At 61.1% G+C, this 56,459-nt stretch carries 56 protein-coding genes (2 of these 56 cut by a window edge); 18 read left to right on the plus strand and 38 right to left on the minus strand.

All coding sequences use genetic code 11. The features are described from left to right. Positions 1-1,149 carry the 5' portion of an amidase gene (locus tag ACR0JN_RS04945; protein ID WP_480884570.1) on the minus strand. 252 nt of this gene lie to the left of the window's left edge, so only the first 1,149 of its 1,401 coding nucleotides appear in the window; it begins with the start codon at positions 1,147-1,149; its stop codon lies off the left edge, out of view. 104 nt (positions 1,150-1,253) lie between these two features. Beyond that, on the minus strand, positions 1,254-2,381 hold the full coding sequence (gene prfB / locus ACR0JN_RS04950) for a peptide chain release factor 2 (RefSeq protein WP_480884571.1): 1,128 nt from the start codon (positions 2,379-2,381) through the stop codon (positions 1,254-1,256). A 71-nt stretch (positions 2,382-2,452) separates the two neighbouring features. Between prfB and ACR0JN_RS04955 the strand changes: the two genes are divergently transcribed. After that, positions 2,453-3,286 (plus strand): aminoglycoside phosphotransferase family protein, encoded by an 834-nt coding sequence (locus ACR0JN_RS04955; RefSeq protein WP_480884572.1) that lies wholly within the window; start codon positions 2,453-2,455, stop codon positions 3,284-3,286. On the opposite strand, the gene ACR0JN_RS04960 is transcribed toward ACR0JN_RS04955, so the two are convergent. From ACR0JN_RS04960 to ACR0JN_RS04970, 3 genes are all read right to left on the minus strand, one after another. Next, the gene (locus ACR0JN_RS04960) at positions 3,280-5,769 is read right to left on the minus strand and encodes a penicillin-binding protein 1A (RefSeq protein WP_480815327.1); all 2,490 of its coding nucleotides are present in this window, start codon (positions 5,767-5,769) and stop codon (positions 3,280-3,282) included. The two genes, ACR0JN_RS04955 and ACR0JN_RS04960, sit on opposite strands and share 7 nt — an antisense overlap. A 94-nt stretch (positions 5,770-5,863) precedes the next feature. Further along, on the minus strand, positions 5,864-7,084 hold the full coding sequence (locus ACR0JN_RS04965) for an N-acetylmuramoyl-L-alanine amidase (protein WP_480884573.1): 1,221 nt from the start codon (positions 7,082-7,084) through the stop codon (positions 5,864-5,866). Positions 7,085-7,150: 66 nt separating this feature from the next. After that, positions 7,151-8,314, minus strand: a complete 1,164-nt coding sequence (locus ACR0JN_RS04970) for a pyridoxal phosphate-dependent aminotransferase (protein ID WP_480884574.1) — start codon at positions 8,312-8,314, stop codon at positions 7,151-7,153. Here ACR0JN_RS04970 and ACR0JN_RS04975 point away from each other — a divergent pair. After that, positions 8,313-9,695, plus strand: coding sequence for a M48 family metalloprotease (locus ACR0JN_RS04975; protein WP_480884575.1), 1,383 nt, complete (start codon positions 8,313-8,315; stop codon positions 9,693-9,695). The genes ACR0JN_RS04970 and ACR0JN_RS04975 overlap by 2 nt on opposite strands. Continuing rightward, on the plus strand, positions 9,692-10,450 hold the full coding sequence (locus ACR0JN_RS04980) for a DsbA family protein (protein WP_480884576.1): 759 nt from the start codon (positions 9,692-9,694) through the stop codon (positions 10,448-10,450). Before ACR0JN_RS04975 ends, ACR0JN_RS04980 begins: the two co-directional genes overlap by 4 nt. Here the strand turns inward: ACR0JN_RS04980 and ACR0JN_RS04985 are convergent. The 4 genes from ACR0JN_RS04985 to hemA all read right to left on the minus strand — a co-directional run bounded on the left by ACR0JN_RS04985 (position 10,447) and on the right by hemA (position 15,032). Further along, positions 10,447-11,139 carry a DUF1194 domain-containing protein gene (locus ACR0JN_RS04985; protein WP_480884577.1) on the minus strand — a complete coding sequence of 231 codons (693 nt, stop codon included), beginning with the start codon at positions 11,137-11,139 and terminating at the stop codon, positions 10,447-10,449. The two genes, ACR0JN_RS04980 and ACR0JN_RS04985, sit on opposite strands and share 4 nt — an antisense overlap. A 138-nt stretch (positions 11,140-11,277) precedes the next feature. After that, complete coding sequence (gene ispG, locus ACR0JN_RS04990; protein WP_480884578.1) at positions 11,278-12,399, minus strand: flavodoxin-dependent (E)-4-hydroxy-3-methylbut-2-enyl-diphosphate synthase; 1,122 nt, start codon at positions 12,397-12,399, stop codon at positions 11,278-11,280. Between the two features lie 71 nt (positions 12,400-12,470). Then, positions 12,471-13,679: a helix-turn-helix domain-containing protein gene (locus tag ACR0JN_RS04995; RefSeq protein WP_480884579.1), complete on the minus strand. Its 1,209-nt coding sequence runs from the start codon at positions 13,677-13,679 to the stop codon at positions 12,471-12,473. A 129-nt stretch (positions 13,680-13,808) separates the two neighbouring features. Further along, positions 13,809-15,032, minus strand: coding sequence for a 5-aminolevulinate synthase (gene hemA / locus ACR0JN_RS05000; protein ID WP_480884580.1), 1,224 nt, complete (start codon positions 15,030-15,032; stop codon positions 13,809-13,811). 332 nt (positions 15,033-15,364) lie between these two features. On the opposite strand from hemA, the gene ACR0JN_RS05005 reads away from it, so the two are divergent. Then, positions 15,365-16,750, plus strand: coding sequence for a M20/M25/M40 family metallo-hydrolase (locus ACR0JN_RS05005; protein WP_480884581.1), 1,386 nt, complete (start codon positions 15,365-15,367; stop codon positions 16,748-16,750). 134 nt (positions 16,751-16,884) lie between these two features. On the opposite strand, the gene lpdA is transcribed toward ACR0JN_RS05005, so the two are convergent. Next, positions 16,885-18,279, minus strand: a complete 1,395-nt coding sequence (lpdA, locus tag ACR0JN_RS05010; RefSeq protein WP_480884582.1) for a dihydrolipoyl dehydrogenase — start codon at positions 18,277-18,279, stop codon at positions 16,885-16,887. Positions 18,280-18,494: 215 nt separating this feature from the next. Between lpdA and ACR0JN_RS05015 the strand changes: the two genes are divergently transcribed. Beyond that, on the plus strand, positions 18,495-18,929 hold the full coding sequence (locus ACR0JN_RS05015; RefSeq protein WP_480884583.1) for a hypothetical protein: 435 nt from the start codon (positions 18,495-18,497) through the stop codon (positions 18,927-18,929). Here ACR0JN_RS05015 and ACR0JN_RS05020 read toward each other — a convergent pair. The 4 genes from ACR0JN_RS05020 to ACR0JN_RS05035 form a co-directional block, all read right to left on the minus strand. Then, positions 18,926-19,504 carry a DUF924 family protein gene (locus ACR0JN_RS05020; protein ID WP_480884584.1) on the minus strand — a complete coding sequence of 193 codons (579 nt, stop codon included), beginning with the start codon at positions 19,502-19,504 and terminating at the stop codon, positions 18,926-18,928. The genes ACR0JN_RS05015 and ACR0JN_RS05020 overlap by 4 nt on opposite strands. A gap of 108 nt (positions 19,505-19,612) precedes the next feature. Beyond that, the gene (locus ACR0JN_RS05025) at positions 19,613-20,884 is read right to left on the minus strand and encodes an MFS transporter (RefSeq protein WP_480884585.1); all 1,272 of its coding nucleotides are present in this window, start codon (positions 20,882-20,884) and stop codon (positions 19,613-19,615) included. 111 nt (positions 20,885-20,995) lie between these two features. Next, the gene (gene queA / locus ACR0JN_RS05030) at positions 20,996-22,042 is read right to left on the minus strand and encodes a tRNA preQ1(34) S-adenosylmethionine ribosyltransferase-isomerase QueA (protein WP_480884586.1); all 1,047 of its coding nucleotides are present in this window, start codon (positions 22,040-22,042) and stop codon (positions 20,996-20,998) included. Positions 22,043-22,086: 44 nt separating this feature from the next. After that, the gene (locus ACR0JN_RS05035) at positions 22,087-25,461 is read right to left on the minus strand and encodes a YhdP family protein (RefSeq protein ID WP_480884587.1); all 3,375 of its coding nucleotides are present in this window, start codon (positions 25,459-25,461) and stop codon (positions 22,087-22,089) included. Positions 25,462-25,529: 68 nt separating this feature from the next. Here ACR0JN_RS05035 and ACR0JN_RS05040 point away from each other — a divergent pair, with 68 nt between their 5' ends. From ACR0JN_RS05040 to ACR0JN_RS05055, 4 genes are all read left to right on the plus strand, one after another. Further along, the gene (locus tag ACR0JN_RS05040; RefSeq protein ID WP_480884588.1) at positions 25,530-25,991 is read left to right on the plus strand and encodes a peroxiredoxin; all 462 of its coding nucleotides are present in this window, start codon (positions 25,530-25,532) and stop codon (positions 25,989-25,991) included. An 84-nt stretch (positions 25,992-26,075) separates the two neighbouring features. Next, positions 26,076-26,894: a ferritin-like domain-containing protein gene (locus ACR0JN_RS05045; protein ID WP_480885008.1), complete on the plus strand. Its 819-nt coding sequence runs from the start codon at positions 26,076-26,078 to the stop codon at positions 26,892-26,894. Positions 26,895-27,074: 180 nt separating this feature from the next. After that, positions 27,075-28,406 carry a DUF5930 domain-containing protein gene (locus tag ACR0JN_RS05050; RefSeq protein ID WP_480815310.1) on the plus strand — a complete coding sequence of 444 codons (1,332 nt, stop codon included), beginning with the start codon at positions 27,075-27,077 and terminating at the stop codon, positions 28,404-28,406. After that, a complete protein-coding gene (locus ACR0JN_RS05055) occupies positions 28,396-28,896 on the plus strand; it encodes a bactofilin family protein (RefSeq protein ID WP_480815309.1) in 501 nt (166 codons plus the stop codon). Before ACR0JN_RS05050 ends, ACR0JN_RS05055 begins: the two co-directional genes overlap by 11 nt. A gap of 125 nt (positions 28,897-29,021) precedes the next feature. Here ACR0JN_RS05055 and ACR0JN_RS05060 read toward each other — a convergent pair whose 3' ends face one another. Continuing rightward, entirely contained in the window at positions 29,022-29,558 is a 537-nt protein-coding gene (locus ACR0JN_RS05060) for a hypothetical protein (RefSeq protein ID WP_480884589.1), read from the minus strand. 215 nt (positions 29,559-29,773) lie between these two features. On the opposite strand from ACR0JN_RS05060, the gene aqpZ reads away from it, so the two are divergent. Further along, positions 29,774-30,463 carry an aquaporin Z gene (aqpZ, locus tag ACR0JN_RS05065; RefSeq protein WP_480884590.1) on the plus strand — a complete coding sequence of 230 codons (690 nt, stop codon included), beginning with the start codon at positions 29,774-29,776 and terminating at the stop codon, positions 30,461-30,463. A 71-nt stretch (positions 30,464-30,534) separates the two neighbouring features. Here the strand turns inward: aqpZ and ACR0JN_RS05070 are convergent, their stop codons facing one another. Further along, complete coding sequence (locus ACR0JN_RS05070; RefSeq protein WP_480884591.1) at positions 30,535-31,092, minus strand: peptidylprolyl isomerase; 558 nt, start codon at positions 31,090-31,092, stop codon at positions 30,535-30,537. After that, complete coding sequence (locus tag ACR0JN_RS05075; protein ID WP_480573455.1) at positions 31,085-31,591, minus strand: peptidylprolyl isomerase; 507 nt, start codon at positions 31,589-31,591, stop codon at positions 31,085-31,087. The genes ACR0JN_RS05070 and ACR0JN_RS05075 overlap by 8 nt, the downstream gene beginning before the upstream one ends. A gap of 134 nt (positions 31,592-31,725) precedes the next feature. Here ACR0JN_RS05075 and ACR0JN_RS05080 point away from each other — a divergent pair, with 134 nt between their 5' ends. From ACR0JN_RS05080 to ACR0JN_RS05105, 6 genes are all read left to right on the plus strand, one after another. Further along, a complete protein-coding gene (locus ACR0JN_RS05080) occupies positions 31,726-32,916 on the plus strand; it encodes a phosphoglycerate kinase (RefSeq protein WP_480884592.1) in 1,191 nt (396 codons plus the stop codon). Positions 32,917-33,061: 145 nt separating this feature from the next. Continuing rightward, entirely contained in the window at positions 33,062-33,361 is a 300-nt protein-coding gene (locus tag ACR0JN_RS05085) for an FtsB family cell division protein (RefSeq protein ID WP_480884593.1), read from the plus strand. Positions 33,362-33,536: 175 nt separating this feature from the next. Beyond that, positions 33,537-34,526, plus strand: coding sequence for a pyruvate dehydrogenase (acetyl-transferring) E1 component subunit alpha (pdhA, locus tag ACR0JN_RS05090; RefSeq protein ID WP_480884594.1), 990 nt, complete (start codon positions 33,537-33,539; stop codon positions 34,524-34,526). A 15-nt stretch (positions 34,527-34,541) separates the two neighbouring features. Beyond that, the gene (locus ACR0JN_RS05095) at positions 34,542-35,912 is read left to right on the plus strand and encodes a pyruvate dehydrogenase complex E1 component subunit beta (RefSeq protein ID WP_480884595.1); all 1,371 of its coding nucleotides are present in this window, start codon (positions 34,542-34,544) and stop codon (positions 35,910-35,912) included. A 14-nt stretch (positions 35,913-35,926) separates the two neighbouring features. Next, entirely contained in the window at positions 35,927-37,225 is a 1,299-nt protein-coding gene (locus tag ACR0JN_RS05100; protein ID WP_480884596.1) for a pyruvate dehydrogenase complex dihydrolipoamide acetyltransferase, read from the plus strand. Between the two features lie 156 nt (positions 37,226-37,381). Further along, positions 37,382-37,624 carry a hypothetical protein gene (locus tag ACR0JN_RS05105; protein WP_480815301.1) on the plus strand — a complete coding sequence of 81 codons (243 nt, stop codon included), beginning with the start codon at positions 37,382-37,384 and terminating at the stop codon, positions 37,622-37,624. An 18-nt stretch (positions 37,625-37,642) separates the two neighbouring features. Here ACR0JN_RS05105 and cysE read toward each other — a convergent pair whose 3' ends face one another. Continuing rightward, positions 37,643-38,452 carry a serine O-acetyltransferase gene (cysE, locus tag ACR0JN_RS05110; RefSeq protein ID WP_480815300.1) on the minus strand — a complete coding sequence of 270 codons (810 nt, stop codon included), beginning with the start codon at positions 38,450-38,452 and terminating at the stop codon, positions 37,643-37,645. A gap of 84 nt (positions 38,453-38,536) precedes the next feature. Between cysE and ACR0JN_RS05115 the strand changes: the two genes are divergently transcribed. Next, positions 38,537-38,875 carry a TraR/DksA family transcriptional regulator gene (locus tag ACR0JN_RS05115; protein ID WP_480884597.1) on the plus strand — a complete coding sequence of 113 codons (339 nt, stop codon included), beginning with the start codon at positions 38,537-38,539 and terminating at the stop codon, positions 38,873-38,875. Here ACR0JN_RS05115 and ACR0JN_RS05120 read toward each other — a convergent pair. From ACR0JN_RS05120 to ACR0JN_RS05210, 19 genes are all read right to left on the minus strand, one after another. Next, positions 38,856-39,152 (minus strand): DUF7742 family protein, encoded by a 297-nt coding sequence (locus ACR0JN_RS05120; RefSeq protein ID WP_480884598.1) that lies wholly within the window; start codon positions 39,150-39,152, stop codon positions 38,856-38,858. The two genes, ACR0JN_RS05115 and ACR0JN_RS05120, sit on opposite strands and share 20 nt — an antisense overlap. Before the next feature lie 8 nt (positions 39,153-39,160). Continuing rightward, the gene (locus ACR0JN_RS05125; protein ID WP_480884599.1) at positions 39,161-43,228 is read right to left on the minus strand and encodes a baseplate multidomain protein megatron; all 4,068 of its coding nucleotides are present in this window, start codon (positions 43,226-43,228) and stop codon (positions 39,161-39,163) included. Continuing rightward, positions 43,228-43,674: an NlpC/P60 family protein gene (locus ACR0JN_RS05130; protein ID WP_480884600.1), complete on the minus strand. Its 447-nt coding sequence runs from the start codon at positions 43,672-43,674 to the stop codon at positions 43,228-43,230. The genes ACR0JN_RS05125 and ACR0JN_RS05130 overlap by 1 nt, the downstream gene beginning before the upstream one ends. Further along, positions 43,671-44,558, minus strand: coding sequence for a DUF2163 domain-containing protein (locus ACR0JN_RS05135; RefSeq protein ID WP_480884601.1), 888 nt, complete (start codon positions 44,556-44,558; stop codon positions 43,671-43,673). Before ACR0JN_RS05135 ends, ACR0JN_RS05130 begins: the two co-directional genes overlap by 4 nt. Beyond that, positions 44,555-45,190: a phage distal tail protein, Rcc01695 family gene (locus ACR0JN_RS05140; protein WP_480884602.1), complete on the minus strand. Its 636-nt coding sequence runs from the start codon at positions 45,188-45,190 to the stop codon at positions 44,555-44,557. Before ACR0JN_RS05140 ends, ACR0JN_RS05135 begins: the two co-directional genes overlap by 4 nt. A gap of 11 nt (positions 45,191-45,201) precedes the next feature. Further along, positions 45,202-45,864, minus strand: a complete 663-nt coding sequence (locus tag ACR0JN_RS05145) for a phage tail tape measure protein (protein ID WP_480884603.1) — start codon at positions 45,862-45,864, stop codon at positions 45,202-45,204. Further along, positions 45,851-46,060: a rcc01693 family protein gene (locus ACR0JN_RS05150; RefSeq protein ID WP_480884604.1), complete on the minus strand. Its 210-nt coding sequence runs from the start codon at positions 46,058-46,060 to the stop codon at positions 45,851-45,853. Before ACR0JN_RS05150 ends, ACR0JN_RS05145 begins: the two co-directional genes overlap by 14 nt. Then, positions 46,057-46,371: a gene transfer agent family protein gene (locus ACR0JN_RS05155; protein ID WP_480884605.1), complete on the minus strand. Its 315-nt coding sequence runs from the start codon at positions 46,369-46,371 to the stop codon at positions 46,057-46,059. The genes ACR0JN_RS05150 and ACR0JN_RS05155 overlap by 4 nt, the downstream gene beginning before the upstream one ends. Then, complete coding sequence (locus tag ACR0JN_RS05160) at positions 46,371-46,784, minus strand: phage major tail protein, TP901-1 family (protein ID WP_480884606.1); 414 nt, start codon at positions 46,782-46,784, stop codon at positions 46,371-46,373. The genes ACR0JN_RS05155 and ACR0JN_RS05160 overlap by 1 nt, the downstream gene beginning before the upstream one ends. A 20-nt stretch (positions 46,785-46,804) precedes the next feature. Continuing rightward, positions 46,805-47,218 (minus strand): DUF3168 domain-containing protein, encoded by a 414-nt coding sequence (locus ACR0JN_RS05165; RefSeq protein ID WP_480884607.1) that lies wholly within the window; start codon positions 47,216-47,218, stop codon positions 46,805-46,807. Then, positions 47,215-47,553, minus strand: a complete 339-nt coding sequence (locus tag ACR0JN_RS05170) for a phage head closure protein (RefSeq protein WP_480884608.1) — start codon at positions 47,551-47,553, stop codon at positions 47,215-47,217. Before ACR0JN_RS05170 ends, ACR0JN_RS05165 begins: the two co-directional genes overlap by 4 nt. Next, complete coding sequence (locus ACR0JN_RS05175; protein ID WP_480884609.1) at positions 47,550-48,149, minus strand: head-tail connector protein; 600 nt, start codon at positions 48,147-48,149, stop codon at positions 47,550-47,552. Before ACR0JN_RS05175 ends, ACR0JN_RS05170 begins: the two co-directional genes overlap by 4 nt. 170 nt (positions 48,150-48,319) lie before the next feature. Next, positions 48,320-49,498: a phage major capsid protein gene (locus ACR0JN_RS05180; protein ID WP_480884610.1), complete on the minus strand. Its 1,179-nt coding sequence runs from the start codon at positions 49,496-49,498 to the stop codon at positions 48,320-48,322. Positions 49,499-49,531: 33 nt separating this feature from the next. Then, positions 49,532-50,107, minus strand: a complete 576-nt coding sequence (locus tag ACR0JN_RS05185; RefSeq protein WP_480884611.1) for an HK97 family phage prohead protease — start codon at positions 50,105-50,107, stop codon at positions 49,532-49,534. Next, positions 50,104-50,319, minus strand: a complete 216-nt coding sequence (locus ACR0JN_RS05190) for a GTA head formation protein, RCAP_rcc01685 family (RefSeq protein ID WP_480884612.1) — start codon at positions 50,317-50,319, stop codon at positions 50,104-50,106. Before ACR0JN_RS05190 ends, ACR0JN_RS05185 begins: the two co-directional genes overlap by 4 nt. Then, positions 50,312-51,472, minus strand: a complete 1,161-nt coding sequence (locus ACR0JN_RS05195) for a phage portal protein (protein WP_480884613.1) — start codon at positions 51,470-51,472, stop codon at positions 50,312-50,314. The genes ACR0JN_RS05190 and ACR0JN_RS05195 overlap by 8 nt, the downstream gene beginning before the upstream one ends. 111 nt (positions 51,473-51,583) lie before the next feature. Then, on the minus strand, positions 51,584-51,982 hold the full coding sequence (locus ACR0JN_RS05200) for a hypothetical protein (RefSeq protein WP_480884614.1): 399 nt from the start codon (positions 51,980-51,982) through the stop codon (positions 51,584-51,586). A gap of 90 nt (positions 51,983-52,072) precedes the next feature. Then, positions 52,073-53,443, minus strand: coding sequence for a DNA-packaging protein (locus ACR0JN_RS05205; protein WP_480885009.1), 1,371 nt, complete (start codon positions 53,441-53,443; stop codon positions 52,073-52,075). 455 nt (positions 53,444-53,898) lie between these two features. After that, complete coding sequence (locus ACR0JN_RS05210) at positions 53,899-54,786, minus strand: DMT family transporter (RefSeq protein WP_480884615.1); 888 nt, start codon at positions 54,784-54,786, stop codon at positions 53,899-53,901. 327 nt (positions 54,787-55,113) lie between these two features. Here ACR0JN_RS05210 and ACR0JN_RS05215 point away from each other — a divergent pair, with 327 nt between their 5' ends. Continuing rightward, positions 55,114-56,373, plus strand: a complete 1,260-nt coding sequence (locus ACR0JN_RS05215) for a DEAD/DEAH box helicase (protein ID WP_480884616.1) — start codon at positions 55,114-55,116, stop codon at positions 56,371-56,373. A gap of 52 nt (positions 56,374-56,425) precedes the next feature. Here ACR0JN_RS05215 and mltG read toward each other — a convergent pair whose 3' ends face one another. Beyond that, positions 56,426-56,459, minus strand: the 3' end of a protein-coding gene (gene mltG / locus ACR0JN_RS05220; protein WP_480884617.1) for an endolytic transglycosylase MltG. Its footprint extends 1,124 nt past the window's final position; 34 of the gene's 1,158 nt are visible here — the last part of the coding sequence; the start codon falls outside the window, past its right edge — the gene reads right to left on this strand; it ends in the stop codon at positions 56,426-56,428.

Here is a 56,459-nt window from a genome sequence, read left to right on the forward strand (position 1 = left end):
GCCAAAGGGCCAGACCTGAGCGGCAGGCAGAACCAGAGCGTCATAATCCTGAAACAACACTGCGGTTTTTCGGAACCAGCCAGACCGGATCAGGCTGGCTCTATGCACCTCCATCGCTGTGAGCGCGAGGCCGCGATCCAGCTCCCACTGCGCGCTGTCCTTCAGCGATGCGCGCTGGTCCAGCAAAGGCTCAAGGTTCGCCGCCACGCTCCAGGAGCGCAAGGTGATCCAGCTGTTCCAAATCTCTTCCGGGTCGAAAGGCGGGGGCACCGCATCGACCTGCACACCGAGGTCTTCGAACACGGTCAGCGCGTCCCGGCACAGGTCTAGTATGCCGTGGTCCATCGGAAACGCCCCGCCCCAGTCGCCCAGCCAGCCGATCCGAACGCCGGTTAGGTCGGTGGCTTGCACCGGCGACACAGGTTCGCTGCGTGCAGCCAATGGCGACCTAGGGTCAGGCCCTGAGATCATATCCAGCAACAGCCCCAAATCATCGGGGCTGCGAGCCATGGGGCCAAGGGTCGAAAGCTGATGCAGGAACCCGTCGCCGACCGGATCAGAGGGCACCCTGCCCCAACTGGGCCGGAACCCGTAAACGTTGTTCCACGCTGCCGGGTTGCGCAGGCTGCCCATCATGTCGGACCCGTCCGCCAGCGCCACCATCCCAGTCGCTAGTGCAACCGCCGCACCGCCGGATGACCCGCCGCAACTGCGCCCGGTGTCATACGGGTTCCGGGTCGCCCCGTAGACCGGGTTGAACGTGTTCGAGCCCAAACCGAACTCGGGCGTATTTGTCTTGCCGATCAGTATCGCCCCTGCCGCCCGCATCCGTTCAGCGATCAGGGCGTCCGTTTCCGGCACAAAGTTCCGAAAAATCGGAGAGCCCTGAGACGACACAACCCCCGCCACATTGACCAGATCCTTGACCGCAATCGGCAGCCCGTGCAGCGGCCCCCGGATGGGCCCGTCATCATGGGCTTGCGCCTCGGCCAGCAACGCATCCCGGTCCCGCAGCGCGACGATGGCGTTGACCGCGCCATTGACTGCTTCGATCCGGTCCAGCGTTGCACGCATCAGATCGAGGGCCGACAACTGGCGGTTTGCCAGCTTGCCCAGCAAATCGGTGGCCGATGTGAAGGGATGGATCATTTGCGCCTGTGATGCTGCTGTTCAGGGCCAGCCTAACCAGACGCACAGATCATTTAAACCTACTGTTTAGATGTATTTTTAACGCATGCCACAGCGCTGGCGACTTACCCTTCGCCCTGCGCCTCTGACCGGCTTTTGCCAGCGACGTTCAGCGCCAGCGTTGCGGCCATAAACCCGTCCAAATCACCGTCCAGAACCCCTTTGGTGTCCGAGGTTTCGTGGTTCGTCCGCAGGTCCTTCACCATTTGGTAAGGCTGCAGCACATAGGATCGGATCTGATTGCCCCAGCCCGCATCGCCCTTGGCCTCATGCGCGGCGTTGATATCCGCGTTGCGGCGGTCGAGTTCCTGCTGATACAGCCGCGATTTCAGCGCCTTCATGGCGATATCCCGGTTCTGGTGCTGCGACTTTTCGGAACTGGTCACGACGATACCGGTCGGAATATGCGTGATCCGCACAGCCGAGTCCGTGGTGTTCACGTGCTGACCACCCGCGCCCGAAGAACGGTAGGTATCAATGCGGATGTCCGCCGGATTTACCTCAATCTCGATATTGTCGTCTACCACGGGATAGACCCACACTGAACTGAACGAGGTATGCCGCTTCGCCGCCGAGTCATAGGGCGAAATCCTTACCAACCGGTGCACGCCGCTTTCCGATTTCAGCCAGCCATAGGCGTTATGCCCGGAAATCTTGTAGGCGGCGGATTTGATCCCCGCCTCTTCCCCCGCTGTCTCGGACTGCAGCTCGACCGTATAGCCCTTCTTCTCGGCCCAACGCACATACATCCGCGCCAGCATCGAGGCCCAGTCGCAGCTCTCGGTCCCACCCGCGCCCGAGTTGATCTCAAGGAACGTGTCGTTGCTGTCGGCCTCACCATCCAGCAGGGCCTCAAGCTCTTTCTTGGCGGCTTTGGCCTGCAGGGTCTTGATGGCGGCTTCTGCGTCCTGGACGACCTCTTCATCCTCTTCCATTTCACCCAGTTCGATCAGTTCGATATTGTCGCTCAAATCGGTCTTGATGGATTCGTAGGTCTCGATGGCATCCACCAGCATTTGACGCTCGCGCATCAGTTTCTGGGCGTTTTCGGGGCTGTCCCACAGGTTGGGGTCTTCGACGCGCGCATTGAATTCCTCAAGCCGATGCGGCGCGGTTTCGTAGTCCATGCGCTGTGCCAGCAGCTCCAGCGACTTTTCGATTTCCGCCACGATGTTCTGGGTTTCGGCGCGCATGGTCTTGTCCCAACTTGCTCAATCAGGCCTGCGTGATAGCAAGAGGCGCAGGCCACCACAAGACGGGCGGGATGGGAATGCTGAGCACGGCGAAGAAGTTTGCGGATGAGTGGGGGCTGAGCCTTCTGTCTCTGGTCGCCGACACCGGTTATGCGCAGGTGTGGAAGGTTCGAACAGCCAATGGCCCTGCTGCGCTGAAACTCTATCGCCGGGCGGATCGGGGCAATGAGGCCGCCGGGGTAGAGCTTCTGAGGCTTTGGCAAGATCGCGGCGCTGTTCGGGTTCTGGCAGAGGCGCGAAACGCCGTGTTGATGGAGTGGTTGGAGGGGCAATCTTTGGGCGACATAGCCCGGGCGGGTCAGCCGGATCGCGCCCTGCAGATGCTCGCCGACACGGCGCAGCGGCTGCACCGCGCACCCACGGTTCAATGCGCGGGTCTGAAACCTTTGCATCAGGTGTTCACCCCGCTATTTGATTGCACGTTCGCCGATAGTTGCCACCCTTTGGAGCGATACATGCGGCGCGCAATCGCCTTGGCACAGGACCTGCTGGACACTCAGACAATAGCAACGCAGCTGCATGGAGATTTGCACCCGGACAATGTCATCCTGACGCCGGATGGTCCCTGTGTGATTGATGCCAAAGGATATCTGGGCGATCCGGCTTTTGAACTGGCCAATGCACTTCGTCACCCAAAAGGAATGCCCGATCTGGTCCGCCAAAGGCGGCAGATCGAAGCCTGCCTGACACTCTACGCCGACGCGATGCAGATATCACGCGCCCGCCTTGCCAAATGGGCAGCCGCAAAATGCGCCTTGTCGATTTTCTGGAGGTCAAACGGCCTCATCACTGATGACGATGAGGCCGATTTGCTGCACCTTTTCCTACAGATCGCGGATCAATAAAGCCCGCCGGTCGTCACATCGCCCTGCGTGGCCTTTGGTCCCACGATGACAGTCTGACCGGTCGAGGTCTGCACCTGAACACCGGCGCGCTGAACCTCTTCGAACAGCGGCAGGTCCGAGCCGATGGCGAAGCCGCCGTCATAAACTCGGTCGATGAACCCATCGACGCCATCGCGGAAGTATTCGGCCACCACATATTCGCCGCTGGCCTCTTGGGGCAGACGCGCGCCGCTGAAGCGGTCGATCTTGATGAAATGACCACCCGGAGGCACTTCGAACGGGCCGCCGCCGTATTTCTCGACCGCTTTTTCCATGAAGCTTTGGAACACAGGGCCGCACATGGTGCCGCCGTAAGCTCCACGCCCCATCGGGCGGGGACGGTCGTAACCGATGTAGCAACCGGCGACGATGTTGGATGTGAAGCCGATAAACCACGCGTCCTTGGATTCGTTGGTTGTTCCGGTTTTACCCGCTGTCGGCACCGGCAGGTTCACATGGCGAGACGCCGTGCCGCGATCCACAACGCCCTTCATCATCGAGGTCAACTGATACGCGGTGATTGCGTCCATGACCTGAGAGCGGTTGGTCTCAATGGTTGGCGACTCATCCGGTTCCAGCCAGCTTGAGTTACAATCCAGGCACTGTCGGTCGTCGTGGCGATAGATGGTCTTGCCGAACCGGTCCTGAATTCGGTCGACCAGAGTGGGCTCGACCCGCTCACCGCCATTGGCGAACATCGCGTAGGCGGCGACCATTTTGTAAAGCGTGGTTTCCTCGGACCCCAGCGAGTTCGCTAGGAACGCGCCCATGCGGTCATAAACGCCGAACCGTTCGGCGTAGCCTGCGACAACCGGCATCGTGACCTCTTGCGCCAGACGAATGGTCATCAGGTTCCGCGATTGTTCAATCCCCGTGCGTAGCGGCGTGGGGCCGTAGAACTTGTTGGACGAGTTCTTGGGCCGCCACAGGCCTTGGGGCGTGTTCACCTCGATCGGGGCATCCACAACGATGGTGGCCGGGCTATAGCCACTGTCCAGCGCGGCGGCATAGACGAAGGGTTTGAACGAAGACCCCGGCTGGCGCTGCGCCTGCGTGGCGCGGTTGAATACGGTGTCCTGATACGAGAACCCGCCCTGCATAGCCAGAACGCGGCCCGAGTTCACGTCCATCGCGACAAAGCCGCCCTGCACTTCGGGCACCTGACGGGCGGACCACTGGCCCTCTTCCCCCGCCATGACAAGGATCACGTCACCGCGTTTGAAGTTCGCGGCAAAGTCGCCCTGCATCCACTTGATGTCAGAGCGTGGAATGATGCCGTCGGCAGGGCCGTCCTCGATCCCGACGGTCAGGGACTGATCGGCTACGTTCAGCACCACGGCAGGGTACCATTGGGTCGGCAGCACCACATCGCGCGGGATTTCGATGATGGACAGCGCCTCGCGCCATTGCGCCTCATCTGCCAGCTTTTCTTCGGCGATGACCTCACCCGTGCCGCGCCATTTGCCACGAGACAGGTCATATTTCTGCAGCGCCTCGCGCAGCGCACGGGCTGCTTCGACCTGCATTTCTTCGTCCACGGACGCACGGACGGTAAAGCCTCCGGTAAAAAACTCACCCTCGCCAAAATCCTCGCTCAGCTGGCGGCGGATTTCGTCGGTGAAATAGTCACGAGGCGGCAGGGCAGTACGGAAGCTTTCGAAATCGCCGTTCTGCACCGAGCGCAGGGGCATCTCGACCTCGGTATCATAGGTGGCCTGATCAATATAGCCGTTCTGACGCATCTCGCGCAGCACGTAGTTGCGGCGGTCTAGCAGGCGCTGTTTCTGTCGCACCGGGTGGTAGTCAGAAGGTGCCTTGGGCATTGCCGCCAGCATCGCCGCCTCATGCGGGGCCAGTTCCTGCAGCGTCTTGTTGAAATAAGTCTGCGCCGCCGCCGTCACGCCGTAGGAGTTCTGGCCCAGAAAGATCTCATTCATATAGAGTTCGAGGATCTGTTCCTTGTCCAAGGTATCCTCAAGCCGTGTGGCGAGGATGATCTCTTTGATCTTGCGCTCGGCCCGCCGGTCACCGGACAGCAGGAAGTTCTTCATCACCTGCTGCGTGATGGTCGAGGCCCCGCGCACGGTTTCGCCTTTGGTCCGCACAGCCTCAACCCCGGCGGCGATGATGCCGCGCGGGTCATAACCCTGATGGGTGTAGAAATTCTTATCTTCCGCCGAGATGAACGCCTGTTTCACCAGATCCGGGATTTCTTCCGACGGCGTGAACAGGCGGCGCTCTTGCGCGAATTCGTCGATCAACTGGCCTTCGCCCGAGTATATCCGGCTGATGGTTGGCGGCTTGTATTGCGCCAGCGATTCATGGCTGGGGAGGTCACGGCCATACATCCAAAAGACCGCACCGATCACCAGTGCGGCCATGAAAATACCCAAGGTCACGAGGCTGAAGATCGCCCCGAAAATCGAAAGAATGAACCGGATCACGTTACTGCCTTTTTCTCGCGCTGCCGCCTATATAGGGATGCACGGCACAAGGGTCAAAACCACAAGCGCATTCTAGCCGTTTTGGACGCCCGGGTCACTGGCCAATCAGGGTTTGCCGGATCACATCCTGCGTGCGCCAGTCATCCAGACCACTTTTGATGCCGACCGCCATCTTGGCCCGCCATTCCGGATTTTTCAGGTTTTTCAGATCTCTGGCGCTGGAAAGAAATCCAAGTTCAACCAGTACCGAAGGGATATCCGCCGCCTTGAGCACCGAAAAGGAGGCAGTGCGCAAGGGTTTGCTGTTCATCGGCCCGCCCTGCTGCGCCATGCCATTCGCCAGCGCCTGCGCCAGCGCGTTTGTGCGGGGTTTGGTTTCCTGCCGCGCCATGTCCAGCAGGACATCGGCCACCTGATCGTCGGCCCCGTTCAGGTCGATGCCAGAAATCAGGTCGCCCCGGTCGTGCCGTTCAGCCAGTTTCACGCTCGCCACATCAGACGCATCCGCAGACAGAGTATAAACAGCTGCACCATGCGCCTGCCCTTCGGAGAGTGAATCGGCGTGCAGAGAAATGAACACATCCGCCCCGGCCCGATGCGCCAGCGCAATGCGGCGTTCCAGCGAGACGAACTGATCCTCGACGCGGGTCAGAACCACCTCGTAACCGCCTGAACGCAAAAGCAGTTCCCGCAGTTCCCGTGCAAAGACCAGCATCATGGTCTTCTCGTCGATCCCGCCGACCTCGGCCCCCGGATCAATGCCGCCATGGCCGGGATCCAGCATCACTCGCAGGGGGCGGTCTGCATTGCGCGGGGCCACACTGTCGACCACCGCCGGTTCCGGCAAATCCCAAACGGGGTTGCGCGGCGCACCTGCCGAGGCGTTAAAGGCGTCAAAATCGGTGCCTTTCAGATGCAGCGACAACAGCGCCGTGCCCGAGGCCTCATTGATCCGCAAATCCGCCGTATCCACAGCCATCGGCGCGCCGAGTTCCAGCACCAGACGCGACCAACCCGGCACGTAGGCACCGAACTGCACACCGCTGATGCGCTTGGATTGCAGGAAGTCGTCGCGGTTCAGGCCGGTCCAGTCCACCTCCTGAAAATCCAGAACCATCCGGTATGGGTCGCGCAGGGTGAAGATGCGGTATGGCACGCCCTGGCTGAGGCTCAGGTCGACGCGGACACCGGTTTGCCCGGTGTCGACAATCCGGCTGTCCTTGGGCTGAATACGCGCCAGCGCGCTGAAATCCTGCGCAACGGCAGCACCAGCCAGCGCCCAGATCAGCGCGATGCAAAAGAGTATCCTGCTCATGGCCTCAAGTTTTCCCGAGATCGTTTGCGCGCCAGCCTATCCCATCGGGTGGCGTTTGTGAACGGCTCAGGCCCGTTCCGTGATCGCCCCGCGCTCGGCCATGAAAGTACGCAACCGGTCCAGCCCCTCTTGAATGTCAGCCGTGGCGCGGGCGTAGGAAAAGCGCAGCGTCGTGTGGCCCCGCTGCGGGTCGAAATCCAGACCGGGCGTGACGGCGACCCCGGCCTTGTCCAGAATCTCGGCGGCAAAGGCGCGGCTGTCATTGGTCAGGTCCGACACATCCGCATAGACATAAAACGCCCCGTCAGGCGGCGCAATGTTGGTGAAACCAGCCTTGGGCAGGCCTTCCAGCATCAAGGCGCGGTTCTGGCGATAGATGTCCAAATTGGCCTGCAGTTCGTCCTCGCACTCCATCGCCGCAAGTGCCGCGACCTGACTGGCATGCGGCGCGCAGATGAACATATTCTGCGCAATGCGCTCGACCACGCGCACTTGATCCTCGGGCACCACCATCCAGCCGACGCGCCAGCCGGTCATCGAGAAATACTTGGAGAACGAATTGATCACATAGCACTCATCCGTCAGTTCTAGCGCGGTGACGGCTTTGGCCTCATACTCCAGACCGTGGTAGATTTCGTCGCTGATGAAGGATGCGCCCTGCCCCTGCGCTGCGTCGATCAGCGCGCGCATGGCCGCGTGATCCAGCATGGTGCCGGTGGGGTTCGCGGGTGAAGCAACCATAAGCCCCTGCAAATCCAGCCCGGCGAAATCGGCCGGAACCGGCTGCAACCGGTTCTCCGGTGCGGTGGGCAGATCGACCGGCACCAGCCCCAGCGCTTTCAGTATCTGACGGTACGAAGGGTATCCCGGCGCGCCGATGCCAACCCGATCTCCGCTGTCGAACAGTGCGGTGAAGGCCAGCAGAAAACCGCCCGAGGATCCGGGCGTGATCACCACCCGCTCGGGGTTCAGATCGACATTGTACCAGTCGCCATACATCCGGGCGATGCGCTGCCGCAATGCGGGCAGACCCAGCGCCACGGTATAGCCCAGCGGGCCTTGTTCCATTGCGCTTGCCAAGGCCTTAGTCGCGCCCTTGGGGGCACCGGTTCCGGGCTGGCCGACCTCCATATGGATCACGTGGCGACCTGCCTCCTCGGCTTTGCGCGCGGCCTCCATCACATCCATCACAATGAAAGGATCGACCCCGGACCGGGTTGAGTTTCTCATGCCCATCTCCCATGTTGCAGCCATGGCTTTTGAACGCGTATCCAGGCTGGCGTCAATCCCGGCCCTGATGCTGGCTGCGGTGATGTGGCTGGCAACTGTCGCGCAAAGCCATGCGCAAGGCCTGATCCGGGACGCTGATATAGAACACGGGTTGCGCGAACTGGCCTTTCCGGTACTGCGCGCAGCTGGCCTGAACACCAATCGGGTGCGCATCCTGGTGGTCAATGACAGCACCTTCAACGCGTTCGTCATAGACTACAACGCTATCTATCTGAATTATGGGCTGATTCTGACGGTGGACACCCCCGACATGCTGCAAGCCGTAATCGCGCATGAGGCGGCGCATATCGCCAACGGCCACCTGGCCCGGCGCGCCGAAAACCTGAAAGCCGCGAAGCGCAAGGCCGGTCTGGGCACTGCCCTCGCCCTGATCGCCGGAGCCGCCGGCGCTGGGGAAGCCGCGGCCGGGATCGCTACAGGTACGCAATCTGCCGCCCTACGCAGTTTTCTGGGGCATACACGGGCCGAGGAATCCGCCGCCGACCGGAGTGCTGCCAGCTATTTGCGATGGGCAGGCATCTCACCCAGTGGCATGGTTAAGTTACACCGCAAGTTCGCCGGTCAGGAATTGCTGAGCCCCGCCAATCAGGACCCCTATATGCGCTCGCACCCGACCAGTCGCGAACGCCTGCGCGTGGCTGAGACGTTTCTGGACCAGTTCGGCGACAAAGCGCAGCCGAATGCCAATGCCGATTACTGGTTCGCACGGGTCAAAGGCAAACTCTCGGCCTTTCTGCGCTCACCCACATGGACCCTGCGTCGATCGCATGAGGAAACCGACTACGACATTCGCATGATGCGCGAAGCCTCGGCCCATCACCAGAACCGCGATCTGGCCCGCGCCCGCGCGGCGATTGACGAGGCTTTGGCGATGCGCCCCGACGATCCATTCTACTACGAATTAAAAGGGCAAATCATGCTGGAAAACAGACAGTTGCAAGAGGCTGTTACAGCATATGGGCAAGCGGTGGAGATGGCCCCAAATGACTCGCTGATCCTGGCGGGCTACGGGCGGGCTTTGCTGGCACAGGGTAAGACGAAGGAAGCCTTGCAAGCCCTTGAAAACGCACGCGCCCGCGATTATCGCGACGCGCGTATGATGCGCGATCTAGGGGCGGCTTACGCTAAGGTTGGCAATAACGGGATGGCCTCGACCGTCACCGCAGAACGGTATGCGCTGCAAGGCAAACTGGCCGATGCAGGCATTCACGCGAAACGGGCCATCGGGCAGTTGCCCGAAGGCTCACCGGGTTGGCAAAGGGCGCAGGATGTGTTGATTGCTTCACAACGCGCCGAAAAGGAAAAAAGGAAACGGAAATGATCCTCAGACATGCAGCACCGGCCCTTCTGGGGCTTTCCATGCTCACCGGTCCCGCACAGGCGCTGGACCTGAACGCAATGAGTGACGCCGAAAAAGACGAATTCGGCGCGCAGGTTCGGGAGTATCTGCTGGAAAACCCCGAAGTGATCCTTGAGGCGATCAACATTCTGGAAGAACGCACCGCCGCAGCCGAAGCGCATGCCGACAAGGAACTGGTCGCCGCCAACGCGGATGAGTTGTTCGACGACGGCTATAGCTGGGTCGGCGGCAACCCCGAAGGCGACATTACACTGGTCGAGTTCATGGATTATCGCTGCGGCTATTGCCGCCGGGCCGTACCCGAGGTGACAAGCCTGCTGGCCGAAGACGGCAATATCCGGCTGGTGATCAAGGAACTGCCGATTTTGGGCGAAGGCTCGGTCCTGTCGTCACGCTTTGCCATCGCGACCAAGCAGGTGGCCGGTGGCGATGCCTACAAGCAGGTTCACGATGCACTGCTGGAGTTCGGCGGTGAACCGTCCGAGGTCACCTTGCGCCGCATCTCGGACGGTCTTGGGCTGGACAGCGATGCGATCATCGATGCGATGGACAGCGAAAACGTGACCGAAGAGATCGCCCAGACCCGCGCGCTGGCACAGCGGATGCGGATCACGGGTACGCCATCCTTCGTTTTGGGCACCGAAATGCTGCGGGGCTTCCTGCCTGCAGAACAGATGCAGCAGATTGCCGACGGGGTTCGGGCCGAGCAAGGTTAATTGGATCGGGCCTCTGGCTGGTCCTGACCGGCTACCGGTACAGGAATCTCGCGAAGCAGTTTTCGCCGGAGCGCCGCCGCATAGTCGGCGTATCCGGCGGCGATTTCCACAAACGCCCCGCTGCCAGAGATGACGTGGTCGACATAGTAGGCCAACACCTCGGGCTCGGCCCCCTCGATCACCAGAGCGTTGACGGTGACACCCTGCATGGCGGGCATTTCACGTGCGACATGTGGACGAAAACCGTTGTTGTGTTTGCCGTCCCCGGACACATCAATCACCCGCCGCTTGCAGGACGGCCCGTATTCGAACATCAACGCACCGAAGGCCACTGCGGGGCCAATCCCGGTCGCGCCTGTCGCGCTTCTTGGCGCCGCTAGAACCTCGGCGGCCACCGCGTTCAACCCGGCAGTGCCTTTCACCAGCCGCCAGGCGACAATCTGGTTCTGTTGCCGCGAATCCGACCATTCATAAACCATAAGCGCGACCCCACCGGGTTGAGCCGACACCGCTGTTACAACGTCAGAATCCAGCAACGCCGAGGCCAGCCCCTGACGCTGCAACCTGTGTTCGTCGGCATCCACGCTGCCCGAAACATCAAGCGCCAAAGCCAATGCCAGTTCGCAAGAGCGGGCGGTGTCCGCTATGGTGATGAAGGTGATTGAAAGAAGAAGGGCCGCGATCCGCATATGCAAATCATGGCCTTACGAGGATATAATCTGTCAACACCTGCGTAGCCGTCAGCCGACCTCGCCGGCATTGAAGCCTCATTCGCGAGACTTGCTAATCTTACCATCTGGCGGCACCTGTCGGGTTCTGACGAAACGCTACTCTGCCGCTTCCTGCGCGGCATCCAGTTCAGCGGCCTTTTTCTCGACCTGCTCGACGATGTGGTCGATCATCTGATCGTTCGACATCTTGTGGCTGGCCTTGCCCGCCAGATAGACCATGCCCGATCCGGCCCCGCCGCCGGTGAAGCCCACGTCGGTCATCAACGCCTCTCCGGGGCCGTTCACGACGCAGCCGATGATCGACAGGGACATGGGCGTTTTGATGTGTTCCAGCCGATGCTCCAGCGCTTCGACCGTCTTGATCACATCAAACCCCTGACGCGCGCAGGAGGGGCAGGAGATGATATTCACCCCGCGATGGCGCAGGCCAAGGGACTTCAGGATTTCAAACCCGACCTTGACCTCTTCCACCGGATCGGCGGACAGGCTGACACGGATCGTGTCGCCGATCCCCATCCACAGCAGGTTCCCCAGACCGATGGCGGATTTGATGGTGCCGCTGACAAGCCCTCCGGCCTCGGTGATGCCCAGATGGATGGGCGCGTCGGTGGCGTCGGCGATGCCTTGATAGGCCGCAGCCGACAGGAACACGTCGCTGGCCTTCACGCTGATCTTGAAGTTGTGGAAATCGTTGTCCTCAAGGATACGGATATGTTCTAGCCCGCTCTCGACCATCGCCTCAGGGCATGGCTCGGCGTATTTCTCAAGCAGGTGTTTCTCCAGCGACCCCGCGTTCACCCCGATGCGGATCGAGCAATTGTGGTCCCGTGCGGCGGCGATCACCTCTTTGACCCGCTTTTCGTCACCGATATTGCCGGGGTTGATGCGCAGGCAGGCGGCCCCAGCCTCGGCAGCCTCGATCCCGCGGCGATAGTGGAAATGAATGTCGGCCACGATGGGCACCGGGCTTTCGCGCACAATCTCTTTCAATGCTTTGGAAGATGCTTCATCGGGGACCGAAACGCGCACGATATCCGCGCCCGCCTCGGCTGCGGCTTGAACCTGCGCCACGGTGGCCGCTACGTCGGTGGTCAGCGTGTTGGTCATGGTCTGCACGGCAATCGGCGCATCCCCACCAACGGGCACGTTCCCGACCATGATCTGACGGGATTTGCGGCGATAGATATCGCGCCATGGACGTACGTGATTAAGGGACATGAGGACCGGTCCGCGTCTGCCTGGGTTGCGCCTTTAGATAGTCCGGCAACCCAAACTCCGCAATGGCTAGATCATTCGGCGGGCTCTTCTGTCGCCTGCGACTGAAGCTCGGCCACGACTTGTTTCAGCGCGCTGTTCTGTTCGGCTTCCAGATCGGCAACCGCATAGGTTTCGGCCACGGACTCCTTCGACAGAACAACGCCCTTGGCGACCGTGCCCGGCGCGCCCACGGGGCCGTAATGTTCACCGTTCATCGAGAAAAACACTGAACCCGACGCGCCCGCGCGCAGTTGCGGGGGTTCTTCGGTCAGCGGCACTTCGAACACGTTGCCTTGTTCAACCGTACCCAGCGTGCCTTCGAAGATCACGCTGCCATCGGCGGCAGTGACCCGCATCCACGCCGGATTGACGGCGACAATTTTGAGCGTGGTGTCAATCTGTTCGACCACTTGCGGCAGGGCCGGTCTTTCAACCGTATGCACCTCGGCCAGCTCGACCTTCGGCGGCTCTGGCGGGCGGAACGTGCCGACATTGCGCGGATCAAGGGTCGAGATCGGAGCATCGCGGGCAACCAAGACCGGAACGTCCAGGGCCTGCGGGCGATAGAGGCGATCCAGCGCCTCAGCCGTTGGGGCAGCCGCTGTTTCGATCGTTTCACTGTTGTTGCGCGCCGCATCCAGCGGGTCGAGATCAGCCAGCACCACGGGCGCCTGTTCCACCGGGCTGACCTGCACTTGCTGAATCCGGTTCAGAACCGACCAGCCGCCATAACCAATCCCGCCGATCAGCATCAGCAGCACCAGCGATGAGCCTATTGCGCGGGGTTCAATCTGGCTGACTAGAGACTCGCGGCCCGGAACAAACGGCGTATTCGGAGAGATAAACGGATCATGTCCCATCGGGCCACGCGCCGGAGTGCCGCCAAGGGGTTTACGCACCACCGAGGCCTCAGCCGACATGCCGTGGGCGACCTCGAACCCGCTTTCCTTGCAGAAGGCGGCAAAGGTCTCATCCGGGTTCATGCCCAGGTAGCGGGCGTAGGAACGCACATACCCGGCGATGAAGCCGGGTGTGTCGAATGCATCGGGATCAGCGTTTTCGATGGCGGCGATGTAGGTGGCCTTGATCCGCAATTCACGCTGTACGTCCAGAAGCGACTTGCCCATGGTGGCGCGCTCACCGCGCATCATGTCGCCAAGCCGAACCTCATAGTCGTCATAACCTTTCGGTCTGACATCCGTGTCCTCTTCGGAATCGCGCTGTGATCTGCGCCCAATCATTCCTGCCGCCCCATTTTGCCTGTCGCGCGTTTCGCGCTAACGGCGAATCATTCCCTTAACGATTCGTCCGTTGTTTTTGTTAGCGTAAGCTTAACATGCGACAAACCAGTTGCACACTTAACCGTGAGGTTAGCCTGCAAGTTCGGCGCGATTTAGCGCACAATGTGACCAAAGTTCGTCCATCGCCTGCACCAAACGGTTCATTTCGTCGGGTCCATGCACTGGAGATGGGGTAAAGCGCAGACGTTCGGTTCCGCGCGGGACGGTCGGGAAATTGATCGGCTGCACATAAATGCCATAGTCATCCAGCAGCATATCGCTGAGTTTCTTGGTATGCACCGGATCACCCACGATAACCGGAACGATGTGGCTGCCGTGGTCGATCAGCGGCAAACCCATCCCCTTTAGCCGCAGCTTGAGGATTTTTGCCTGTGTCTGATGCTGCTCGCGCAATTCAGGCGCGCGTTTCAGATGCGCAACCGAGGCTGCAGCACCCGCAGCAACTGCGGGAGGCAGCGATGTGGTGAAAATGAACCCCGGCGCATAGGAGCGCACGGCGTCACACATCTTGGCGCTGGCGGCGATGTACCCACCCATCACGCCATAGGCCTTTGCCAGTGTGCCGTTGATAATGTCGATCCGGTGGGCCAGACGGTCCCGCTCGGTCACGCCACCGCCGCGGGGGCCGTACATGCCAACCGCGTGGACCTCATCAATATAGGTCAGCGCGCCGAATTCATCGGCCAGATCACAAATCTCTTCAATGGGGCCGAAATCACCATCCATCGAATAAACCGACTCAAACGCGATCAGCTTGGGCGCCGCAGGATCGTCAGCCTCGAGCAACTCGCGCAGATGGGCCACATCGTTATGACGGAAGATGCGCTTTGCCCCGCCATTGCGGCGCACGCCTTCGATCATCGAGGCGTGGTTCAACTCGTCAGAATAGATGATTAGGCCGGGGAACAGCTTGGGCAGCGTGCTCAGGGTTGCGTCGTTGGCGATATACGCACTTGTGAACAGCAGCGCGGCCTCTTTGCCGTGCAGATCGGCCAGCTCGGCCTCAAGTCGCTTGTGATAGACAGTTGTGCCCGAGATATTGCGGGTGCCACCCGATCCGGCACCGGCCGCATCGACGGCTTCGTGCATGGCTTCCAGAACAACAGGGTTCTGTCCCATGCCCAGATAGTCATTGCCACACCAGACGGTGATATTCTGATGCGACCCGTCCGGGCGGGTCCGCACCGCATGTGGGAACTGTCCGTTGCGACGTTCGATGTCGATAAAGGTTCGGTAACGTCCTTCGTCATGCAGCCTGGCAATCGCTGTATCGAGCTGAGCAGTATAGTCCACCGGACCCTCCTTGTCTGCCCGACGCGCTTCACGCCCCGGACAAGAATTCCGCCGTTTTTGACAGATCTTTCTGTCTGGACGGCTATTTGCGTTCTTATGCCTCAACTCAGTACAGCCAAACCGCAGAACCCAACTTTGATTTGCATCAAATATAAGTTTGGCCCCTCTGCCACAAGTGAAGTTACGGCCATCAGACGCGAGGAAACGACGCAGGGCACATACACCTCGTTGACAGGTTTCCGATATTAGACGAATTTCGGCGCCGTGCCCACTGGACGGCACCTATGACCCTGATAGGGTCCCGCACACAGCACCAAAATCAGGAGCCCGCCATGTCTTTAGACGCTGTGCTTAGCCGGATCGATTCCGATCTGCAAACTTCGATCGACCGTTTGATGGAACTGTTGCGTATCCCGTCAATCTCGACCGATCCGGCTTACAAGGAACAAGTGGATCAGGCCGCCGGTTGGCTGGTTGCCGATCTGCAAAGCCTGGGTGTTGCGGCCGAAAAGCGTGAGACAACCGGTCACCCGATGGTCGTAGGTCATGTGGGCGAAGATGGCGATGGGGCCCATGTGCTGTTCTACGGCCACTACGATGTCCAACCCGTTGACCCACTGAGCCTGTGGAATCGAGACCCGTTCGATCCCGCTATTGAAGAAACTGAAAACGGCACCGTGATCCGCGGGCGGGGTTCGTCCGACGACAAAGGCCAGTTGATGACCTTTATCGAGGCCTGCCGCGCGTGGAAGGCCGTTCACGGCAAGATGCCCTGCCGCATCACCTTCTTCTTCGAAGGCGAAGAGGAATCCGGCTCGCCCTCGTTGGTGCCGTTCCTCAAGGAACATGCCGAGGAACTGAAGGCCGATCTGGCGCTGGTCTGCGACACGTCCATGGTCTCGCGCGGTGTTCCGTCGATTGCCTCGCAACTGCGCGGCCTGCTTGAAGAGGAATTCACGCTCACCGGCCCGCGCATCGACCTGCATTCGGGCCATTACGGCGGCCCCGGCCTGAACCCGCTGCGCGAAGTGTCCAAGATCATCGCGTCATTCTATGACGAAGACACCGGCCGCGTCGCCGTCGACGGCTTCTACGAAGGCGTCCACGAGGTCTCGGCCGAGCAACTGCGCCAGTGGGAGAACTGCGGCTTTGACGAGGCGGAATATCTGAACTCGGTGGGCTATTCCCAGCCGCATGGCGAAAAGGGATACTCGACGCTGGCACAGCAATGGGCCCGGCCAACGCTTGAAATCAACGGCCTGTGGGGCGGCTATCAAGGGATCGGAACCAAAACCGTGATCCCGTCCAAGGCACATTGCAAGATTACCTGCCGTCTGGTCGGTGACATGGACCCCGCCGCGCTGCGCGGCAAGATCCGCAAACACGTCGAAGACCGCCTGTCGACCGATGCGAAGATCGAGTGGGAGGACAACGTGGCCGGCGACCCCGCCTCGGTCATGAACCTCGACCGCCCTGAATTCGAAGCCGCCCGCGGCGCGCTGTCCGAAGAATGGAACCGCGAGGCCGTGTTTACCGGCATGGGCGGCTCGATCCCCGTGGTCGGCTACTTCCACGAGGTTCTGGGGCTGGATTCGATGCTGGTGGGCTATGCCAACGATGATGACGCCATCCACTCGCCCAACGAGAAGTATGACGTCAAAAGCTTCCACAAGGGCATCCGCTCCTGGGCCCGCATTCTGGACGCTCTGAACCGTTAGGACTTTTTGCGAGGCTCTGCCTCGCGCTCCGGGATATTTTTAGCCAGATAAAGTGTGGATCCCCTGCTTCATCTGGCCAATAAATATCCCGGGGGAGTCGCGGCTTGCCGCGGCGGGGGCAGAGCCCCCTTCCCTTACATATGGATTACACGCCCATAGGCATCCAGCACGCTTTCATGCATCATCTCTGACAGGGTGGGATGCGGGAAGACGGTGTTCATCAGGTCTTCTTCGGTGGTCTCCAACTGGCGACCCACCACGTAGCCCTGAATCAACTCGGTGACCTCCGCGCCGATCATGTGTGCGCCCAGAAGCTCTCCGGTCCTGGCGTCGAACACGGTTTTGATCAGCCCCTCGGGTTCGCCCAGTGCAATCGCCTTGCCGTTGCCGATGAAGGGGAAGCGTCCAACCTTGATGTCGTAGCCAAGCTCCTTGGCCTTAGCTTCCGAGTATCCAACCGATGCGACCTGCGGCTGGCAGTAGGTGCAACCTGCAATGCTTTCGGGTTTGACCGGATGGGCGTGCTTTCCGGCGATCAGATCAGCGACCATGACACCCTCGTGGCTGGCCTTGTGTGCCAGCCAGGGCGCGCCCGCGATGTCGCCGATGGCATAGAGGCCATCGACCCCAGTGCGGCAGAATTCATCGGTGACAACATGGGTCCGGTCAATCTTAACGCCCAGAGCCTCAAGCCCGAGGTTTTCGACATTGCCCACAATGCCGACGGCCGAGATCACGGTGTCAAAGTCGTGTTTCTCGACCTTGCCCTTTACTTCGATATGGGCGGTTACTTTGCCCTTGGCGCGGTCAAGCTGCTTGACCATCGCCTTTTCCATGATCTTCATGCCCTGCTTGGTGAAGGCTTTCTTCGCGAAGGCGCTGATTTCGGCGTCTTCGACGGGCAGTACGCGGTCCATGACCTCAACCACGGTCGTATCGGCGCCCAGCGTGTTGTAGAAGCTGGCGAATTCGATGCCGATCGCGCCCGAGCCGATGACCAGCAGTTTCTTGGGCATCCGCGGCGGCTGCAGGGCGTGCTTGTAGGTCCAGACCAGATCACCGTCCGCCTCAAGGCCCGGCAGTTCGCGGGCCCGCGCGCCGGTGGCGAGGATGATGTTCTTCGCGGTCAGGTCCTCCGTGCCTTTGTCGGTCTTTACGCTGACCTTGCCTTTGGCGGGGATCGTCGCCTCACCCATCACCACGGTCACCTTGTTTTTCTTCAGCAGATGCCCGATGCCGCCCGACAGTTGCGCCGCAACCCCGCGCGAGCGTTTGACGACCGCGTCCAGATCATAGCCGACCTTGTCCGCCTTCAGACCGAAATCTTTGGCGCGCTCCATCAGGTGGAACACCTCGGACGAGCGTAGCAGCGCCTTGGTCGGGATACAGCCCCAGTTAAGACAGATGCCGCCCAGATGCTCGCGCTCAACCACTGCGGTTTTTAGCCCCAGCTGTGCAGCGCGGATTGCGGCGACATAGCCCCCTGGCCCGGCGCCAATTACGATCAGATCAAAAGATTGTGCAGCCATGTGTCCCTCTCGGCGCAGGTCAATAGAAAATTTAGTTTACCGTTAAACTAATTTTTGCAACGCATCAACACGCTGCCCCGCGACAAAAGCGACGCAGGGTCAATTTGGTCGAATTGTGCGGTTTTCAGCCTATACCCGAGGGGGCGCAATAGCTAGAAAAGAAGAGGTTGAACGCCGCAGACTTTCCCAATTCCAAGATATTCGAAAGGCTTACCATGGCCAAAACGCTCAAAGATCTTTTGCTTGCCCTGCTGAACGCGACGCTGATTTTAGTGGCACTTTGCCTGTTTCTGGGTTGGAAGCTTGTCTCGACAGTCGACGGGGTCACATCAAAATTTGCGCAGAACCTGCAGGTCGTGGCCCCTTTCCACGATCAGGCGCAGGAACTGCGAGGCGAGCTTACAAGCCTACGCAGTGAACTGGCGGACCTGCGGACCGATGGTGGTGTACTGGATGAGGCGACGGCGCAGCGTCTTAATCAGGCGTTGGGTCGGTTGGAACAGATCGAGGACAAGCTGCAAACCGTTCAGACGCGGTTTGCGGATATGGCGAACTCGCCCGAGTTGTTGATAGATCAGGCGATCACCACATCAGCCGACGTCATTGCCGACCAGATGATCGAAATCCGGGGCTGCGTGCCAGAAGCTTAGCGGGCCGCCTGCAACTCGCGCACCGTCGCGCCGTAGCCACCCATGCTGACATAGGCTGCCTCATGCTCGGTCGTGGCGCGGGACAGGGCCTCGTTCCGATAGGGAAAGCGCCCGAACTTGCGGATCACTTCGCGGTGCGCCCGTGCGTGCAGCAGATTGCTTGAATCGTCGCTGCTCATGTTCTCGCACATCAAACGCACGCAGCGTTCCTGATCACACAGGTTTTCCGAATGCATCAGCGGCAGGTAAAAGAACTGCCGGGCCGGTTCGTCGATCTTCATATCCCAACCCTTATCGATGGCACACTTTGCTGCCGCCAGCGCCGCGCGGTCGGTGGCAAAGGCCCTGGCCTCGCCCCGGAACATGTTTCGCGGGAACTGATCCATCAGAATGATGTACGCCAAGGAACCGCTTGGATAGGTCAGCCAGAGCGAAAATTTGCCCTCGTTCGCTACCTTCCATGTCTCGAAGAAACGGTCGCGGATGTCGGCGTCCAACGCCTCATCCTGCAGATACCAACCCTTGGGACCAACCTCATCTAACCAATAACTCAATACACTTTCAGGACCAACCATGCCCTAAACTCCGATTTGCACCCTCCCCAGGGACGTATCTTTATTTAAATCCGTTTTACAGAACCGTTACAGTAACATATTGCAACACAGGCGACATAATCTCGTGTCCTAGGCAACATCTTGCGTATCCTGGTCCGCTTCGGCGGCTTCTATAGCGACCTCTTGTGCCACCTCAAGCGCAACAGGTGACGCTGTTGGATACAATGTGGAGATTGTGCCGGTTTCGTCCACGGGAATCGCCGCGCGCTGGGTCGTGCGGTACAACGCATAGGCCGCTGTTGCGAACAAAAGAAGCGCGATAAACAGGAAAAAGCCCGGCGGTCCAAAGACCCCATCTCCCATGAGCCAACCGGTGATCAACGGCCCGGCAATCGCACCCAGCCCGTTGATGAACAGTAGCCCGCCCGAGGCGGCAGCCATGTCCTCGGGTTCCAGAAAGTCATTCGCGTGGGCGATGAGAAGGGAATAGAGCGGGTTGGACATGCCGCCAATGATAAAGGCGGCGGCCAGCAGGATCGGGAAGGTTACGCCAAACATCATGCCGGCGATTGCGCCACATCCCCCTGTCGCGGCGACAAGCAGGATCAGGAAGCGCCGGTCCATCCGGTCCGAGAACCAGCCCAGCGGGTATTGAAGGACGATGGCCCCAATGTAGAACGCAGCAACAAAGGTCGAGATTTCGACCAGCGTCAGCCCGGCGCGCGCGCCGTAGACCGATGCCATACCGAACTGGGCCGAGAAAACGCCGCCCAGCAGGAACATGCCCACACAGCCTAGCGGAGATTTACCCATCAACTCGCGCAGGGTCATCGGTTTGGTGGTGTCGAAAGCCGGGGTGGGTGAGATCGACAGAAGGATCGGCGCGAACGAGACTGAAACCAGGATCGACGCGATCACGAATGTCTCATACCCCGCCGGGTCACCGGCCAGCACCAGAGCCTGCGCCCCGATAATGCCGGACATCTGAACGATCATATAAAGAGACAGGGCCTGCCCCCGGTTTTCATTGCTGGCCGCGTTGTTCAGCCAGCTTTCCGCCGTGACATACACACCCGAAAAGCAGAACCCGATCAGGACGCGGCCCAGAACCCAGGCCACTGGGTCGGTCAGCATCGGGTACATGATCATGACCGCCGATATGAATGAGGCCAGCGCCGCAAAAACCCGCACGTGGCCAACGCGGCGGATCATCTCGGGCGCAAGTCGCGAGCCGCCCAGAAACCCGACAAAATAAGCCGACATGACAAAGGACATCTGCAGGGTCGAAAAGCCCTCGATCTCGCCGCGCACACCCAGGATCGTGCCCTGAAGGCCATTTCCGACCATCAGCAGCCCCATGCCGAGCAAAAGAGCCCACGCGCTGGACAGGACCTGAATCATTGGGGCCTCCGGAGTGTTGCCGACCTGTTTGGTCTTTGTTTTGCGATCAAAACCCGCCTTGGTCGCGCTTATCTACGACATTCTGGAAGTTTGATGCCCGGAACGCGCCCATCACGGGATTAAAAGCGACGCATCACCGTAGGAAAAGAAACGATATTTCTGCCGAGTGGCATGGACATAGACGTCGCGCATCCGGGCCTGTCCCATAAGAGCAGAGACCAGCATCAGCAGGGTGGATTTTGGCAGGTGGAAATTGGTCATAAGCGCGTCTGTCACCTGAAACTGAAAGCCGGGATAGATGAAGATATCTGTTTCGCCTTCCCACTGTTCGATCCGACCGCCGCGCGCGGCGCTTTCAATCAGGCGCAGCGCTGTGGTGCCGACCGGGATTACACGCCCGCCCGCCGCTTTGGTGGCCCGGATCTCTTCGGCGGCTGCGGCGCTGACCCGGCCCCATTCCGCGTGCATTTTGTGGGTCGTCACATCTTCGACTTTAACGGGCAGAAACGTGCCCGCCCCCACATGCAGGGTGACATGGCTGATCTGCACTCCGCGATCCGTCAAAGCCTGCATCAGAGGTTCGTCGAAATGTAAAGAGGCCGTTGGGGCCGCAACGGCACCCGAGTTGCGCGCCCAGATGGTCTGATAGTCGGTCTTGTCCTGTTCATCCGCCGGGCGTTTAGCCGCGATGTAGGGCGGCAGGGGCATCGCGCCAGCCTGTTCCAGCGCCTCGTCGAAATCCTCACCTGACAGGTTGAAGCGCAAACAGGCTTGGCCGTCTTCTACCCGCTCCAGGGTGGCGCTCAGGTCGTCCGAGAAAACGATACGCTCGCCCGACTTCACCTTTTTCAGCGGTTTGATCAGAGCGGCCCATGTACCATCGGCTTCAGGATCCAGCAGGGTGGCTTCGATCGCGGCTGACACGGGCCCCTGAGCGCTGTCTCGATGACGCCGACCGTTCAGGCGCGCGGGGATAACCCGCGTGTCGTTCAGCACCAGCCGGTCGCCGGGCTGCAGCCAGTGCGGCAGGTCAAACACGTGGCCGTCGGTGATCGCGTCGCCCTGCGCCACCAGCAGCCGCGCCGACGAGCGCGGGCTGGCGGGCCGGGTAGCGATCAGGTCTTCGGGCAAGTGGAAATCAAAGTCGCTCAGTTTCATGGCCGCGCCTTACAGGGCTGCAACAGATTCGGCCATATGCGGGTTTACCGGTCGCTTGCCTTTGACCCGAACGTCTTCTTAAGCTCGTCCGGCTTTTGCGGCTGCGCGTTGGGTCCGTCGGAAACCTTGGGCGCTGGCGGGCGCAGCAGATTGCGCAGGAACAGCGGGGCAAGACCGGACAGAGGGTTAACCGAGACCTTGGGCGAGGCAAGCGGCCCGGTAAGCGTGTAGTTGAAACCAATGACCCCCTCACCCTTTTTGGTAAACACGCTTCCAATGGCGTTCACCAGATAGATCGGAGAAATCGCGCCGCGCAGGTTCAGCAGCCCGGCCACTGTATCGATGGTTCCGTCAAAGGACAGGCCCATCGACGGGCCAACCGCACTGCCGCTAAGCACCTTGATTTCGGTTGGGGTGATCCGCATCCGGCTGTCGATGGTCGAGAAAAAGATGCCCTGCCCCGCCATCTCATCCAGCAACCCGACCAGGCTGATCGCGTTCAGCAGCGCGGCCATGGCCGGAGCATCCTGAATGCGCGTGTTTACGATTTTCAGGATCACGTCGTAGCTGCCCGGCGCAGTGACCGGCTCAAGCTGCAGATCAAAGCCGCCGCCGCGCGCCTGTGTCAGCACTCCGGCAGAGCGCAGGACGGCCCCGGCATTGTCAGATTTCAGGTTGACCGCGCTGCGCCCGTCGCGCGGGGTGACCTCCCCCCGGACCGCCGCGCCACCGTTGACCAGAGCCGTAAAGGGGCCACGGACGCCGCCGCTGGTCTGGAAAGCGCCTTTGAACCCGGTCAATGCAATGGTTTCGGTAACCTGCAGACGGTCCAGCGTGACGTCCAGTTTTGGACTATCCGCTACGCCTCCGCCGCCTGAGCCGAAGGTCGAGCGGCCCAGATTCAGCACACCGCCCAAAACGCGAATATCCGGAGCCGCCGAGCCGCGCGATACCAGCTCTGCCGGAACTGCCAGCCAGTTGCCCAGATCGAACGAGCTGAATTGCACGCGGTCGAATTCGCCCTCGTTGAACGAAATCGACGCCGACGTGCGCAAGCCAGCAGCATCAAGACGCAGGGAATCCACCTTTAGCTGATCCCCCAGCGTAGCCTCGGCGGTCAGCGTGCCGGTGCCGTTCGCCCCCTTACGCCAACCCAGTTCAGGGATCGCAAGCGCAACGCCGACCAGATCGGAGGATGCGCTTAGCTTCGGCGGCTCGCCCGCGCCGATGCCCAGCGTGATATCCGCCAGCCCCTTGCCGGTCAGCATCCCTTGCGGCAGGCCCGCCTTGATCTCGTCCATCAGGCGCGGTGAAAGTTCGATCTGTCCCGTCAACTCACTGCGTTGCGCGGTTTTGCCATCAATCGGCTGATACCAGCGGGCCTGAATCGGGACGTCTCCGAACAGGCCCTGCCCGTCGATTTCAACACCGTTCTGATCGCCGGTAAGGTCAAGCAGATCGGCGCTGACCGAAAATCCGGGCACCAAGCGGTCACTGCTGAGATTGCCGAGATCGCCAGAGAAGTGGAACTCGGTCTCCTGAAACTGTAACCCTTTCTTCATGGGCAGAGACAGGGTTCCCGACAACGCAACGGACCCGTCCGCCAGATCGACCGGAAGCCCCGCCTTGCTGAGCAGACTCAGTGGCGGACGATCCAGCAAGGACAAGGCGGCTGTCACGCTGCCCGCTGCATTGATCCGCGCGATGGCGGGTGAGGATTTCTTGATCTCGGTATCTGGGACGATGAACGACGTGCCCGAGGCATCAACGGCCCCGCCTTCATCGGCGATCACAACACCGCTTTCAGCCGTAGCGGTAAACCTGTTTTCAATCAGGATGGCCTGCCCTTGCGCGTTTTGAATCGGAGGCAACGTTTTGACGAACTGAATCGTCGCCTTGCTGAACCCGAAATCCAGGTAGATATCCGGTTTTTCATGGGGGCGCAGACGCAAGGCGAAATCCATGTCCGACAACTCGCCCTCGTGCAGGTTTTTCGTCACCCAATCGCGGGGCTTAGCGGCCAGGCGCTCGGGCCAGTAGCTGAGCACCTGATCCGAGGTCATCGCGTCCAGATGCGCGTCCAGATCGACAGACCAGCCATCCGGCAGCCCCACCAGATCGCCTCGCGCGCGCAGCGTGTGTTCGGTATCTTCAACCGTCAACTGTCCGACACGCAGCCGAAACGGGTCGAGTTTCAACTGAAGGTCCAATTCCGCATGTGTCAGATCCAGCGGTTCCGGAAACAGGTTCGCCGGGTTCACGTTCAGCCCTGAAAACCGCAGTTGCGCGGACAGGCTTTCCAGCACGCCGTTTTCGACACCCTGCAGAAAGGCTTTGCCATCCGCTTGAATCGACCCCCAGGCGGACATGACAGACACTTCGTTGAAGTCCAGCGCCTGCTGCTTGGGATCATAGGTGAAATAAGTGCGCGCTGAGTCGAACGGAACCGGAAGGGTCTCGGGGTTCGGCTGCAGCGCGCCAGCGCCCAGGTTCAGCGTCGCGAACAGGGGGCCAATCGCGCCGTCGCCATCCACGCTGCCGCGCAGGGCACCAGATATTGGCGCGCGCAGGTATTGCAACCAGGCCAACGCCGCGCTTTGCCCGGCGATGTCTTCCGCCGGAAGATCGGTGATCGAAACGCCGAAGCTTGCCGACGGGGTACCCAGAACACTGGTATAGTTCGCCTCAATCTCGCTGGCATAGTCGCGGCCCGACAGCACCGAGAAGCCGGTGGCTAGGCGCATTTCACTGGCGCTGCGCGTGGCCTGTATGTGGCCACCATCCATGACCCACGACCGACCTTGTCGCAGATCGGTGAAATCCAGCGTAATCGCATCCACCTGAACCGAGGTCAGCGCCGACAGCGCCGGAGACAGAAAAACCTCATCCGCAGTTTCGATCAGTTGCGCGAGGTTCGGAGCCTCCTGCACAGGAGCACTTCCCGCACCCACAGTCAGTGTCAGCGCCCCGTCCACCCCGCGTGTCAAAGCGATCTGGGCTCCGCTGAGGTTGATCCGTTTGGGCCGCACATGCCCGCGCAGCAACGGGCGCATCGCAAGGCTTGCGCGCATGTCAGACACCTGCGCGATCTGCTGACCCGCCGCGTCGCTGATGCTGACATCCGTCAGGCGCAAGCGCGGCCGCCATCCTTCGTGAATGATAAAGCTGACATCGCCAAAGCGGATTTGCAGCCCGCCCATGTTCTGTTCCAACCGGGCCTCGACCCGATCACGAACCCAGACGGGTGCGTGGATGGTCTGGCCCAGAACCATGAAACCGGCAAACAGCGCCAGAACCACCAGAAGCAACGTGCCCCGCATGGCCCACAGCCCGGCAGCACGGCGGCGGGAACGGCGACGTTTGGGTTTCCCCGCCGTCTCGTTACCTTCCTGTTTCTGCTGCACCAATTTGCTATCCACGCCTTTCCACCCGTCCGGGATGCCCTATGATAATCGGCAGCCCTTAATTCTCTTTACCGGAGTTTCCAATGCCCGACATTTCAGACATGGCCCCTGACTTCACCCTGCCGCGGGACGGTGGCGGCGAGGTGACACTTTCCGATCTGCGCGGTGGTACCGTCGTTCTGTTCTTTTACCCCCGCGATGATACGCCGGGCTGCACCAAGGAATCTATTGGTTTCTCAGAACAACTTCAGGCCTTTGCGGATTCAGGTGCTCACGTTTTCGGCATCTCGCGGGACAGCGTGGCCAAGCATGACAAGTTTGTCGCCAAGCACGGCCTGACCACGCCGCTTCTGTCGGACGAGAACTCGACCGTTTGCGAGGATTACGGCGTGTGGGTCGAAAAGAACATGTACGGGCGCAAATCCATGGGGATCGAGCGGTCGACCTTTATCATCGATGGCGCGGGCAAGATCGCCCGCGTCTGGCGCAAGGTCAAAGTGCCCGGCCATGTTGATGAAGTGCTTGAGGCGGTCAAAGCCCTCTGACCCTCGACCCCGCGCGCCATCCGGTCTATCACCCGCAGCGATACTAGCAGGCGGAGCGATAAAGTGCCCCAAACACTGACCCAAATGGCGACCGAGGTACTGACAACAGCGGACGGGTGGGCAAAAACCGCCCTGTCCAAACGCCACGCGGCCGCGTGGTTCGCCGCCCGCAAGGGTGACGCCGAAGCGATCGAGGTCGGCACTGCAACGCCACCGCCGAACCCGGCCCGCCCCGAAAAGCCCGAACTCTTGTCCCCCCGCGACGTACCCAAACGGCGGCCGGGCACCGAGGCCGGGCGTATCGCCCTGCTGCACGCGGTGGCGCATATCGAGCTTAACGCGGTCGATCTGCACTGGGACATCATCGCTCGGTTCGGGCATGTGCCGATGCCCATCGGGTTCTACGACGACTGGGTCAAATGCGCCGAGGAAGAATCGCGCCATTTCGAGATGGTCTGCGATTGCCTTGAGAGTATGGGCAGCCATTACGGCGCCCTGCCCGCCCATGCGGGCATGTGGCGCGCAGCGGAAGACACTGCCGAGGACTTGATGGGCCGCCTGGCGGTGGTTCCCATGGTGCTAGAGGCGCGCGGGCTGGACGTCACCCCCGGCATGATCGACATCTTTCGCAAGGCCAAAGCCGATAAGGCCATCGCCGCGCTGGAGGCGATCTATGCAGAAGAGGTCGGCCATGTGGCCTATGGATCGAAATGGTTCCATTTCCTCTGCGGTCGCGAAAACGCCGACCCGAAGGATGTGTTCCACGATCTCGTCCGGCGCTATTTCCACGGGGTCCTCAAGCCCCCGTTCAACGAAGAAAAACGCGCCGAGGCCGGGTTGCCGCCCGACTTCTACTGGCCGCTGACCGAAGACCTGCCTGCGCCCGGTCAGGTCTCAAAATGATGTGTTCCCGTTAATTTCGGCAATATCCCGCCGATGAACCGCGGAAAATCCGCATGGATCGCGGCGGATGGGTCAACAAACTTGCCCGACCGCGACCGGCCCTTTATGCAAACGCCCCAAGGGACGGCGACGCACTCACTCACGACCGGTCCCGATCTTGGGGACGAGAGGATAAGACGCGTGAGAACACGTCTGGCAATCAAACTACATGCGCTGCTTGAACGGCACTTTCCCGAACGCCGGGTCTTTCTGAAATCCGACAAAGACACACGGTTTATCCGTCTGAGTTCCGAGACGCAGGTGGCAGCCGTCGCCGGTGTCGCGGTCATGGTCGGCTGGACAGCAGTGGCCACGGCGATCCTGCTGATGGACAGCATCGGGTCGGGCAACTTCCGCGAGCAGGCGAAACGGGATCAGGCCACCTATCAGGAACGTCTGAACATCCTGTCGACCGAGCGCGATGCGCGGGCGCAGGAAGCGCTGGCGGCACAGGACCGGTTCAATGCGGCGCTGGAGCAGATTTCGGCGATGCAGTCGGAACTTCTGGCTTCGGAGAACCGCCGCCGCGAGTTGGAGACCGGGATCGAAGTGATCCAGACCACCCTGCGCGCCACCATGAAGCAGCGCGAAGAGGTTCGGACCGAACTGGCCAAGCTGCAACAGGAAACCGACGGCACCGACATGTATATGGCCTCGGTCGCCAACCCTGCTCAGATGGAATTCATGACCGACGCGCTGGCCCGCACGGCAGAGCAGCGTGACCAGATCGCCGCCAATGCGCTGGACGCGCTGGATCAACGGGACGATCTGGAACTGGAAATCCGCCTGATGCAGGAACGCAACGACGAGATTTTCCGCCAGTTGGAAGAGGCGATGGTGATCTCGGTCGAGCCGCTGGACAAGATGTTCCGCAGCGCAGGCATGCCCACAGATCGTATCATCGAAGAGGTCCGGCGCGGATATAGCGGTATGGGCGGTCCGCTGACCCCTTTATCCTTCAGCACACGCGGTGAGGAAGAAGACCTGTCTGCGGACGAGGTCCGGGCGAACACGTTGCTGCAACAGATGGATCAGCTGAACCTCTATCGCATTGCCGCTGAAAAAGCCCCCTTCGCCAGCCCGGTAAACGCAGCCGTGCGCTATACCAGCGGCTACGGCACCCGCCGGGACCCCAAAACCGGTGGTCGGCGCATGCATAACGGTGCAGATTTCGCGGGCGCGCATGGCACGGATATCTTTGCAACCGCCGACGGAGTCGTCACCCACGCGGGCTGGCAATCGGGCTTTGGACGGCTGGTCAAGATCAAGCACGCCTTCGGAATTGAGACACTTTACGCTCATAACACCAAGATCAACGTAAAGGTCGGTCAAAGGGTCTCGCGCGGGGATCATATTGCTGATATGGGTAGCACCGGACGGTCTACCGGCACACATTTGCACTATGAGGTGCGTGTGAACGGAAAACCTGTAAACCCAATGACTTACATCAAGGCTGCGAGAAATGTTTTCTAAGAGCAAAATCAACGAGCCCGGGTCGAAAGAAGCCGAGGCAGCAAAACCCGCCGCTCCGGCCACACCGGCGACCCCTGCACCGGCTGAAACCAAGGCCAGCACCCCGCCCAAGCCCAAACCTCCGGCATCGGTTCTATCTTCGGACCTGCACATCACCGGCAACCTCAAGACGAGCGGTGATATTCAGGTTGAAGGCACCGTCGAAGGCGACATCCGCGCGCATCTGCTGACCATCGGCGAAACCGCCACCATCAAGGGCGAAGTCACCGCCGACGACGTCGTTGTCAACGGTCGCATCGTGGGCCGCGTACGTGGCCTGAAGGTCCGCCTGACCTCGACCGCACGGGTCGAAGGCGACATCATCCACAAGACCATCGCCATCGAAAGCGGCGCGCATTTCGAAGGCTCGGTCCAGCGTCAGGACGACCCCCTGAACCCGGGCCGCAGCGGCAAATCGGGCGCGAACCCGGCGGCGGAAGTGAAGCAGTAAGCTTCAACCCCGACACAGTGACAGAAATCGGCAGCGCCGCAGGAGGTCCTGCGGCGCTCTGTTTTTTGGAGCGCTCATCAGGGTTTTGGGGATGTCCTTAGAGTGGACAAATCGGACACCTCCTCTCAATGAATGTCGTTCTGGTGTGCAGGAACTCTTGACAAATCTATGGCCAAGGAACTGACCCACTTACATTCGCGCCCGTCACGGGCGGCGATGATCCGGTCTTCGACGTGACCTGCCTCCCAGACAGCAACACACTCCAATCCAAGACACTCGCTCAGAACCGCCGGACGTTCGCCACCATGCTGCCCAAAGTCTGAATGATAAAGTGACAGCGCCCCGGAAATTCTATCCTGCTTAAATCGGCAATCTTCTGCCATCACGTCACTTCGGGGTTCAACCCGGCCTATTTTTAGCCAATAACCTTTGCCTATAACATTGCTATAGACAAAAGACTTGAACAGTATCGGCAGGTGGATCAACTCTTCGATTTCCGGGCGCTCTGAGAATAATCCTTCGAAAACCGCGACGAAGTATTCTTCACCCAATTGCCCATAAGCCCAATGGTTTTCTGCAATTGGAATCTCAACCAATGCCCCAGCCTGCCAGCGCTGCCGTTTCTTAGGTTGGCCTCTTTGTGCTTTCATATCTGTTTTCACGACCATGTCTTGTGCATCGCATACTGAGCACCTCTCCTCAATGTGAATTCGGCTCAGAACCGACGCATTTGCTCTGCTGGACGCCCGGCAATACCCCCTTGTACCTACGGCTCCAATCTGCGTCATCTAGGTGGATGACTCCGCTCTCTTTAACAGTTTCATAAAATCCACTTTCTGAATTAAACTAAAACCCATTGATTTGCGGAGGTGTTTTCATGTCATCGAAACTTATGGCCGAGTTCTTCGGCACATTCTGGCTGGTCCTTGGCGGCTGTGGCAGCGCGGTTCTGGCGGCGGGTGTTGCAGATGTGGGCATCGGGTGGCTGGGCGTTTCACTGGCCTTTGGCCTGACGGTTCTGACGATGGCCTATACGGTGGGCCATATCTCGGGCGGGCATTTCAACCCGGCGGTGAGCCTGGGCCTGATGATCGGCGGGCGCTTTCCGGCCAAGGACCTGTTGCCCTACTGGGCCGCGCAAGTGATCGGCGCGATTGCGGCGGCTGTGGTTCTGTATCTGATCGTCAGCGGCGCGCCGGATTTCGCCGGGGTCGGCGGTTTTGCATCCAACGGGTACGGCGAGGCGTCTCCCGGAGGGTATTCGCTGATGTCTGCGTTGGTGATCGAGATTGTGATGACCGCGTTCTTCATCCTGATCATTCTGGGCGCCACGTCCAGCGGAGCGCCGGCAGGGTTCGCCCCCATCGCAATCGGTCTGGGGCTTACGCTGATCCATCTGGTGTCGATCCCGGTGACCAACACTTCGGTCAACCCGGCTCGCTCGACCGGCGTGGCGCTGTTTGCCGACAGCCCTGCCCTTGCGCAGCTTTGGCTGTTCTGGGTCGCCCCGCTGATCGGCGGAGCGGTCGGTGCGCTGATCTGGAAAGCCATGTCGGCGGATGACTGACAAACCGCATTGCGTTAGGCGGCTGTGAAGAAACAGAACCCCGGCACTGCAAGCAGCGCCGGGGTTTTTCGTTACTCCGTAACCGTGACTTTCTTCATCACGTCGGGCTGGCCGATAACGGCCCCGTTCTGGCCGTCACCGCGCTTGATCGCGTCAACCACGTCCATGCCGCCTGTGACCTGACCGACGACAGTATACTGCCCGTCCAGAAACGGACCCGGTGCGAACATGATGAAGAACTGCGAGTTGGCGCTGTTGGGGTTCTGCGACCGAGCCATACCCACGACACCCCGGTCAAAGGTGATGTCCGAGAACTCGGCAGGCAGATCGGGGCGGTCTGAACCACCACGCCCGGCGTAGCTGGCGTTGAAGCCGTCACTGGTCTGATTGCCGTACTGAACGTCTCCGGTCTGGGCCATGAAGCCGTCGATCACGCGGTGAAACACCACGCCGTCATACTGACCCTCGGACGCCAGCGCCGCGATCTGTTCCACGTGTTTCGGGGCAACGTCATCGAACAGGTCAACGGTGATGGTGCCGTTTGCACCCTCGCCTTCGACCTCAATCTCCAGACCCGTGGCCAGCGCGGGGCTGGCCAGCAGGGCGAATGCGGCGGCCAGCTTATGCATCGGCGGCCACCTTGACGCTGATCATGCGGTCGGGGTTCGCGGGCGGCTCGCCGCGCACGATGGCGTCCACATGCTCCATCCCGTCGATGACGCGGCCATAAACGGTGTATTGGCCGTTCAGGAAGTGGTTGTCCTTGAAGTTGATGAAGAACTGAGAGTTGGCCGAATCCGGGTTCTGCGACCGCGCCGCACCCAGCGTGCCCCGGTCATGCGGAAGCTTGGAAAACTCGGCCGGCACGTTGGGCAGCGACGACCCGCCGGTGCCTGCCATACGCAGGTTGAACCCGTCTTCCATATCGCCGTGCTGTACATCACCGGTCTGGGCCATGAACCCGTCGATTACACGATGGAAGGCCACGTTGTCATACTCTCCGCCGCGCGCCAGTTCCTTCATCCGCGCGCTGTGCTGGGGCGCGACGTCGGGCAGCAATTCGATCACGACATTGCCGTCCTTCAGTTCGATGATGATGGTGTTTTCGGGGTCTTTGATCTCGGCCATGAGGCCCTCCTGTCGATTGGTCTTGGCAAATACCTATGCCCCAAGCGGGTGAAAGCCAAGTGACGCATTGACCTGAGGGCAAAATGCAGGAAAAGAACCGCCTAAATTAGGTATCAAAACACGAGGATTGCGCGATGGGCTGGAAAACGCTGGACGACATGGACCTGAACGGCAAACGCGTACTGGTGCGCGTCGATATCAACGTGCCGGTGGTAGATGGTATTGTGACCGACGCCACCCGCATCCAGCGCATCGTTCCCACCGTGCGCGATATTCTGGCTGCTGGGGGCAAGCCGATCCTTCTGGCCCATTTCGGTCGTCCCGGTGGGGAACGTCGCGAGAGCCTGTCTCTGAAACAGTTGGTTCCGACACTTGAGGCCTCGTTCGGGGCCGAGGTTCTGTTTGCCGCCGACTGTGTGGGCGCCGAGGCGGAACTGGCGGCGCAGGCGCTGCAACCCGGTCAGGTTCTGCTGCTGGAAAACACTCGCTTCCACGCCGCCGAGACCAAGAACGATCCCGATCTGGCCGCCGGAATGGCGCGACTGGGCGATGCCTATTGCAACGATGCGTTTTCCGCCGCGCACCGCGCCCATAGTTCGACCGAGGCGCTTGCGCGCCTGCTGCCCGCCTGCGCCGGTCGTTTGATGCAGGCCGAACTTGAGGCGCTGGAAGGCGCGTTGGGCGCACCGAAGCGTCCCGTGACGGCTGTGGTCGGAGGCGCGAAAGTCTCGACCAAGCTGGAGCTTCTGGGCAACCTGATCGACAAGGTGGATTTTCTGGTGATCGGCGGCGGGATGGCGAACACCTTTCTGGTGGCCCAAGGCGTGAGCGTCGGCAAATCACTGGCCGAGCGCGAGATGAAAGACACCGCAGCCGACATTCTTGCCAAAGCCGCGACCTCAGGCTGCAAGATCGTGTTGCCGACGGATATCGTCACTGCCCAGAAGTTCGAAGCCCACGCCCCGCATCAGGTGCTGCCTGCGGATCAATGCCCCGAGGACAGCATGATCCTGGACGCGGGTCCCGACAGCGTGGCCGCGATCTCGAACATCTTCGGACAAAGCCAGACGTTGATCTGGAACGGCCCGCTGGGCGCGTTCGAACTTGAACCCTTTGACGCGGCCACCAACGCAGCCGCGCTGAAAGCGGCGGCTTTGACGCGGTCTGGTCAGTTGGTCTCGGTCGCGGGGGGCGGGGATACGGTTGCGGCGCTCAACGCCTCGGGCGCGGCGCGGGTTTTTTCTTATATCTCGACGGCAGGTGGTGCGTTTCTGGAATGGATGGAAGGCAAAACCCTTCCCGGCGTCGCCGCGCTGGAGCAGTAGTTTCGGCGCGCCCTGTGACTTTCTGACTCGAAAGCGGAATTTCCGTAAATCAAGGGATTCACAAGGCGAATCACCTGTGACATAGTGCTTTCAGATGCCCGCAAAGGGCACGTTTTTGAGGCAAGTTTCATACGGCGGTAACAGAGTGTCCCGTTCCAATCGGCCCGGTTTGGGCGCAGTCCTTTTCTTGTCGGTGGCGTTCATGCTGGGTGTGTATTTCACCTTTGCTGCCGTGCAGGGCGACTATGGCCTGTTCCGGCGGGTCGAGATTGCGGCGGAACGGGATGCTCTGTCACGCGACCTGGCTAAGCTTGAGGCCGACATCACCGAGATGGAAAACCTGACCCGTCGCCTGTCAGACACCTATCTGGACCTCGACCTTCTGGATCAGCAGGCCCGTTCGGTTCTGGGCATGATCCGCGCGGATGAGATCGTCATTCGCTAAACCCATTCGGGCTCTTCCCCAAAACCTCCGTTGAACCAAGGACTTCGCAGCAGGTTTCCGGCTGGATTCCGCACGGGGTGCCGCTGCGTCACATTTACACTCGCCAGACAGAAGGAAATGCTTTAAGAGATAGTTTAACGCTAAACTATCTTGCCGAAAGGGGGAGATCGCCACAATGGCTGCGCGAAAAACCACAAAGAAACCAAATGTTTCTGCGGAAGAACTGACCACATACTACCGCGAGATGCTGCTGATCCGCCGATTCGAGGAAAAGGCGGGCCAGCTTTACGGTATGGGTCTGATTGGTGGTTTCTGCCACCTGTACATCGGACAAGAGGCGGTTGTTGTCGGTCTCGAAGCTGCGGCGAAAGAGGGCGATAAACGCATCACCTCCTACCGCGACCATGGTCACATGCTGGCCTGTGGCATGGACCCGGGCGGCGTGATGGCCGAACTCACCGGGCGCGAGGGCGGCCTGTCCAAGGGCAAGGGCGGCTCGATGCATATGTTCTCGAAAGAGAAGCATTTCTACGGCGGCCACGGCATCGTCGGCGCGCAGGTCCCGCTGGGCGCGGGTCTGGCCTTTGCCGACAAGTACAAAGAAAACGGCGGCGTGACCTTCACCTATTTCGGGGACGGTGCGGCGAACCAGGGCCAGGTATACGAGACTTTCAACATGGCGGCGATCTGGGACCTGCCGGTTGTCTTCGTGATCGAGAACAACCAATACGCCATGGGCACCGCTCAGGCGCGTTCGACCTCGACCAAAGACATCTATCATCGTGGTGAGGCGTTCGGCATCCCCGGCGAGATCGTCAACGGCATGGATGTGCTGGCGGTCAAGGCTGCGGGCGAAAAGGCCGTCGCGCACTGCCGCGCAGGCAAAGGCCCCTACATCCTTGAGGTCAAGACATACCGCTACCGTGGGCACTCGATGTCCGACCCGGCCAAGTATCGCACCCGTGAAGAGGTTCAGAAGGTTCGCGAACAAAGCGATCCGATCGAACACGTGCGCGACCTGCTGCTGACCGGCAAACACGCGACCGAGGATGACCTGAAGGCGATCGACAAAGAGATCAAAGAGATCGTCAATCAGGCCGCCGAATTCTCGAAAGAAAGCCCCGAGCCGTCGCTGGACGAGCTCTGGACAGATATCTACGCCTGAGAGGACGAATAAGACATGGCAACCGAAATTCTCATGCCCGCCCTTTCGCCCACGATGGAAGAAGGCACGCTGGCCAAATGGCTGGTCAAGGAAGGCGACACCGTATCCTCGGGCGACATCATGGCCGAGATCGAAACCGACAAGGCGACGATGGAGTTTGAGGCCGTTGATGAAGGCATCGTCGGCAAGATCCTGATCGCCGAAGGCACCGAAGGCGTCAAAGTGAATACCCCCATCGCGGTTCTGGTCGAAGAAGGCGAAGACGCCTCGGCCCTGCCCGCGGCTGCACCCGCAGCCGCAGCGGTGACCGAGGCCGCCCCTGCGGCGGTTGAGGCCCCCGCTCCCGCGTCGGCCCCTGCTGCTCCGGTCGTGGACCTGTCGCCTGACTGGCCTGCGGATGCCGAGATGGCGCAGCAGACCGTCCGCGAAGCCCTGCGCGACGCGATGGCCGAAGAAATGCGCGGCGATGAAGACGTCTACCTGATGGGCGAAGAAGTCGCCGAATATCAGGGCGCGTACAAAATCTCCCAAGGTCTGCTGGACGAGTTCGGCGGCAAACGCGTGATCGACACCCCGATCACCGAGCACGGCTTCGCCGGTATCGCCGTGGGGTCTGCCTTTGGCGGTCTGAAACCGATTGTCGAATTCATGACCTTCAACTTCGCCATGCAGGCGATTGACCAGATCATCAACTCGGCCGCCAAGACGCTTTATATGTCCGGTGGTCAGATGGGCTGCCCGATCGTGTTCCGTGGCCCCAACGGTGCCGCCGCCCGCGTGGCCGCACAGCACTCGCAGGACTACGCCGCATGGTATATGCAGATCCCCGGCCTGAAAGTCGTCATGCCCTACTCGGCTGCTGATGCCAAAGGTCTGCTGAAATCAGCGATCCGCGACCCCAACCCGGTGGTCTTCCTAGAAAACGAAATCCTCTACGGCCGGTCCTTCGATGTGCCGCAGGTGGATGACCTGACCGTCCCGCTGGGCAAGGCCCGCATCTGGCGCGAAGGCTCGGACGTGACCATCGTCAGCTTTGGCATCGGCATGCAATACGCGCTGGAAGCCGCCGACAAGCTGGCCGAAGACGGCATCAGCGCCGAGGTGATCGACCTGCGCACCATCCGCCCGATGGACACCGGCGCGATCATCAACTCGGTGATGAAGACCAACCGTCTGGTGACGGTCGAAGAAGGCTGGCCGCAAGGCTCGGTCGGCGGCTATATCAGCTCGGTCGTGATGCAGGAAGCGTTCGACTATCTCGACGCGCCCGTCATCACCCTGACCGGCAAGGACGTCCCGATGCCCTACGCCGCGAACCTCGAAAAGCTGGCCCTGATCACCACCGATGAGGTGATCGCCGCCGTCAAACAAGTGACCTACCGGTAAGGAGCGACAGACAGATGCCCACCGAAATTCTGATGCCCGCCCTTTCGCCGACGATGGAGGAAGGCACCCTTGCCAAATGGCTGGTCAAAGAAGGCGACACCGTCTCCTCCGGCGACCTGCTGGCCGAGATTGAAACCGACAAAGCCACGATGGAGTTTGAGGCTGTTGACGAAGGCACCATCGGCAAGATCCTGATCCCCGAGGGTTCCGAAGGGGTCAAGGTCAACACCGCCATCGCGGTCCTGCTGGAAGATGGCGAAAGCGCCGATGACATTGGCACTGCACCTGCCACGGCCCCAGCGGCTGCACCCGCAGCCGCCGCGGGCAACGAGGCTGCCGCGCCAGCGGCATCCGAGGCGCCCGCCCCTGCCCCGGCAGCGCCCGCCAAAGCGGACGGCGGTCGTATCTTCGCCTCGCCTTTGGCCCGTCGCATCGCCGCGCAAAAGGGTCTGGATCTGGCGCAGATCACCGGCACCGGACCGCATGGCCGGATCGTTAAAGCCGATGTCGAAGGCGCAACCGTAACCGCTCCGGCCCCTGCCGCAGCACCTGCTGCAGCCGCGCCCGCTGCTGCCCCGGCTGGCCCATCGGCAGACGCAGTCGCCAAGATGTACGAAGGTCGCGACTACGAAGAGGTCAAGCTCGACGGCATGCGCAAAACCATCGCCGCGCGCCTCAGCGAGGCCAAGCAGACCATCCCGCATTTCTACCTGCGTCGCGATATCAAGCTGGACGCGCTGCTCAAGTTCCGCAGCCAGTTGAACAAGCAGCTGGAGGGCCGGGGCGTCAAGCTCAGCGTCAACGACTTCATCATCAAGGCCGTCGCCAACGCGCTGCAACAGGTTCCCGAATGCAACGCCGTCTGGGCGGGCGACCGGGTTCTGCAACTGAAACCCTCGGATGTGGCCGTCGCGGTCGCCATCGAGGGCGGTCTGTTCACCCCGGTCCTGCAGGATGCTGACACCAAGTCGCTGTCCGCTCTGTCGACCGAGATGAAGGACCTCGCAGGCCGCGCCCGTGATCGCAAGCTGGCCCCGCACGAATATCAGGGCGGCACGTTTGCGGTCTCGAACCTCGGCATGTTCGGCATCGACAATTTCGACGCCATCGTGAACCCGCCACACGCCGGTATCCTGGCCGTCGGCACCGGTTTGAAGAAACCGGTCGTGGGCGATGACGGAGAGCTGACGGTCGCAACCGTGATGTCCGTCACCATGTCGGTCGATCACCGGGTTATCGACGGCGCGCTTGGTGCTCAGTTACTGCAAGCCATTGTGGATAATCTGGAAAACCCAATGGTGATGCTGGCCTAAACGCCCTCAACCTCCTGACCCTGCCGGGCGCACAGCCCGGCGGGGTTGACGCACCCCGCGCCGTGATTTGAGCTCACGTGATCGCCCGGACGATTGCGCCAGAGGGCGAAACATCCCACCTTCATCTTGCCAAACCAAGCTGGAAGAAGTTGTGTGATGCGCCTGACAAATACCACCAAAAGCCTGATCGTTTTGACCCTGTTGGCCACCGCCTCGCCTGTGATGAGCGTCGCCAAACCCAACAGCTATCCTGGCGAAAACTCTAAATTCAAATCCTCGGACCCCGCCGTCATTGCTCAGCAAAAAGCGGACCGGCAAAGGAAAATCGAACTGCGCAAACAACGACGCGAACAGAGACGGCAAGAGCGGCTGCTTAAAAGAAACAGCCGCTCGAACTGAAGCCAGTGATTGCAGGCTTTACTGGTCTTTGCCCAGCATATGGTCCATTGAGATCGACGGCTGATCACAGCCAGCCTCACCAACGATCTTCGCAGGAATACCCGCCACGGTTTTGCAGGCCGGAACCTCTTGCAAAACCACCGACCCGGCAGCGATGCGGCTGCAATGGCCCACCTCGATATTGCCCAGAACCTTGGCCCCGGCACCGATCAAAACGCCGTCGCCAATCGTCGGATGGCGCTGTTCCTCTTCCTTGCCAGTGCCACCAAGGGTAACGGAATGCAGCATCGAGACATTGTCGCCCACAACCGCCGTCTCACCGATCACGATGGAATGGGCGTGGTCGATCATGATCCCCTTGCCGATCTTGGCAGCCGGGTGAATATCGATCCCGAAAATCTCGGAGGACCGCATCTGGAAGAAATAAGCCAGATCATGCCGCCCTTTTCGCCACAGCCAATGGGCCACGCGATAGGCCTGCATGGCCTGATAACCTTTGAAGTACAGGATTGGCTGCAACAGGCGGTGGCAGGCCGGGTCACGCTCATAGACCGCCATCAGATCCGCGCGGGCCGCCTCGATCAGGTGGGAGTCGTCGGCATAAGCCTCATCCACGATCTCGCGCAGAACCATCATCGACATCTCGTTCGAGCACAGCTTGGCCGCCACCCTGTACGACAGGGCGCGCTCCAGACTGCGGTGATGCAGGATACAGGCATGCACCAGCCCCCCCATTAGGGGCTCTTTCTCGACTGCCGCGTTGGCCTCGGCCGTGATGCGACCCCAAACCGGGTCTACGGATGTGACTTGGCTGCGCTTTTCGAACATAGCTTTTGATCCTCTGCTGCGCCTAGAATGCCATTTAGTGGTAAAAACACCAAACGCAAACCCGTGATCTGCGATGCAACAGAAATGAATGACTCCAAACGCAGCTATTTCGAGGCCCAAATTCACGCGCGTCTGGCAGAACTGAGCCAGCTTTCAACTGCAGGCCAACAGGCGCAGAAGGTGGTCGAGTTGGATCAGCAGGCCGTTGGCCGGTTAAGCCGGATGGATGCCCTGCAAAATCAGGCGATGGCCAAGGCGCAGCAGGCCAATCGTGACCTCGAAACCCGCCGTCTGCAGGCCGCGTTGGCCCGTCTGCAGGAAGATGAATACGGGTATTGCGAGGATTGCGGCGATGAGATTCCCGAGGGGCGACTGAACCTGGACCTCGCCGCCAGTAAATGCGTCACGTGCGCTGCCGGTTGATCTGGAACTGGATCAGGTGAGCCAGAACCAATTCGAAACATTGGCAATATTGCACGTCGTCAAAGCTGGGCTCATTCAACAGCACTCTGTTGCGCGCGACGGCCATGAGCGAACCATTGCCGTAAACCGGGTGCAAGCGCCCGGTTTTGGTGACATGCGCATCCGCCAGTTCCGCCTCGGCGATCATCAGAGCGCATACGCGGTCGCGATCCGCCTGCGGCACGGCCAGCAAAGCCCGCGCCGCAGAACTGATATCACCGTGGAGCACGGGCCGCATCGAGCCGCTTACCCGACTGCCAATTGCGCGAACGGGCCCGGCCCGTAGCTGGCCGAGACCTGCGCCACTTCAAGCTGATAGGGGCCGGTCAGGCCATCCGCTGCTTTCATCCCAGACGAGTAGGTCCATCGCGGTTCCGCGGTCACCACTTCGCGCAGCACCGCGCCGTTGGCCCGCGCGCGCAACAAATAGGATTCGCTTTCCTCTGCCAGCGGAACATCCAGCCCGGCCCAGTCATCGCCATCCAGACGCGTGCGGCGAATCCAGGTCGCCTCGTCCCCCACAGCCGTTGGTTTGACCCGCACATGCACCGGCGCATAGGGACGCAATCCGTTCCCGTCGAAAGACTGAACGATGTAGTCATAAGACGGATCGTCATAGCTGCGCGCAGCCGGGCCGATGCGATAGTGCTTGGCCACCCGCCGCTCGGTGCGCAGCAGGCTGGTCTGGAATACTCGGTCGTTCAGCAGAACAAAGACCGAGCCGTCCGGCCAGACATCCGGCATCACCGCATCCGTGCCCAACTGTCCCCGCAAGCGACCGGACAAGGCGTAAACGCCCGGAGATTGCAGGCTGGCGTCCGCGAACTGAAACACCTCCCAATTATTGGGTGATCCGTCGCCGATGGCAGCCAGATTGACACCGTTCAGCAAGGCCGAGCGCGGGCGCGATTCCAGCAGACCGTCGATCAGCTTTACCTGCAGCGCCGGGCCCTCGTCCCAGATACCGCTGACCGCGCGCCTGAGCGGGGTTTCGGTAAACCCGATCACAGCCTGGCCCGAGATCACGTCGCTCAGCCGATAGTCTTCATCGTTGGTCGAAGAATAAACGGCAGCGCTGCCCGGCCACGGATCGGCAGAGACGGCAAGGTAGGGCGCGTGCGGCGCCTCGGCACCAGTGATCAGCGGCAGGTCCATGAAAACCGGCAACACCGGAACAGGTGCGACATACGGCTTCACCGACACCGCATCCTCCGCAAGATCCGAGGTGGAATAGACCCCGTGTTCGACCCTGACCGCGCCGGCCAGTTGCATCTCGGCCTGTTCCAGACGGTCGATCCGATAGCGCGCACCACTTTGATCATCTGAAAGGCTGACCACATCCCCGGCCCCCAGATGCATCAGCGAGGGCGGCAACGCAAAACGCACCGTGTCGCGCGAGACCCGCGCCTCGCTCAACCACCGTTCAACCGTCTGACGGCCTTCAGTACGCGTCATCGACAAGGGCACCTCGTTGACGGCCACCGCATGGGTGCTGTCATCCGGCAACACCGCTTCTTCCGCCACCACATCATGATCCGCGTCCGATTGCACAAAGCGCAGGCGCACCCGACCGGTCATTTCCGCTTCGGCCTCGCGGCGATGTTCGACGGTGCCTTCAATGTCCGGGCTGACGGCGAGTTGATCGAGGCCTATCGACGCCGCGCCCAGAGCGTTGCGCATGCGGAATTGCAGCACACCGCCGCGTTCGATCGCGTCGAACCCATAGCGCAGCATCAGCGGCTGCAGCGCCGAGCGTGCGTCCGACACGTCCTCGACCGCGTAGCCCCGAACAACGCCGTAGAGGGCCGAGACGTCGATATCCGTTACCCCTGCCCCTTGGCAGATTTCCGTCACCACCGACGCCAGCGTTCGCGACCCGGAGCGGCCGTTCAACCAATGGCCCCGCGCATAGTTCTCACCATCGTTCCACTGACTGCGCAGGTTCGGGAAAGTGGGAAACGGGCGTGCGTCCCAGGCCCAGACATAGGCGTTTGACATATCCACCATGGGGGCACCGTACACGGTCGACACCGGATTGACGCTGTCATCACCCCAATAGCCCAGCATCGCCGTCAGGTACTGAACCTGAATGAAATCGTCCCGTAGACCGTTAGAATAGGCCGGCAGTTTGGATTCTGACGACTTAGGGTCCAGGAACTTGTTGGGCTGGTTTGTACCTTTGTCTATGGCCGCACAACCCAATTCGGTGAACCAGATCGGCTTCGACCCCGGAACCCAGTCTGTGGGGTTCGTCTGGCGAACGCCCCCGATCCGCTCATGATGCGTATTCGCCCACCAGTTCCGCAGATCCTTGTAGCGCCAGATCCATGGTTCGTCATGGTCCGCATCCTCAATCGGTGTCCGGATCTGAGCCTCGGCCTCCTCGGGGGAAGCGTAGTACCAGTCGTACCCTTCACCCCCTTCGATATTGCCCCGCAGATAATCCAGATTGTAGATCGCGCCGGCATCGGCATCACGGTGATCCTCACCGTCGCGCCAGTCTGACAACGGCATGTAATTGTCGATCCCGACAAAGTCGATGTTGCCGTCCGCCCAAAGGGGATCGAGATGGAAGCACCTGTCGTCGGTGCCCGCAGGCTGGTACCCGAAATATTCACTCCAGTCTGCTGCATAGCCGATTTTTGTGTTCGGCCCGAGTATCTGCCGCACTTCTGCCGCCAGCGACCGCAATTGCGCCACAGCCGGAAAGCCAGCGGCACCGCGAATTTGCGTCAGCCCGCGCATTTCTGATGAGATGCAGAAGGACGCTACTCCACCGGCGGCCTTACACAGCATGGCATAGTGCAAGATGAACCGACGCAACCCCCATTCACCGGGGCCGGAGTAGTTAATTTCTGTCCTGGTTTTTGCTTTTTTCTTTCCTCCAAAACCCCCGCTTCCAAATAGCCTGCGCTCGTCATCCTTATCACCGAACAATCCACCACCACCGCCAGTGCCGACAGACCCAACAGCAGCGTCGTCATCTTCGTTGATCGAAAAGTCCTGAGCGCGCGCGCTGCCGAAAAATGTGGCCACCTGCGCATCGGCTGCAGCCGTCTGATCTGGCGACCCCGCACGCCCCGGTGCGACATCCAGCGTGATCCGGCCCCGCCAGGGCAAATACGGCTGATCAGGGGCATCGGACCACGGGTCGGCAAGGCCGTTGCCCCGCAGTTGCTCCATCAGTATGAACGGGTAGAACATGACCCGTTTGCCGGTCTCGTTCAGATGCCGGATGGCTTCCACCACAGCGGCATCCGCCGGTGTTCCTCCATAGACCAGATCGTTGCCATCCCGCGCGACGACCCCGGCGGTGTCCCGCGTCAACCCGGCAACGTTCCAGGGCATGTTCTTACCGTCAGCCTCCTTGTGTTCCACTCTGGGCCTGATCTGACAATCGCCACAGCGCAGATCGTCGCCGAACCACGACACGATCAGCGATGCAGCATCGCAGCCGGGAAGCTCTTTCTCCAAAGCCCGCGTCGAGGTGATCAGATCCGGCAGACCAGAGGCCGAGTTCACATTCGCGGTCGTGCTTTTTCCGCGCCCATGATCGTAGTTCACCTGACTGCTGGCCAGGGCATACTCTCCGGTGCCCGGCATCAGGGCAACGCCGCGGACCAGATTGGGTAAAGAGCTTTCGTGATCCGGCAAACCCTTTTGCGAGGGGCGCACAACTTCGAACGAAAACTGCGGAACGCGGTTGCCAAAGGCACCAAGCTGGAAATCCTCGATGACCACATAGGCCGTACCGCGATAGGCCGGAACATTGCCCGTGCCCTCAATCGCCTCGATCAGCGGGTCGGGCAGTTGGTCTTCCGTACCTTTGTAAATCCGCATGTTCAGACCGGCGCGTTCCTGCTCTTCGCCATCGGCCCAGATGCGCGCGACATCGGCAATCTCCCCGGCCCCCACCGCAATGGCGAGAGAAACCGAGTAGCTATAAGTGACGGTTGTCACCTCGGGCGGCTTCGGAGAGCCCTTGCCCCCACCGGAAGACTCGGTGGACGATTTGCGCGTTTCCAGAAAGTCCGATGCCCAGATCACCTGGCCGCCGACCCGCATCCGACCAAAGATCGTGGACACCGCAGCGCCCTCGCCCGTTTCGGTCAGGCGGAACCGGTCCAGGCGGCCGGTTTCCACCACTTCGCTACCGCCCCCCATGATCGCCTGACTCATAAGGCGCTGGTCAATCACGCGGCCAACGGTGGCCCCGATCGCACGACCAATGATCGCAGTCGACAGACCTGCAACCGTCCCTCCGATCGCCCCCCCGAGGGCCGCACCCGCTGCGGAAAGTACAATAGTAGCCATCAGAGATCCTCCACCGGAAATTCGAAACAGGCGACCACCCGGCGGCGCCAGGGATCGCTCAAGGCGTTTTCGACGACACCGTGCCCGGAATAGGCGTGGATAAACCGCGTTACGTTATGGGCACTGCTTACGATGCCAAGGTGCTTTGCGACGCTGCCGTCCCGCATTCGAAACAGCAGAACATCACCCCCCGCCATGTCGGCAATCGGCTTTTCTGACAAATGCCGCCTCGCCGCCGACCACATGCGTTCCTCGCCCTGTGGCTCGGACCAATCCATGCTGTAAACAGGAACGGCCTCTGGCTCAGCGCCAACCACCGCACGCCACACGCCGCGCAGCAGACCCAGACAATCCGCGCCAGCCCCTTTGACCGAGGCCTGATGCACGTAGGGTGTCCCCAGCCAGGCGCGGGCCTCATCAACAATATCCTGTCTGCACAAAGTCACCGCCTGCTGCCTCCGTTATGGGAGTTGCCTTGCCTTGGAACTGCCAGAACCCAATCTTCACCGGGAAGGTCTGGGAAGCCCTGAAAATTCAGAAGGTTATTGAACTTCAATCGGCAAGTTTCCATGCGTTTGTCGCACCCAGCGGTTAAACTGACCCGGTCGCCCACGGCCAGTCCACCGCTGATACCGGACCACAGCGTAATCTCGCGCCCGTCCATTGTTCGGCGATCCTGCTTGATCGCGGCCCACAGCCCTTTTGCCGCGCCGGAGACCACATCCAGCCTGCCGCGTTCAAACCAGGCCTCGTCCACCGTTGCTGCCCCGGCAAGCCTCAGTTGGGTGCCACTATCCAGCCCTGTGACTTCAGCTTCGGCCCGATAGCCAGGCGCGTTCGTGTCAAAACGGCACGACCCATCCCCCAGAACCGCCGTACACGGCTTCTGATAGATGCGCCCCCATGGCCGGTTCAGCAGGTCGGTCAGCCCGCGCAGTTCCGCGTGAAAAGCTCCGCCTGCCCGCCGCAACTCGCCAATCGAGCCCCGGAACTGCAAGACGCGCTGGTCCAGATCGGTCCAGTTGACCAACCATGCCTGTACCTCTGCCCCGTCGAAACGACCGGCCTCGATATCATCCTCACGGACTGAGGCATCGGACAGAGCGCCCATTGCCTCGGTATTGTCAATCGAAAGGCCCGTCGCCTGTTCCACGGCAGCAGCGGTCAGCCCTGTGCTCGCCTTAAAGGTCAGACCGTCGAACCGAAGTTCCATATCATGATCGGTGAAACCTAACGTCGTCCCGTCGGTCCGCGTGATCGCCCAACACCGGCAGACGGTCGTCAGCCCGGTTTGCAGATGGCCGTACAGGCCCTGTTCAGCCACGCTCATCGGACCCGTACCTCGACCACCGGAACGTTTGGGACATCGCCCGCCTGAAAGCTGGCTACGCTTGTCTGGATCTTGTCCGTGTCAAAGCGCACCGGCACGTCGAATTCGAACCCGGCGGTGATTTCGATCTGTTCCGGAGGCGGGTCGGCGAACAGGATCGAGCCACTGTTCAGATCCACTTCAAAATCAACCCCCTCGCGCACCTCATCCTGATCTAACCCCAGCCGCACTGTCCCCAGAACCGGCTTGGCGATAGGCCGAACATAGCTGACACCACCCGAGCTATAGGTCTTGACCAGCTGAAACTCGACCGTCTCGCCATCGCCCCGCGCAATCACCTGATCGCCCTGATCTACGTCAGAGGTCGCCGCGCCCGATTTGAAGTCCGACCAGTCCTTCCAGCGAAACCCGAACATCTGCCCCTGCCGCGCCTCGAAGAACGAGATCAGCGTCTCGATATCGTCCAACGAGCGCATCCCCAGACCCGCATCATAACGCCTGCGCGAATGCGCCCAGGGGGTGTTGCGTTCCTCGAACCCGTTGGCCAGCGTCACGATATCCGTGCGCCGCTCGGGCCCCCCGACCGAGCCGAAACTCAGGCTGGCGGGAAATCTCACCTCGTGAAAATTCATCTTCTGCTCCCCTATCTGTTGCGATTGCCACGACCCAAGGCGCGGCTCATCTGCGCCGCGATCTGACCCTGAGATCGACGGAACCCCTGCACATCCGGCGTGCTGATATTCATCACCACATTCACCGCGCGACCGCCGCCCTGCGTCCGCACGCCCAGCTTGCCGTCAGCACCGCGCGCCAGCGGCATGATCGCCTCGGGGCCCGCCTCACCCATCAACCCGGTGCCGCCGCGCATCGGGAACATGGTCGGGCTGCTGACCACGCCGCCATTGGCAAAGGGCATCACGCGGCCCTGCGCAAAACTGCCACCATCGGCAAAAGGCAAAATGCCCTGCACCAGATTGCCGACCCCGTTGGCCAGCATGCCCCCAAAATGATCCGTCACCGGCTTAATCGCCGCCGAATAGGCCGTGCGGATCATCGAGTTTTTCAACACATCCAGCGCGCCCGACAGGTTCATCCCGTCCAGCACCACACCATCAAACGCCTTGCGCAACCCGCCCGACATGCCGCGTTCCAGCGTCGCCACATCCTTGCCAGTCTCTTCAAACGCGGCCCTGATGCGCTTCATCTGCCCGTCAAACGCTCCGGCCATGGTCGCCGCATCGCCCAGCGCATCGCCCAGCGCCTCGCCCCGCTCCTGCAGGTCGTCAAACCCTTCACGATCCGTCATCACGTTCTCCTTGTTCCTTGTCCGGATAGGCCGCCAGCAGCGCATCCAGCCCCGCCCGGTTCATCGCAGGCATCCCCGCGCCCTGCCCCAGCATCAGCCGCAACTCGGCCGGGGTCAGACGCCAGAACTGTTCCGGCGTCAGACGCAGGCCCAGAAACCCGGCCCGCATCAGCGCGGGCCAGTCGAACCCGCTCACTCGGGCACCATGAAGGCACGCGCCAGCAATTCAGCCGCCGCCCGCGCGCCCGCCATCGGCCCGCCCGCAATCTCGGCATGCAGCAGGTCTTCGCGGCTCACCTGCGCGCCCCCACCGCGCAGCCCCGCAACAAGCAAGGCCAACACATCGCCGCTGGAATACCCGCCACCCTCAAACCGCTGCACCAGCTCGACCAGAGACCCGGCCTGCAACGCCTGTTCCAATTCCGCCAAAGCACCCAAAGTCAGCTTGAGCACCCGCTGCTCCCCATCGATGGTCAGCGCCACCTCGCCCGTCCACGGATTGGCCATCAGAGCGCCGTAAAGCTCAGCGCACCGGCGCTTGCCATGCTCATCTCATAGGTCGCCTCACCGTTATGCGAGCCCGCATATTCGATGCTGCTGACCTGAAACGGCCCTTCGACAATGCCGAAATCCGGAATGATCACCTGAAAACCGGGCGTTTCACCGTCAAAGAACAACTGACGCGCACGCTCATCCGTGCCCGCATCCTTGAACACGCCCGAGCCGGAAATCGCAGCGGATTTCACCCCCGCGCCCGACAGCAACTCACGCCACCCGCCCTGACTTTCCAGGCTGGTGACATCCACGCTTTCCGCATTGAAACTGATCCGCGTGGCACGCAGCCCCGCGATGGTCTGAAACAGGCCGGTGCCGTTCATATCCACTTTGACCAACAGGTCTTTTCCGTTCTGGGCAGCCATATGCTCTCTCCGTTGATTGCTTAGTCGTCTTCCACGCGAGCGCGGAATCTCAGGTCGATCTCGCGGATCGCGCCGCCGGTTCCCGTGCGCCGGGCGCTGGCGCGTTCGAACCACAGCCCCACAAGGCGGCCCCGGTCCAAGCTCAACGCCGCACCTTCCAGCGCGTCACACACCGCGCCCGCCAGCGTCTTGGCCGCGCCAAAGCCCGCCGCCTCAGACACCACCGAGACCGTGAATCGATGCACCGCGCCCGCACCCGACCGGTCCGAGGCATCGCGCACTTCCTCTGGCCCCAGCGTCACGTAGGTCTGCGGCAACACGCCCGAGGGCACCGCGTCATAGATCGCCCCGCCCGACAGCGCGCCGACCTGCACATCCGCCGATAACTGCTGAAACACCGCCGCCTGCAAAGCGGCTGATACGCCGTAACTCATGCCGCCACCTCTTCATCTGCAAAACAGGTCAGGTACTGGCCGCGCCCATCGCGTTCCGCCACAGCGCGGATCACAAACCGTCGCGCGCCTTCGCGAAACCGCTGATCCGGCGCCGGGCGCATCGATGATCCCTCGGGCGCACCGCGCACCACGATCCGATACCCAACACGCGACACAGATGCGCCACCCACAGCCCGCTCCGCCCCGCTGCGCGCCGTCACCTCGGCCCAAAGCGCGCCCAAAGCGGCCCATGTCTCGGTGTACCCGCCCGCGCCATCCGCCACGCGCGTCGGGGCCTCCAGCACCAGCTTGCGGTTCAGTCGCGGCGCGCTCATTGCATCACCCCCGCACCAAAGCGCACCGTGCGATAGCGCTGGATCAGGCTGGTCACGCCAAAGGGCATGCACCCCGCGCCCAACGCCGTCTCATCGCGGTATTCATAGTAATGCGCCGCCAACAGCAGCACCGCCTGACCCAGATCGGCGGGCAGCCTGCCCCAATCCGCGGCCATCCCCGCAGTGAAGCCAATCTTCACCGATCCACCTGTCTGCACCTTAGGCAAACAAGACCCCGAAGGGCGCAGCCGAGGGCGCTGCATATCGCCTTCCAGCCGATACCCGGCGGCATCCACCACGGTCTCGGCCCCCGCCGCATCGCTCAGCGTCACCGCACCAACCGACACCACCGGGGCCACCGGCAGCACCTCGCCCGCCGGATCACGCCAGGCACTAACGGTCCACGAGAAATCCCGCTCGATCAGCACCTTGCCGGTCCGCGCCTCAATCGCCGCAAGGGCCGCGCGCAGGAACCCTTTCAGCACCTCGCCCTGCACATCACCCTCGGCGAACCCCGTGCCCAGCCGCAGATGCGCCTTGAACTGATCCACCGGCAGCGCCGCATCCGCGATGGCGGTTTCTTCGATCAACATCATCCATTCACTCCGCAATCTCGGTCCCCTCCGGGGCCGACCTTCAGAAAATGACGGGCACGCGCCGCCCCACGTTGCTCGGACGGAGGGGAGCAGCTAGACAACGCAGAGGATCTCACCCCGGCCCGCGCCCGCCGCCCGAGAGGCACGCAGCCCCCCGGATTCAGCCCGCCTTAGGCGGTACCGAATTTCACCAGCTTGATCGCAGCAAAATCGCTCACGTCGCCGCCGACGCGCTTGGTCGCGTAGAACAGGACATGCGGCTTGGCGCTGAACGGATCGCGCAGCACGCGCAGATCGGGACGCTCGGCAATAGTGTAACCGGCCTGGAAATCCCCAAACGCAATCGAGAAACTGTCGGTCGCTGCATCCGGCATGTCCTCGGCAATCAGCACCGGGTATCCCATCAGACGCGCAGGCTCACCCGACGCCAGACCATCCGACCACAGGAAGCGGCCATCACTGTCCTTCAGCTTGCGGATCAGACCAGCGGTTTTTGAGTTCATCACGAACGTGCCGTTAACCCGGTACTGCGCACCCAGCGCGTAGACCACATCGACAATCGCATCCGCATCGACACCACCGTCAACGCCAGTGGCCACATAACCCAGGCTGCCCCAGGACCAAGTGTCGTTGGAAACAGCGCGGTGAACCATCAGGCCCTTCGGCTTGTCCGCTCCATCGCCATTGATAAACGCAGCCGCCTCGGCCCGTGCAAACTTGTCGGCGATGCGACCCGCCAGCCAACCCTCGACATCAAACGCACTGTCATCCAGCAAACGCTGCGACGCTTTCGGCAGCGCGCTCAGCTCATGCAGCGGGATGGAAATGCGATCAATCGACGGGGTCGCGGTCTCAGCGGTGGCTGAGGTTTCATCCGCCCAGCCCGCACCCACATCCGTATGGTCGATCAGCACGTCGAACGAGTTCGCCTCGACATTCACCACCGACGCGATCGAGCGGATCGAAGCGGTCGAGTTCAGCACCGACTTGATCATCTCAGCCGTCTGCGGATCAACCAGATAACCGCCATCGCTGTTGACCGCGCTCGACAGCGATTTCGACTCCATCTCGAGCCCGCGCAGCCCGTCATCCTCGCCCGAACGCACATAGGCGTCGAACGCCTTCTGATGCGGTGCGCCATCCTCAACGGAGGCCGCAAGATGCGGGCGCGCCGCGATGGTTGATTTACGATCCAGCATGGTCAGTCGCTCTTCTGTCTGTTGCATTTTGGTTTTAACTTCGGCCTTGAGGCCCTTGAATTCATTCACGAAGCCAGCCATCGCCTGCTTCACCTCCTGAACCAGGGGCGCACCCTCTCCGGTCAAGGCCGGGGTCTCGGTCTTGCTCATCAGCACTTCCTTTTCTGGGTGGGTTTTGAGGCGCTAGATCCGCGCCAGCTCCTGCCGGGCGTCACGGAACACCTCGGCAATACTGCGCCAGGTGAACGCGGTATCAGGGTCTGCCCCCTTTGCCGCCACCCGCGCACTGGGCAGCATCGGGAATGTCACCAACGACACCTCCCACAGCTCCAGTTCGGTCAGGACGCGTTGGCCCTGGTCATTCTTCACGGCCCGCTTGGTGCGATAGCCAATCGACAGACCATCCATCGCGCCTGCCCGGATCAACTCCGCCGCCTCACGGCCCTTCTGCGTGGCCTCCAGCAGACGTCCCTTGACCCACAGGCCGCGGTCGTCCTCGCGCACCTCATCCCAGACACCGATAGGCTGCGCCGGATCGTGTTGCCACAGCATCTTGACCCGCTGGCCCGCCTTGGACAGCCCGTCAAGCGAGCCTCGATACGCCCCACGCTGCACCACATCGCTGCCCTGATCGACCTGCCCGAACAGGCTGGCATAGCCCTCGATCACCGCATCTTCGGACACCGACAACCCGTCTCCGAACCGTGCGAATTTATGCTCCAAATCCATGAACTTCTCCATGTAACCTACTGAACTCATGGCGTTACCACCAAGATCGACTGAAAGGCCTGCGCTAGGATAACGGCGACCACGCCGTAAACCGTCAGCCACAACCGCTTCTCCAGCCGCTCCATCATCTCTTCGATCTGATCCAGCCGCCGGCACAGATGCGCGTGCTGGATCTCGGCCACCCGCTCATGCGCAGCCAACCTCAGCCCCGGCGCACACTCGAACGAGGGATAGTCACCCATCGCCACGCTCCGGCAGCCCCAGCAACGCGCGCTTCTCGGCATCTGTCAGGAAATCAGCCCCATTGACCCGCGCCCATTGTGCATCGCGTTCCGCCGACAGCGCAGGCACCTGATCCAGATCGGGCTTCAGCACCAAATCCTCACCCGAGAACCCCGCCAACCATTCCGACACCGCCGCCGCCACCCGCGTCACCAGAGGCAGCACGGTCAGGCGGTAAAACGCCCGGTTGGCCTCCTGATAGTTCGAATAGGTCGCGTCGCCCTGGATACCCAGCAACATCGGCGGGACCCCAAAGGCCAGCGCGATCTCGCGGGCGGCGGCTTCCTTGGTCTTTTGAAACTCCATATCGGACGGCGAAAAGCCCATCGGCTTCCAATCCAAACCGCCCTCCAGAACCATCGGACGACCCGCATTGCGCGCCCCGCGATAGTTCTGCTCGATCTCATCCGACAGACGCCGGAACTGATCCTCGGCCATCACCCCATGGCCATCACCCTTCCAAACCAGCGCCCCCGAAGGTCGTGCCGCGTTATCCAACAGAGATTTCGACCACCGCGACGCGCTGTTATGCACGTCAATCGCCATCGCCGCCGCCTGCATCGGCGAGAAGCCATAGTGATCATCCTGCGGGTGGAACGATTTGATATGGCAGATATTTTCCGCCGCAAACCGGTGCTTCTTGCCACCAACCGCGTAATCATACGCCTTGGGCCACCCATCCGCCCCCGGCACCACGCTCATCCGGTCCGAGCGCAAGACATGCAGCTCAACCGGCAGCCCCTCATCGGCCTGTACCGCCTCAACATACGCATTGCCCGACAGCAGCAATTGCCCGAACAGAGCTTCCATCAACTCTGCCCGCCCCTGCGCCGCATTCGGACGACGCATCAGCGACAGGATCGGATGCACATCAAACCGCTGCGCCTGATCCTGCAGCACCAGAGGCAAAGCCGCCGCCGCCTCGGCAATCAGCTTGACCGAGCGAAACCCCACCGGGTTCCCCGAAAACCCCGTCCGCGTCAGCGACACCGCGTCCCGAGGGCTCCACGCCACGCGCCCGCCCGTCTGCCACGCCACCACAGGCCCCGCCGCGCTCGCCTTCGCCTCGGGCGCTTCGCCCGCCGATCCACGACGCAAGAAATCGAATACCATCTGTGCTCCTTTCTGCCGCCGCTCTGCCCGGCTTGTTGAAAGGAGTTATGACGGAAAGAAGTTTAAGCCTTGGGAACGGGGCGTACGGGGGTTGGGCAACGCCCGCAGCAGCTACTCAGGCAACGGAAACAGTCTTTTGATAAGGCGGTCCGCCTCAAGTTTATTAATCAACACCGCGAACTCGCGCCACTTCGCAAATTCTTGACCCTTGTTATGAAATTGGATCGCGGTGGTTCTAAAATTCATATACGCCGCATAGAACCGTCTGTTTTCCTGAGTCACTTCCTGCTCGCTGTCCAATATCTGTTTCGTTGCGCTATAAATAGACAAAGCTCGTTCTATGTCGCCTTCGAACAACTTGATATCAGCCAGAAACAGATTGTATCCTACTGAACGCGGGTATTTCTCCAGAAGCCGGCAAACAATTCGCTCTGCTTTGGAATACTCACATTTTGCGACCAGTCGTTGCGCTCTGAGCAACTCATAGTTTCGAACAAGCCGTGCAAGCATTTACAATCTCCAAGCATTTAATGATAGAACTCTGGTTATGGACGCATTGTTTTTCAAGCATTTTTCTTAGAGTCAGAAGCTAAGGCGGGATCACAAGGCCCTCACCCTCGGCCGCCGATACACCCCGGCAGGCCCCACCACCAACTCATGCAGCGCCCAGACCAGCGCGTCGACGCGGTCGGGTGAGCCCTGCCCTTCGAACCCGCGCGCGGTCATCTGGCACATCTGCTCCTCCAGCGCGTCCAGCCCGGTCACATGACGCACCCGCCCCTGCTCGTACAAGGCCGCCACAGGCTCGGCCCGCGCCACCTTGCCGCGGGATGCCCGCACCGCGCGATAGGGGACCAGAGGGTCCACCTGCCGCACGACCTCTTCCACCAGTTGCCCGCCCTGATTGACCTCGGCCACCAGCCGCTCGGCCCCGAACTCATCCATCGCGCCAATCGCCGCCTGCGCCCAGCCCGCAGGACCCGCGCCCTGCACCGTTCGGTCAGCCAGCACATAGGCCCGCCACTCCTCGGGCGGCCCCTGTAGCTGAGCGCCCACAACCACGATCCCGCAAGCATCCGCATCCGCCCCCGCCGTCACCGCCGGGTCCAGCGCCACGACGATGCGATCCAACACAGGCACATGCGCGTACCGCGCCGCCTCCAGCATCGAGCCTGTCCACAGCGCGCCTTCAGCATCCGACAGCAGCACCCCGTCCAACTCCTGCCGCCCCAGCCGCGTGCCGGCATAGCGCGCGCGCACCTCGTCTAGAAACGAGTCCGCCAGATTGGCCCGGTTCGCCTCGGTCGGCGCGTGGGTCTGCACGGTCGACGGCGACGCCAGCAAATCCTTCAAAACCTTCACATTCCTCGGCGTCGTGGTCACACAGACCCGTGGCCGATCCCCCAACCGCAACGCAAATTGCAGCATATCCCAAGTCTCGGCCGCCTTCTTCCACTTGGCCAACTCATCCACCCAGGCCGCATCGAACTGAGGACCCCTCAGTCCCTCAGGATCGTGCGCCGAAAACGCCTGCGCCTCGGCCCCGTTGGGCCAGACCAGTTTCCGTTCCGATGCCTTCCAAACAGGCCGACGATCCGGCGGAGAACACTGCAAAATCCCGCTGTCGCCAAAGATCATCACATCGCGCACCTGATCAAAGGTCTCACCGACCAAAGCCACGCGACACGCCTCACCGCGATCCAGCGGCAAAGACCCCTCGACCATCGACCGCACCCATTCAGCCCCGGCCCGCGTTTTGCCAGCCCCACGCCCGCCCATGATCACCCAGGACCGCCAGTCCCCCTCGGGCGGCAGTTGATGCGGCAGCGCCCAGAACTCGAACAGGACAGGGAGGGCACATAGCCCTCCCTCCCCGATCTCACTCAGAAACCTGTCCTGCACCGCAGCAGGCGCGGAGGCGAGCCAGCCTGCACCCGATCTCAGATCGTGCCCGATCAAGGTCGAGCGCATAGCCCCCTTGGGCAATTCCGGCTTGTCTGTGATGTTGTTCGACAAAGCTTGTCTCCACTTTCTGGCAACTTCGGATCAGCCCCTCTAGCTGACCCAGTTGCTTGCCTGTTCCGGCAAGGTCTGCATCCTCCCCGGCACCGATCTGTTTTCGCAGTTCTTCCGCTGCCTGACGCAGATCGCGAATGGACCGTTCAAGCGACTGCAACAAATCAGCCGTCTGAGAAATCCGCTCTTCCGGGGTAATCAAAGTCATGTTTGGCTTTTGACCTCATGCGTGAGTTTTTCCGCACGAGAGAAACGAAAAACGGCCACGGGGTCGCCCCGGGGCCGTTGCCCACTTCTTCTAGCATGACACAACTTGTGCAAAATAAAGCGCGCAAAGTCAATAGTTTACGCAACACACCCGCAACACCCAACGTTCGGTTTGTTTATAAACCAACCTCGCCCGGGCGCGTTCAGCCCCGGACAATCTCCAGAAACGCAGCGCTCACGATCAGCGTGGCCCCGATCAACTCTCTCAACCCAAACGGTTCCCCTGAAAAGACAGCCGCCGAGATCAGGCCGACGACGACCTCACTCATCAACAACAACCCGACGCGTGCGGGTGTCAGCTTGGTCGCGGGCCAGATGGTCAGAAAGATCATCGGCAGAGTGTAGAGCGCAGACAACAACGCAAACGGGCCGATCTGCACCGCCAGTTGACCCGCCCCACCTGCGGGCTCAAGCCCTGCGCTGAAGGGCAAACTGCACACAGACAGCACCAGCGCACCCGCGATGAAGGCAAAGACCTGGCCCGGTACCGAAATACCAGACGTCCGGTAGAGACCGAGGGTCCCCAACGCCCAGGCGATGCCCGAGATCAAAGCCAACCAATCCCCTGAATTCCGCGGCCACGGCAGGCCCTGCTCTGCGCCCAGAACGATGAACATACCACCCAGACCACAAATTAAACCCAGAACGCGCGCCAGATTTGGACGCTCACCAAGCACCACTATGCCAAGAATCGTCCCCCAGACCGGCGTCAGATAAAACAGCAGGATCGAGCGGACGACATCCGTATAAACCAGACTGATAGTAAACAGGCTAAACGCAGCGCCCGTGAACATCCCGCTCAGGATCAACCCGCGCCATCCTCGCACCAGGGCCAGCCGTTCCCGCCACAAGATGGGCAACAAAACGACAAGCGCCGATGTATACATCGCGATCCCGGGCCAGGGACCGTCCAGCCCCTGGCTCACAAGGTATCGAACCGGGATCCAGTACAAGCCCCACATCATCCCTCCGATGACAAGGGCGATACTTGCCGTTCTCAAATCGGCCCCCTCGAAAGCTCTGAGCGTCATGATCCGTCCCGCAAAACCTGTCTCACGGTATCTGCCAAAGGCCCGACCTTCGCAAGTTCGCTACGCATTCGGTGCTTGACAAAGTGGTTTGCAAACCGCATGTGCCTGTCAAACAGCGCTACCGCGTGAGCATTCGGGCCATCCAAGGCCCCCACAGCGCCCGATTCACCCTATAGTTCCCCATCACGCAGGGTTCTTGACGCGAAGACCGGATAAAGCAGGATGCGCCTGCCTGTCCCGAGGTCTCGCACAACCCTCGCTGGTCGCGGATGCGGCCCATGACGACTTGCCCGTTGGTCAGTGCCACGGGCATGGAAGGATAGATTTTTGTTCGACTTTGATATGCTCGGCCTTGCGCCAGCACTGAATGACGCGCTGAAACGTGCGAATTTCACTCAACCCACCCCGATTCAGAACCAGGCAATTCCGCTGGCGCTGAACGGTCATGACATACTGGGTCTTGCTCAGACCGGCACCGGCAAGACGCTGGCCTTTGGCCTGCCGCTGATCGACCACCTGCTGGCCCAGCCCGGCAAACCCGCGCCCAAGACCGCCAAGGCCCTGATCCTTGCCCCCACGCGGGAGTTGGTAAACCAGATCGCCGAAAGCCTGCGCGGCCTGACGCAAAAGACGAAACTGCGGGTCGCGACCGTTGTGGGCGGGCAGTCCATCAACAAGCAGATTTCGTTTCTGTCGCGCGGCACGGATATCCTTGTTGCAACACCTGGCCGCCTGATCGACCTGATGGATCGCGGCGCGGTCGATCTTGGTTCGGTCCGCCATCTGGTTCTGGACGAAGCGGACCAGATGCTCGATCTGGGCTTCATCCACGCCCTGCGCAAAATCGCGCCTCAGCTTGGAACGCCGCGCCAGACGATGCTGTTCTCGGCCACCATGCCCAAACAGATGGAAGAGCTCAGCCGCGCGTATCTGACCAACCCGCAACGGGTGCAGGTCTCGCCCCCCGGCAAAGCCGCAGACAAAATCACGCAATCGGTTCATTTCGTCAGCAAGCCGGAGAAACCGGCGAAGCTGCGCGAAATCCTGTCTCAGGAAATGGACGCCCTGACACTGGTATTCTCGCGCACGAAACATGGTGCGGAGAAGCTGATGAAAGGCCTCGTGGCCGATGGGTTTAACGCTGCGTCGATCCACGGCAACAAAAGCCAGGGCCAGCGCGACCGCGCCATCAAGGCGTTCCGGGCCGGGGAAATAAACGTCCTCGTCGCCACCGATGTCGCGGCGCGCGGCATCGACATTCCGGGTGTGGCTTACGTAATAAACTACGACCTGCCCGAGGTGCCCGACAACTATGTCCACCGGATCGGCCGCACCGCCCGCGCCGGGCGCGAAGGTGAAGGCATCGCCTTCTGTTCTCCGGAGGAGGTCGATCTGCTGCGCCAGATCCAGAAGCTGATGAAAATCGAGATTCCGGTCGCCAGCGGCACCCAGCCCGAAGCGGTTGAACCCAAGAAACCAGCAAGGCGTCAGAACAACCGCCGTCGCGGCCCAAAACCGCAGGCGGCGAACGGAGATGCCAAACCGTCGTCAAAACGCCGCCGCCCTCGCCGTCGGCCTGCCGCATAAACAAAAAAAGGGCGGTGCAAAACACCGCCCTTTTCAATTCAAACCTTCGGATTTAGTTGCCCGAGTTCCTTTCGGCCTCAATCTCC

Source organism: Ruegeria sp. G12, assembly GCF_056533565.1.

Excerpts from the sequence above, each read along its gene's own strand:
- prfB (WP_480884571.1), bottom strand. The coding sequence starts at position 2,381 with ATGCGCGCCGAAACCCAGAACATCGTGGCGGAAATCGAAAAGTCGCTG.
- ACR0JN_RS04955 (WP_480884572.1), top strand. The coding sequence starts at position 2,453 with ATGGGAATGCTGAGCACGGCGAAGAAGTTTGCGGATGAGTGGGGGCTG.
- ACR0JN_RS04965 (WP_480884573.1), bottom strand. The coding sequence starts at position 7,084 with ATGAGCAGGATACTCTTTTGCATCGCGCTGATCTGGGCGCTGGCTGGT.
- ACR0JN_RS04975 (WP_480884575.1), top strand. The coding sequence starts at position 8,313 with ATGCCCATCTCCCATGTTGCAGCCATGGCTTTTGAACGCGTATCCAGG.
- ACR0JN_RS04970 (WP_480884574.1), bottom strand. The coding sequence starts at position 8,314 with ATGAGAAACTCAACCCGGTCCGGGGTCGATCCTTTCATTGTGATGGAT.
- ACR0JN_RS04980 (WP_480884576.1), top strand. The coding sequence starts at position 9,692 with ATGATCCTCAGACATGCAGCACCGGCCCTTCTGGGGCTTTCCATGCTC.
- ACR0JN_RS04985 (WP_480884577.1), bottom strand. The coding sequence starts at position 11,139 with ATGCGGATCGCGGCCCTTCTTCTTTCAATCACCTTCATCACCATAGCG.
- ispG (WP_480884578.1), bottom strand. The coding sequence starts at position 12,399 with ATGTCCCTTAATCACGTACGTCCATGGCGCGATATCTATCGCCGCAAA.
- ACR0JN_RS04995 (WP_480884579.1), bottom strand. The coding sequence starts at position 13,679 with ATGATTGGGCGCAGATCACAGCGCGATTCCGAAGAGGACACGGATGTC.
- ACR0JN_RS05005 (WP_480884581.1), top strand. The coding sequence starts at position 15,365 with ATGTCTTTAGACGCTGTGCTTAGCCGGATCGATTCCGATCTGCAAACT.
- lpdA (WP_480884582.1), bottom strand. The coding sequence starts at position 18,279 with ATGGCTGCACAATCTTTTGATCTGATCGTAATTGGCGCCGGGCCAGGG.
- ACR0JN_RS05015 (WP_480884583.1), top strand. The coding sequence starts at position 18,495 with ATGGCCAAAACGCTCAAAGATCTTTTGCTTGCCCTGCTGAACGCGACG.
- ACR0JN_RS05020 (WP_480884584.1), bottom strand. The coding sequence starts at position 19,504 with ATGGTTGGTCCTGAAAGTGTATTGAGTTATTGGTTAGATGAGGTTGGT.
- ACR0JN_RS05025 (WP_480884585.1), bottom strand. The coding sequence starts at position 20,884 with ATGATTCAGGTCCTGTCCAGCGCGTGGGCTCTTTTGCTCGGCATGGGG.
- queA (WP_480884586.1), bottom strand. The coding sequence starts at position 22,042 with ATGAAACTGAGCGACTTTGATTTCCACTTGCCCGAAGACCTGATCGCT.
- ACR0JN_RS05040 (WP_480884588.1), top strand. The coding sequence starts at position 25,530 with ATGCCCGACATTTCAGACATGGCCCCTGACTTCACCCTGCCGCGGGAC.
- ACR0JN_RS05045 (WP_480885008.1), top strand. The coding sequence starts at position 26,076 with ATGGCGACCGAGGTACTGACAACAGCGGACGGGTGGGCAAAAACCGCC.
- ACR0JN_RS05055 (WP_480815309.1), top strand. The coding sequence starts at position 28,396 with ATGTTTTCTAAGAGCAAAATCAACGAGCCCGGGTCGAAAGAAGCCGAG.
- aqpZ (WP_480884590.1), top strand. The coding sequence starts at position 29,774 with ATGTCATCGAAACTTATGGCCGAGTTCTTCGGCACATTCTGGCTGGTC.
- ACR0JN_RS05070 (WP_480884591.1), bottom strand. The coding sequence starts at position 31,092 with ATGCATAAGCTGGCCGCCGCATTCGCCCTGCTGGCCAGCCCCGCGCTG.
- ACR0JN_RS05075 (WP_480573455.1), bottom strand. The coding sequence starts at position 31,591 with ATGGCCGAGATCAAAGACCCCGAAAACACCATCATCATCGAACTGAAG.
- ACR0JN_RS05080 (WP_480884592.1), top strand. The coding sequence starts at position 31,726 with ATGGGCTGGAAAACGCTGGACGACATGGACCTGAACGGCAAACGCGTA.
- pdhA (WP_480884594.1), top strand. The coding sequence starts at position 33,537 with ATGGCTGCGCGAAAAACCACAAAGAAACCAAATGTTTCTGCGGAAGAA.
- ACR0JN_RS05095 (WP_480884595.1), top strand. The coding sequence starts at position 34,542 with ATGGCAACCGAAATTCTCATGCCCGCCCTTTCGCCCACGATGGAAGAA.
- ACR0JN_RS05100 (WP_480884596.1), top strand. The coding sequence starts at position 35,927 with ATGCCCACCGAAATTCTGATGCCCGCCCTTTCGCCGACGATGGAGGAA.
- ACR0JN_RS05105 (WP_480815301.1), top strand. The coding sequence starts at position 37,382 with ATGCGCCTGACAAATACCACCAAAAGCCTGATCGTTTTGACCCTGTTG.
- cysE (WP_480815300.1), bottom strand. The coding sequence starts at position 38,452 with ATGTTCGAAAAGCGCAGCCAAGTCACATCCGTAGACCCGGTTTGGGGT.
- ACR0JN_RS05115 (WP_480884597.1), top strand. The coding sequence starts at position 38,537 with ATGAATGACTCCAAACGCAGCTATTTCGAGGCCCAAATTCACGCGCGT.
- ACR0JN_RS05120 (WP_480884598.1), bottom strand. The coding sequence starts at position 39,152 with ATGCGGCCCGTGCTCCACGGTGATATCAGTTCTGCGGCGCGGGCTTTG.
- ACR0JN_RS05125 (WP_480884599.1), bottom strand. The coding sequence starts at position 43,228 with ATGGCTACTATTGTACTTTCCGCAGCGGGTGCGGCCCTCGGGGGGGCG.
- ACR0JN_RS05135 (WP_480884601.1), bottom strand. The coding sequence starts at position 44,558 with ATGAGCGTGGCTGAACAGGGCCTGTACGGCCATCTGCAAACCGGGCTG.
- ACR0JN_RS05140 (WP_480884602.1), bottom strand. The coding sequence starts at position 45,190 with ATGAATTTTCACGAGGTGAGATTTCCCGCCAGCCTGAGTTTCGGCTCG.
- ACR0JN_RS05145 (WP_480884603.1), bottom strand. The coding sequence starts at position 45,864 with ATGACGGATCGTGAAGGGTTTGACGACCTGCAGGAGCGGGGCGAGGCG.
- ACR0JN_RS05155 (WP_480884605.1), bottom strand. The coding sequence starts at position 46,371 with ATGGCCAATCCGTGGACGGGCGAGGTGGCGCTGACCATCGATGGGGAG.
- ACR0JN_RS05160 (WP_480884606.1), bottom strand. The coding sequence starts at position 46,784 with ATGGCTGCCCAGAACGGAAAAGACCTGTTGGTCAAAGTGGATATGAAC.
- ACR0JN_RS05165 (WP_480884607.1), bottom strand. The coding sequence starts at position 47,218 with ATGAGTTACGGCGTATCAGCCGCTTTGCAGGCGGCGGTGTTTCAGCAG.
- ACR0JN_RS05170 (WP_480884608.1), bottom strand. The coding sequence starts at position 47,553 with ATGAGCGCGCCGCGACTGAACCGCAAGCTGGTGCTGGAGGCCCCGACG.
- ACR0JN_RS05175 (WP_480884609.1), bottom strand. The coding sequence starts at position 48,149 with ATGATGTTGATCGAAGAAACCGCCATCGCGGATGCGGCGCTGCCGGTG.
- ACR0JN_RS05180 (WP_480884610.1), bottom strand. The coding sequence starts at position 49,498 with ATGAGCAAGACCGAGACCCCGGCCTTGACCGGAGAGGGTGCGCCCCTG.
- ACR0JN_RS05185 (WP_480884611.1), bottom strand. The coding sequence starts at position 50,107 with ATGAGTTCAGTAGGTTACATGGAGAAGTTCATGGATTTGGAGCATAAA.
- ACR0JN_RS05190 (WP_480884612.1), bottom strand. The coding sequence starts at position 50,319 with ATGGGTGACTATCCCTCGTTCGAGTGTGCGCCGGGGCTGAGGTTGGCT.
- ACR0JN_RS05195 (WP_480884613.1), bottom strand. The coding sequence starts at position 51,472 with ATGGTATTCGATTTCTTGCGTCGTGGATCGGCGGGCGAAGCGCCCGAG.
- ACR0JN_RS05200 (WP_480884614.1), bottom strand. The coding sequence starts at position 51,982 with ATGCTTGCACGGCTTGTTCGAAACTATGAGTTGCTCAGAGCGCAACGA.
- ACR0JN_RS05205 (WP_480885009.1), bottom strand. The coding sequence starts at position 53,443 with ATGCGCTCGACCTTGATCGGGCACGATCTGAGATCGGGTGCAGGCTGG.
- ACR0JN_RS05210 (WP_480884615.1), bottom strand. The coding sequence starts at position 54,786 with ATGACGCTCAGAGCTTTCGAGGGGGCCGATTTGAGAACGGCAAGTATC.